The following is a 57671-nucleotide window of genomic DNA, read 5'->3' on the forward strand; positions in this document are numbered from 1 at the left end:
GCACTGAACGACGCGAGCTTCCATTTCGAGGCGGAGACGTCGGCGGCGCTGGGCTTCGGCTTCCGCTGCGGCTTCCTGGGCCTGCTGCACCTGGAGATCATCCAGGAACGGCTGGAGCGCGAGTTCGACCTGGACCTGATCACCACGGCGCCGTCGGTGGTCTACAAGATCCACATGAACGACGGCAGCGTCATGGACCTGCACAATCCGGCCGACATGCCCGACCCGGTCCGGATCGCCAAGATCGAGGAGCCCTGGATCAAGGCGACCATCATGCTGCCGGACGAATACCTGGGCAGCGTGCTCCAGCTCTGCACCGACCGGCGCGGCGAGCAGATCGAGCTGACCTATGCCGGCAGCCGCGCCATGATGATCTACCGCCTGCCGCTGAACGAGGTCGTGTTCGACTTCTACGACCGTCTGAAGAGCATCAGCCGGGGCTATGCCAGCTTCGATTACCAGTGGGACGAGTACCGCGAGGGCGATCTGGTCAAGCTGTCGATCATGGTCAACGCCGAGCCGGTCGACGCGCTCAGCACCATCGTCCACCGTTCGGCCGCCGAGAAGCGCGGCCGCGCGCTATGCGAGCGGCTGAAGGAGCTGATCCCCCGGCAGATGTTCAAGATCGCGGTGCAGGCCGCCATCGGCAGCCGGGTCATCGCGCGCGAGACGATCAGCGCGATGCGCAAGGACGTTCTCGCCAAGTGCTACGGCGGCGACATCAGCCGCAAGCGCAAGCTGCTGGACAAGCAGAAGGAAGGCAAGAAGCGGATGCGCCAGTTCGGCCAGGTCGAGATCCCGCAGAGCGCCTTCATCGCCGCCTTGAAGATGAACGACAACTGAGACACCGCCCCCGGCAACCCGGGGGCGGTTCTCCATCAAGGCAGCAGCAGGATCGCGCCTGTGGTGGCGCGGGCTTCCGCCGCCCGGTGCGCTTCCGCCGCCTCGGCGAGCGGCAAGCGGCGGCCGATCTCCACCTTGACCATGCCTGCCGCGATGGCGTCGAACAGGTCGGCCGCGTTGGCCCGGAAGGCAGCCGGATCGGCATTGTGCGGGAAGACCGACGGCCGGGTCAGGAACAGGTTCCCCTTCTTGTTGAGGAGTTCCGGTTCGATCGCGGGGGCGGGGCCGGAGGCCGCGCCATAGACCACGACCAGCCCGAAGGGTGCCGCGCAGTCGAGCGACTTTAGGAAGGTGTCGCGGCCGACCGAGTCATAGACGACGCGGGCCTTGCGCCCGCCGGTCTCCCCCAGCAGCCTTTCCGGCCAGTCCGGGTCCGTGTAGTCCAGCGCGACGTCGCAGCCGGCGGCCCGCGCGATCGCGCATTTCTCCGCCGAGCCCGCGGTGCCGATCACCTGGGCGCCCAGCGCCTTGGCCCAGCGGCACAGGATCTGCCCGACGCCGCCGGCCGCGGCGTGGACCAGCACCATGTCGCCGGGCTGCACGGCGTGGGTCTTCTTCAGGAGATACTGCGCGGTCAGGCCCTTGAACAGCAGGGACGCCGCCTGTTCGTCGGTGACTTCCGCCGGGATCTTCACCAGTTTCGCGGCCGGAACGTTCCGGATGTCGGCATAGGCGCCCAGCCCGGCGTTCATGTAGGCGACGCGGTCGCCCACCTGGAGGTCCGCGACCTCCGGCCCGACCGCCTCGACCACGCCAGCGGCCTCGTGGCCCAGGCCGGTCGGCAGCGGGAGGGGGTAGACGCCCTTGCGCTGGTACACGTCGATATAGTTGAAGCCGACCGCGGTCTGCCGGACCTGAGCCTCGCCGGGGCCCGGCAGCGGCAGATCGGCTGTTTCGAGACGCATCGCGTCGGGCGATCCGAACTCCGTGATGCGGATCATGCGGGCGGTGGTCATGGGGTGCTCCGTGGTTCCGTTGGGTGTCCGCCGGTCAGGCGCAGGGGCGCCAGGGCCTCTGGCAGGCGATGCGGGCGTGGCGCGCATCGCGGTGGCGCGGGTTGATCAGGATATTGTGGCTTTCCGGCAGGATGGCCGAGGGGACGCGGAGCAGGGCGGAGCGCCCTTCCGACAGCCAGCGGTCCCCGAAGGCCCGGCAGGCCTCCCGGCCGTCCAGGACGGGGGCATCCTCGTAACCGAGATAGTTGGTGTCGATGCCGAGCAGGACATAGTCGTCCGGCACCAGGGAGAAATCCAGGTCCAGGTTGGCGCGCAGTTCCAGCGCCGCGAGCGCCGCGTCCATGGCGGCATAGACCACCGGCATCCGCGGCGACGTCCACCGGCCGCCGAGAAGGTCGGCGCCGGCACCGGACAGGTCGGCGAAGGGCAGGCGGGTCAGGCGCCAGACTCGCATCAGGCGGCCAGGCCGTGGGCGATGCGGCCGAGCAGGTGTTCCACCAGCCGCGCCCCTTCCTCGGTATCGAGAAGATCGATCGGTGCCTCGTCCTCCAGGGCCCTGGACGGCCGGCGGAGCCAGGTCAGCGCCTTCTCCCGGGAGCCGAAGGTCTCCGTCGCGTCCACGATCACGCGGGCGATCCGGATCACCCGGCCGGACTGCTCGGGCGTGAGGCCCATCTTGCGCCGCCGCTCGGCCAGCACCTTCGGCGGTGCGACGATGCGGTCCACCTCGGCCCGGCTGATCACCTGGAGTTCAAGCAGATGGTCGATCACGTCAACCGGCAGGCCGTCGCGAACCAGACCCACGATGTCCAGGTCACTCGACAGCGTGCGGCCAACGGTCTTTTCGCCCCCAAGCAGGGCGATCACCTGAGCGGCGCTGATCATACCTCAACCTCTCGGCCGACAGCCACGGGGCGCGGGGGCCTGAAAGCTTAAGGTGAAATCCGGAACCCATCAAGCGGAGGTATCATGCCGACGCGGGAACCACCCGGAAATAGGTGCGGTCGGCGGTGCCGATCCGGGACTGCAGGTCCCTGGCGACGATGTCCCCGGCGACCTGGCTGGGCAGTTCAAGGATCCGGTGGTCCATGGTGCCGTGTTCCCCGGACGTGCCGAGTATCAGGAAGACCGGTCGGGAAGTTTCTTTTTGCATGGCATTTCCTCCGTACTGAGAAGCCAGCTTAATGCATGTTCGTGACGTTTTGCATTTTACCGATCGGTTTAATGCCGTGCGGCATTCTGCCGCTAAAGAGATTACGAATTAGTTTTAATGCGTGCACCGCTCCGCCAGCAGATCGTTCCAGTCATACCGGACCATGTTCGCCGGCACCTCGGCCGGCGGGCCGATGCGGGGACCGCCCAGGTAGGTCGCCCCGGCGGCTGCTGCGGCCCGGGCCTGCCCGATGGACCGGACGCCGACGATGGCCACGCGCGTGCCCGTATGCTCGAGCGCGCGGCAGGTCCGGTCGAAATTGCCGGAGAACCCGGGGCAGGAGCCGCCGGAAAGATCGAAGCTGACGCCGTGCACCCCGCATTCCCGGGCATGGACGATGCCGTGGGCCTGCGGATCGGCCGCCAGCAGGATCGAGCGGCAGAAGGGGCGCAGCATGCCGGCGAGATCGAGCAGCCGGGTCCGCGAGATGTCGCCGGGCACGCCGTACATCTCCAGCACCAGGAAGCGCCGTATCATCGCGTCGGTGCCGTTCAGCAGGTCCAGGATGCCGGTCCGGGTGCGGCTGCTGCTCAGGCTTTCGAAATGCACCGGCGCATTGACGAAGACGCTGAACCGGTTGGCCAGCAGGCCGTCCAGGTCGGCGAGCGCATGCCCCAGGGTCATGCGGTCCAGCTCGGCGAAACGCGGGGCCCCGCCGTCGCCGCCGAGCACCGCGTAGCCTTCCGCCGGCGGACCCGCGGCCGACGGCGCTACCGGCATGCAGCACCATGTCGACAGCACGTTATGGCGCCTGTCCAGCACCGGGCGGTACTGCCAGTCGAGGTGCGGGGCGCGGCCGGGGCGGTTCAGCCCGAGCGAGGGGTTCGGCTGCACGGCGAGCGGGCCAAGGCCGGTGGCCATGTCACCCAGGATATCCTGAACCGCCCGCTCCTCGAACACGACGCTGCCGTCCACCCGCCCGACCGCCGACCGGATCACGATCCCGTCGAGATCCTCGTCCCCGAGGAAATGCCCGTAGAGGGACTGGGCGATGGCGACCGACTTCAGCCGGGCCGCCTCCGGGCCGAGATGCGCGAAGGCGATCAGGTAGTCGAGCGCGCCGTAGCGGCAGAACACGTCGTCCGGTGCCAGGTGCTGGGAGATCACCTTCGATGCCAGGAGATGGATGCTGTCCTGGAGCCGGGGCCACCGGTCGCCCAGCCGTGCCCGGATGGGCTCGAGGCCGATCAGGTGGATCCGGCCGGCGGTCGCCTTGGGATTGCCCTCCAGCAGCCGCGCCAGTTCCGCCGTGAAGTCCGCCGGAGAGGCGCAGCCCGCCGGAGCGGTCGATGCGGCGGGCGCGACCGGAACGGGGCGAGGGGCGGGGCGCTCGTCCTCCGCCAGGAGGCTGTAGAAACCGGTGGTTATCCTGCCGATGATTTCGCTCGCGGCCATGTCGCGGCCTCCCGGATCTGCATGGCCATCCGGTCGGATGCCCATGGACTCCATCTGCGGCATCACGACGCGGATTGTTAGTATGCTTCCGTATGGAGGCGGAACGCTTGCGGTCAGTCCGCCGTATGCCCCTCCTGCCGCAGCTGGTCGCGCAGCGCCGGGCGGTAGTCCGGGTATTTCAGGGTGACGCCCAGCTCGTCCTTGATCCGGTCGTTGCGCACCTTCTTGTTGTCCGCATAGAAGCTGGCCGCCATGGGGGACAGCTCGGCCTGGTCGAACGGCACCAGCGGCGGCGGCTCGACGCCCAGCAGCTCGCAGGCGTAGGCCGTGACCTCGTGCCCGGGGGCCGGATTGTCGTCGCACAGGTTATAGGCGGCGCCGGGGTTGGGCCGGTCGATCGAGGCGCGCAGCGTCCGCGCGATATCGTCCACATGGATCCGGCTGAAGACCTGCCCCGGCTTGTCGATCCGGCGCGCGGTCCCGTTGCGCACGCTGTCGATCACGCTGCGGCCGGGGCCGTAGATGCCGGCAAGACGGAACAGGTGGACCGGAGCCCCGTGGTCGTGCCACAGCCGGAGCCAGGCTTGCTCGGCCGCGGCCCGCTGCTTCTGGCGGCGGCCGGTCGGCTGGAGCGGCGTCGCCTCGTCCACCCAGGCGCCGCCATGGTCGCCGTAGACTCCCGTCGTGGACAGGTAGCCGACCCAGCGCAGTCCCGGCATCAGCGCCGCGATATCGGCCGCGTGGTGGTCGAGCACCGGGTCGCCGTCGGCATCGGGCGGCACGGCGGTCAGCAGGTGGGTCGTTCCGGCGAGGGCCGCGGCGGCATCGTCCAGGGGCCGGCCGCGGTCGAACAGGTGCGTCCCGATGCCGCGCGCGGAGAGGGCGGCGGCCTTTTCCGGGCTGCGCGTGGTGCCGGCGACATGCCAGCCTTCCGGCCCATGCTCGCGCCGGACGAGGTCGATGAAGGCCAGCGGGCTGAAACCCAGACCGAAGCAGAAGAGTCGGGGCGTTTGCGGTTGCTGCATGATGGTTGGCCTTGCGCTCGGAAACTCCAGGCCCGAACTTAAGGGCCACCATGACCAGATACAATGTTCCCCCGAACCGTCCCGCCACCCGCCGGCTTCCGGCGCTGGCCGTGCTCGCGATCCTGGCGGCGGGTCCCGCCGCCGCCGCCGACCGTCAGGCGGTCGAGCACGCCCGCGAGGCGGCCGCCTGCATGCAGCTGGCGGAGAAGCGGCCCGATGCGGCCTTCGACAGCGCCCTGACCTGGGAGGACCGCGGCGGAGGCGACATGGCGCGCCTGTGCCAGGCGATGGCGCTGTTCCACCAGGGGCAGTTCCAGGCGGCGGCGACGCGGCTGGAGGATCTCGTTCCGACCCTCGGCAAGGACACGCCGGAAGGGGCGTCGAGCCTGCTGGCCCGTGCCGGCTGGGCTTGGCTCCGGGCGGGCGACACGGCCAAGGCGGAAAGATCCTATACCCAGGCGCTCGGTTACAGCCCGCGCGACCCCGAGCTTATGATCGACCGGGCCTTCGCCCGGGCGGAGGCCCAGCGTTACTGGGAAGCGATCGAGGACCTGAACCGGGCGATCGACCTGGCGCCGCGGCGGGCCGAGGCCTATCTCTACCGCGCCGGGGCCTACCGCGCGCTGGGCAACGACAGCAAGGCGCTCGACGATGTCGGCATCGCCCTGCAGCTCGAACCGTCGAACCCGGAAGCGCTGCTGCTGCGCGGCAACCTGCGCGCGGTGACCGGTAACGCGGAGGGGGCGAAGGCCGATTGGGGCACGGTCATGCGGATCGATCCCGACACCACCAGCGCCCGGGCCGCCGAGGACAACCTGAAGCGGCTCCGCGACGGGCAGGCGGCCCCGCCAACTGCCGGAGCGCCGGCCGCTGGCGCGCCGGCGGCGCGGCAGGGGGCGCGGTAGGGGCTCGGCACAGTGGTTTTGATCGATTTATCGTAGGTCGGCCTCGGCCGAAGGCCGACGCCGACCGCGTGGCCGGAGCGTTGACGCAGGGTGTCGGCGTTCGCCCTGACGGGCGAAGGCCGACCTACGCAACTCCGCTACGCCGAGCGTCATCGAAAACACTGTGCAGGACCATTAGGGGGCGGGGCCTATCCGGCCGGAGACTGCTCCCTGCAGCCCTCGAAGATGTCCTCCATGATCCGGCGCAGGTCGTAGCGCTGGCTCCAGCCGGGATAGTCGCGGCGGAAGGCGCGGATGTCGCTGATCCACCAGATATGGTCGCCGACCCGGTTGTCGTCGCGGTAGCTGATGTCCATCGGCCGGCCGGTCAACTCCTCGCAGAGGCGGATGGCTTCCAGCATGGAGCAGTTTGAGTGGCGGCCGCCGCCCATGTTGTAGACGGCGCCGGGGCGCGGCGCCTCGAATACCTGCCAGAACGCCGAGACCAGGTCGTGCGAGTGGATGTTGTCGCGCACCTGCTTGCCCTTGTAGCCGAAAACCGTATAGGGCTTGCCGGCGACGGCGCATTTCATCAGGTACGACAGGAAACCGTGGAGCTCCGCCCCGGAATGGCCGGGGCCGGTCAGGCAGCCGCCGCGGAAGACGGCGGTGCGCATCCCGAAATAGCGGCCGTATTCCTGAACCAGCACGTCCGCCGCGACCTTGGAGGCGCCGAACAGGCTGTGGAGGGTGTGGTCGATGCTCATGCTTTCCGGGATGCCGTGCTCGGCCCAGGGATGGTCCGGCGACAGTTCCCAGCGGGTCTCCAGCTCGACCAGCGGCAGCGCGTTGGGCGTGTCGCCGTAGACCTTGTTGGTGCTGGTGAAGATGAAGACGGACTCCCCGCAGAATTTCCGCGTCGCCTCCAGCAGGTTCAGGGTGCCGTTGGCGTTGGTGGTGAAGTCGGTCGCAGGCTCGCGCGCGGCCCAGTCGTGGGATGGCTGGGCCGCGGTGTGGACCACCGCCGCGATGTCCGCGCCGTACTGCTCGAAGATCGCCTCGATCGCGGCGGCGTCCCGGATATCGACGGCATGGTGGCGGTAGGCCGGGATGTCGCGGGCCAGCCGCTCCAGGCTCCACCGCGTGCTGGCCCCGTCGCCGAAGAAGTAGCGCCGCATGTCGTTGTCGATGCCGACGACGTCCAGCCCCTTGGCGTGGAAGTAGCGGGTCGCTTCCGCGCCGATCAGGCCGGCCGACCCGGTCACGATGACGATCGCCATGGCCGCGTTTCCTTCCGAGGAGATTATGCCGAAAGTTATGGGGAAGCGGGTTAAGCGCTGGTTAGCGCTGCCTCGGATTCGCGGCTGCGCCGGTCCTCCCGGACACCGTCCAGCAGGCGGACGAGCCTGTCGCCCATGGCGCCGAGATGATAGCCGTCGAGCACGGCCGCATAGGCGCGGTCGGCCATGGCGCGACGCAGGTCGCCGTCCAGGATCAGGGTCCCCATCCGCCGCATGTAGCCGGGAAGGTCCGACGCCAGCATGCCGCTCTCGCCGTCGCGGAGGATGTGCGCCGCTTCGCCGACCGGGGTGCCGAGCACGGCCACCTTCATGGCCATGTACTCGAACATCTTGGTCGGGCTCTTGCAGTGATTGAACGGGTTGTCCGCCAGGGGCAGCAGGCCGATGTCGCACCGGGCCAGCAGGCCGGGTGCCTCGGCCGGGGCGATGCGCTCCCGGAAGACCAGGTTCGGCAGGTGGCCCAGCCGGGCGGCCAGGGTCGCCTTGAACTCCGGCCAGAAGTCTCCGAAGCCGATGATGGTCAGCCGGGCGAGGTCGCGGATCGACGGCGGCAGCGCGGCGAAGGCGTCGATCGCCATCGTCACGTCGGCGACGATCTGCGGCCCCCAGATGTCGCCCAGCCAGATCAGCTCGACGGGATCGCCGGGGCCGCGCCCGGCCGCGTCGCGCAGGCCGACGTCGAAGACCGACAGGTCGGTTCCCGTCGGGATAAGTTCGCACCGCTCGTTGAATTGGCCGATGATCTCGACGAGCCGGCGGCTGGCGCAGACGCACAGGTCGGAGTTCCTGGCCATTTCGGCGGTCGCCGGGACCGGTCCGATGCTGGGCATGAACCGCGTCATTCCCGGCATGAAGGGCGATCGGAAGTCGAAATCGTCATAGTCCAGGACGACGGGGTTGCCGTTGGCTCCCGCGGCGAGTGCCACCGCGAAGCTGTGGTAAGACACCTTCTGCATGTAGAGAATCGCCGTCGGGTTGAGCTTGAGGATGTCTGCCCCGAGGGCGGCCAGCCGAAGCTTCTCCTGCTCGTCCATGCGGTAGGCGCCGGACCCCTGGCCGGAGGCGCCCAGGTGATCGAAGAAGGACAGGACCTCGGCGTTCAGGCCGCGCTCCCGGCATGCCTTCGCGAAGCTGTAGGCGCGGATCCGGCTCGGCGCCAAGGTATAGCCGTCGGCCGCGACGAAGATGACGTCCGCTCGGCGGAACGCCTTGATCTGCGCCTGGGAGAAGCTGACTTCCTGCACGTCGGGCCATCCGGGGTCGGTCTATGACGATGGCCTTACTTTTCGGGTAATCGGTTAAGATGACATTAGCCAAATTGCCTATTTCCGTCTTGACCTGAACGCGCAGTTGCGGCTTCCTGCGCCGGTCGAATTACCTCTGGTGGAGAGATGCGTATTCTGGTGACGGGTGGGGCCGGTTTCGTCGGATCGAACCTTGCCTCCTTCTTCAAGCGCGACATGCCGGACGCCGATGTCGTGGCGCTCGACAACCTGCGGCGCCGGGGCAGCGAACTGGCACTGCCCCGGCTGAAGGCGGCGGGGGTGGAGTTCAGGCACGGCGACGTCCGCAACCCCGAGGATCTTGCCGAAGCGGGCGATTTCGACCTGATGCTGGAGTGTTCGGCCGAGCCGTCGGTCCATGCGGGCTATGGCGCTTCGCCGGCCTATGTCGTCAACACCAACCTCGTCGGCACGGTCAACTGCCTGGAGGCGGTGCGCCGGTGCGGTGCCGCGCTGGTCTTCCTGTCCACCAGCAGGGTCTATCCGATCGCCGGGCTCCGGGGTTTGCCGCTGGAGACGGTGGGCAGGCGCCTGGTGCCGGTCGCCGGTGCTTCGGGGCCGGGCTGGTCGGCGGCCGGGATCACCACGGCTTTCCCGATGGCCGGCAGCCGGTCGATCTATGGGGCGACCAAGCTGGCGTCCGAGTTCCTGATCGAGGAGTACGGCGCGATGTACGGACTGCGGGCGGTGGTCAACCGGTGCGGCGTGCTGACCGGCCCGTGGCAGATGGGCAAGGTTGACCAGGGCTTCGTCGTGCTGTGGGCGGCCCGGCACCTGTTCGGCGGATCGCTGGCCTACATGGGCTTCGGCGGGACCGGGGCGCAGGTGCGGGACATCCTGCACGTCGCCGACCTGTACGACCTGGTCCGGCTGCAGGTGGACCGGATCGGCGAGCATGCCGGCCGGACCTACAATGTCGGGGGCGGGGCAGGGGTGAGCGTCTCGCTGGCGGAACTGACGGACCTGTGCGTGCACCGCTGCCAGCGCGTCGTCGAGATCGGCCGCGATCCGGAAACCCGCGCCGCCGACATTCCGTACTATGTGACGGACAATGCCGAGGTGACCGCCGCGACCGGCTGGAAGCCGACGCGCGGGGTGGAGACGATCGTCGGCGACATCTTCACCTGGCTGGAGGCCCACAGCGCCGAGGTCCAGCCCATCCTGCGCTGAGGCTGACTGTCACGCATTCGATATGCATTTACCTTTCCTTATCCGTTACCTCCTACTTTTGGTCGATCCGGCATAGCGACCCATTGCCGCAGGAGGAGAAGCCCCCATGAAGGTTCTTTTCAGCAATCCGCCCTGGTGGCTGGAGCAGGCCACCGTCAGCCAGAACGGGACTTCCCGCGACATCTGCCTTGCGGGCATCCGCGCCGGGTCGCGCTGGCCGCACACGATCCACACCTATTCGACGCCGGACAATTTCGTCTTCGGTGGCTACCTGCCGTACCCGTTCTTCATGGGCTACGCCACCACCTATGCCGCTCGGGCGACCGGGGCGGAGGTGGCGATGCGCGACAGCCTGGCGCTGCGCGAGAGCTATGCCAGCTATTTCAACCATCTTCGCGAAGTCAGGTACGACTATATCTTCATCGAATCGGCGTCGCCGAGCTGGGACCATGACGGCAAGATCATCTTCGCGATCAAGAAGGTCGTCCCGGAAGCCCGGATCGTGGTGACCGGCCCGATCTCCTCCAAGGGCAAGGAGATCATGGAGAATTTCCCGGTCCATGCGGTGATCAAGGGCGAGTACGAGAAGGGATCGGTCAGGGTCCTGGAAGGGGAGGAGGGCGTGATCGAGCACGACCTGCTGACCCTGGAGGAGATGAACAACGCCCCGTTCCCGTATTACGACGAGGTGATCGCCCACCGTTACTGGGACGACAACCCGCGCGGCCAGACGGCACCCCACGCCCAGGTCTGGTCGAGCCGGGGGTGCCCCTTCAAGTGCATCTTCTGCGTCTGGCCGGCGACCATGACCGGCAACGACCCGGACGGCACGGCCAAGCGCACGGTGCGCCACTACTCGCCCGACTACATGGAAGCCTTCCTGTCCGAGCTGGTCGGCAAGTACGGCTACAGCTCGATCTATTTCGACGACGATACCTTCAACATCGGCAACGCCCACGTGCTGAAGATGTCGGAGGTGATGACCCGGATCGGCCTGCCCTGGTCGGCGATGTGCCGGGCCGACACCTCGCGCATGGAAAGCTGGAAGGTGATGCGGGACTCCGGCTGCTACGGGGTCAAGCTGGGGTTCGAGTCCGGCAACCAGTGGGTCGTGGACAATATCGTCAACAAGCACCTGGACCTGGAATACGCGACCAAGGTGGTCCACGAGATCAAGAGCCTGGGCATGACCTGCCACGGCACCTTCACCTACGGCCTGCCGGGCGAGACCAAGGAGCAGATGCTGGACACCAAGCGGTTCATCGCCTCCCTGCCGCTCGATACCTGGCAGGAATCCGGCTGCGCCGCGATCGAGGGCACGCCCCTGTCCAACCTGGAGGAGGAGAAAGTCCAGAAGGTCTTCCCCGGTGCCGTCGCCGACGACAATTACGTGGTCGAGGCGGACGGCGCCAAGAAGTGGCGCGAGTTGGCGTTCAGCCTGGCGAATTCCTGACCCTGTCCGGCTCCGGCCAGGGCAGCACCGTGAGGTGCGGCCAAAGCTCGCGCCAGCGCGCCACCTTGGCCGCATAGATTTCCGGTATCCAGAGGGCAGCGTTCGGCGCGAGCGTGCCGGATCCCGACGGCGGTGCTCCGACAGGGGAAACTGCCGATGCCATCGTCGAGGGCGGTCACGGGCGGATAGGGAATGCCGAAACTCCCCGGGTACCGGAGCGGTACGCGCGCCTGGTTGCGGATCTCGACCGTGACGCCAATCCAGGCTGCCGCGCCCGATCGAGGATCGCCGCGTTCCAGGATTTGGCGAAGACATGGTCGAGGAGCAGGCGGATCTCCACCTCCCCATTCGGCATAGACACCCCAGTGACGTCGAGTCGCTTTCGCCCGGCGGCTGTTTCCGCTAGGAATGCGCGTCCCTCCAGTATCCAGGTCATTCTTCATCCGCCATGCCAAACGGCCCTCTCTCGCTCTATCGGACCCGTCGGGGTACCGGCACCCTGAAGGCCGATGCCGCGCAGGAATATGCGGCCCAGAGGCTGCAGTCGCTGTACCAGGGCCTGAAGGACTACAGGCCCGCCATGGGCAAGGTCGGCTGGCGCGCCCGGTTCGGGCTGACGCGCCGACCCGACCCCGCTCCGCAGGGGCTGTATATCTATGGCGACGTCGGTCGCGGCAAGTCCATGCTGATGGACCTGTTCTTCGAGACGGCGCCGGTGGAACGGAAGCGCCGGGTCCATTTCCACGCCTTCATGATCGAGGTGCATGACCGCATGCACCGGCAGCGCCAAGCCTCGAAGGAGGAGGGCAACTCCGGCGGCAAGAGCGTGGACGAGACGATTCCCGACCTGGCGAAGGCGCTCGCCGACGAGGCGTGGCTGCTGTGCTTCGACGAGTTCCACGTCACCGACATCGCCGACGCCATGATCCTGGGGCGGCTGTTCACGTCGCTGTTCGACCTGGGCGTCGTGGTCGTGGCGACGTCGAACTGGCCGCCGGACGACCTCTACAAGGACGGGCTCCAGCGCGACCTGTTCCTGCCGTTCATCCGGCTGCTGAAGGAGAGGGTGGACATCGTCGAGCTCACGGGCCCGACCGACTACCGGCGGGACCGGTTCAAGGGCGCCAAGGTCTATTACTGCCCTCAGGGTCCGGCGACCGACCGGGCGCTGGCGGAGCTGTTCGACAGCCTGACCGAGGGAGCCGTGGCGACCCATTGCAACCTGACCACCCAGGGCCGCAAGGTGGACGTCCCGAAGGCGGCCAAGGGCGTCGCCTTCTTCAGCTTCCACGAATTGTGTGCCCGGCCGCTCGGGTCGGCCGACTACCTCGCGATCGCGACCCATTTCCACACCGTCATCATCGACCGGGTGCCGAAGATGAAGGAGGCGCAGCGGAACGAGGCCAAGCGCTTCATGACGCTGATCGACGCCCTGTACGAGCACAAGGTGAAGGTGATCATCGCCGCCGCCGGCCCGCCGGAAAGCCTGTACAGCGAGGGCACCCACGCCTTCGAGTTCCAGCGCACCGTCAGCCGCCTGATGGAGATGCAGGCGGAGGATTACCTGGCGCTGGACCATCTGACCTGAGTGGACGGACTCCGCCTTCCAGTCACTGACTGCGATCGACCGTCTGCGTCGTGGTCGGGCGCTCCATCAGCGGCTGGATCACCGGCGCCAGCGACTTCAGCAGCTGCGAGGGCAGGGCGCTGGTGAACTTGTAGCGGGCGGCTTCCGGCCCGGCGACGTGAGCGGTGATGGTGCCGAAGAAGCGGTCGCCGATGAAGAACACGAAGGTCGCGGTTCGGGCCATGACCCGGTCGGCGTAGCGGTGGTCGCCGGTGCCGGTCTTGCCGCCGATGGGGAGCACCTGGCCGTCCGGGGCAGTGAAGGCGCCGCGCACGCGGCGCGCCGTGCCGTTCTCCACCACGTCCTGCAGGGCGCGCCGGACCGTCGCCGTGATCTCCGGCGCCAGCACCCGCTCGCCGGGCTTCTGGTCGAAGCCGAGGACCGCTTCATAAGGCGTTCCGGTCGCGAAATGAAGGCGCTCCACCCGCAGCGTCGGCACCCGGATGCCGTCGGACACGATGATTCCCATCAGGTCGGCCAGCGCGCCGGGACGGTCGGCGGAACTGCCGATCGCGGTCGCGTAGGAGGGGGTCAGGCTGTCGAACGGATAGCCCAGCCGCTTCCAGGACTTGTGGATGCGCTGGAACGCCTCGGCTTCGAGCAGGATGCGGATTCGGGTGTCCTGGGCATGCTTGCGGCTGGTCTTGAACAGCCAGGCATAGGTCTCCTGCCGCTCGTCGGCGCTGGCCTGTAGCACTTCGCTGCGCTTCGCCTCGGGATGGTGCTGAAGATGCTCCACCAGCCAGAGCTGGAGCGGATGGACCCCGGTGATGTAGCCCCGGTCGGCCAGGATCCACTTGTCCTTGGCGTACTTGTCGAACAGCCGTTCCACCACCTGGTCGGTCAGCTCGCTCTTGGGCAGGCGGTCCCGCATGAAGCGGGTGAACTCGGCGAGGCTGGCCTTGGGGCGCACCGACAGGAAGGCGGTCGCGAGGCGGTGCGGAACCGGACGCACCCGCGTCGCGAGGAGCGCCAGCGCCTCGTCCGGCGTCTTGCCGCGATAGTCCGTGTAGAACCGGTTGAGGAAATGGCTGCCTTCCTTGTCGGCGAACTGCTCCAGATAGGCCTGGCGCGCCGGGTTGGACGGATCGGTCAGCAGCGTGCCGCCGGCATCCTCGGCGCCCTCGGCGACATAGTACTGGACGATATCCCGCATCATGCGGATGAAGGGCAGGTTGATGGAGCTGCGGAGCGACTCGGTCACGGTCGGGATCGAGCCGTTGTCCTTGTCGTCGAAATTGACGAAGCTGTGGACGCCGCCGCCGGTGAAGAAACGCTCGCCGGGACTGGCGGAATAGCGCCGCTCCATGGCGGCGGCCAGCAAGGTGGCGAGGCTGCGGTCTGCAGCGTCGGACAGGTATGTGGAGACCCAGCGCGTCAGGTTGTCGGTCGCGTCCAGCGACACCGAGCGGAGCTGCTGGCGGGGCAGGTGGCCGTAGCGTCCGTGCAGTTCCGAAATGATCTCCAGGTAGGTGATCAGCGTCCGCAGCTTGGCGGTCGAGCCCAGGTCGAGCTTGGCGCCCTCGTTGATGTCCAGCGGCCGGTCCAGGTTGTCGGCCTGGATGCGGACATAGTTGGCGTTGGGACCGCGCTCGTACAGCATGACGCTGTAGATCACCTTGTGCAGGTCGTTCTTGCCGGAGTCCAGCAGGCGGAAGCCCGCCATTCCCAGCGTCTCGATGAAGCTGGGCTCGTTCAGCTTGGACAGCACCTCGACCATGCGCTGCTGGGTCGGGCCGTCCAGGCTGGTTTCCGCCGTCAGGTCGTAGCGGTCGAGCTGGTACAGGCTGGGGACGTTCAGCATGCCGAGCAGGCGGGTCCGGATCGCGTTCGCCGCCTTCTGCTCCACGAACGAAACGGGTGGCGGAAGCGGTGCATCGTTCCGGAAGCGCAACTTGATCTCGAGCGCCGCGTCGCGCAGGTCCGCGGAGATCGTGCCCTGGGACGCGAGGAGCCGCAGGTGGCTGTCGGCCAGCTCGTTCAGCGAATTGCGGTCCGCGATCAGGTAATGGGTCGGCCGGCGCTGGGCCAGCAGCAGGCTCAGCACCTGCTTGTAGATCTCCGCCTGGCGGAGCCGTTCCAGGCCGTTGCGGGGCGTCTGCTTCAGGATCGCGTTGGCGTCCTTGAAATCCGTGCCGTACCAGGCCCACAGGCCGTCGCCCAGCCCGTTGACCTCGCCGAAGCCGAGGCGGGCGGTCAGCGGCGTGGAATTCAGATAGTCGACGACGATGCGCCGGCGGGCGAAGGTGGTGTCCTGGCCGTCCAGATAGGCCCGCACGCTGGCCGAGATCATCTGGCGCAGCTTCTCGGTCGCCCCCGAGGTCTGGCCGTCGGGCGAGTGGCGGTACTTCTCGATCTGGGTCGCCAGGGTGCTGCCGCCGGGGATGCGCATGCCGGGATTGAGCCACTGGGCGGGCAGCCCCAGGATGGCGAGGGCGAAGCGGTCCCACTCGACCGCGGGGTTCCGCTTCGGGTAGGTCGGGTCGAGCAGTTCCCGGTTCTCGATGAAGAGCAAGGTGCCGACCACCAGGGGCGGCACGGAGTCGAAGTCGTCGTAGACCCGCTCGGGATAGCGGGCCGTATAGAGGATCGACCCGTTGCGGTCCTTGAGGGTCAGGCCGGCGCGGGTCTTCTCGCGGAACACCGCGAAGCCGCCGTACTCGACGAAGTCGGCCAGCTCGGGCGAGGTCCGGGCCTGCTGCTCGATCCGGAAGCCGTTGCCGGTGAGCGCGTCGATCGCCTTCGGGATCTCGGTATAGCCGAGCCGCTCGTTGTAGGGACCCTGGGTCGGGTACTTGACCAGGGTGCTGGCGCCCGGCTCGACCTGATACGTGAGCTTCTCGCCGTACTTGGTCAGAACCCCCGCCTGCAACCAGGAGGTCCGCATCTCCTGGTAGCCGACCCAACCGGTGCCCGTGGCTGCGGCGACAAGCACTCCACAGATCAGCCAGCGCTCCCAACCGAAGCGACGCATCAAGACATGCCTTCCCGAAACAATATTGGCACCGGTCCGAAACGATCGCCGGATCGGCTTTATCAAAGGCTAGGCTGGCGTGGTTAACAAACTGTTTTCAGCGGTACTTCCACTTCCGAAAAGGTCAGGTGTCCCTATTATGTGACACCTGATGGATGAGACCTCCGGCCGGGCATGGAACGACTTCAGGAAGCCGATGTGAAACATTTTAGATAAACCGACTCACTTCGTCGGACTCACCGCGAAAGCCCGGGGTCTCTTCGGCGGCACTCCCGGACAATACAGCCATAGAGTGCGGAATCATGTGAATGCGTTCATACCCGAACACCCCCGGATCGGGCATGATGGCCCTCAGTTGCCCGTCGGCAGCAAGCGGGAGCGATCTCAGATCAGCCGGGACCATGACCCGGCTTCTCCGTCAGAGGAGACCCCGGATTGGACTAGGCTCCACCGTCCGTAGACACTGCCCTGGCCGCGGGCGGTGGAGCCTCGTCGATCAAGCGTCATACAGGAAGCCACGCGACCGCCGATGGGCCGGTCACCGTCCCGGTGTCCCCAGCGCCGCCTCCAGCGCGGCGATGAAGGCGCGGACCTTGGGCGGCACCAGCCGGGGGCTCGGATAGACCGCCCAGATCGAGATTTCCTGCGGGTTCAGCGCCTCGAAATCGATCCGGACCAGGGCGCCGGAGGCCAGTTCCGTCACGACGTCCCAGCGGGACAGCAGGGCGATGCCCAGGCCGCCGATGCAGGCCTCGCGGATCGCCTCCACGCTGTTGCTCGCGAAGCGTCCCGAGACGCGCACTTCCCGTGCCTTTCCCGGGGCGTCGAATGGCCAGGACCCGGTGCCGCTCAGCACCAGGCACTCGTGCTCGGCCAGTGATTCCACGGTATGGGGAGTTCCGCAGCGCTCCAGGTAGGACGGGGCCGCGCACAGCACCCGCGTGTTCGGCGCCAGCCGGCGGGCGATCAGCGTGGACTCTCGCAAGCGCCCGATGCGGACGGCGACGTCGATCCCGGCGGCGACGATATCCACCACGCTGTCGGTCAGCTCCAGGTCGATGCGCAGGTCCGGGTTGGCGTCGAGCAGGGCCGGAACGAGCGGGGCCACCACCTTCCGGCCGAATGAGGCCGGCGCCGTCACCCGGAGCAGGCCGCTGACCCCCTGTTCGGCCGGAGCCAGGCTGGCGCGCGCCGCCTCCTCGATCTCCAGCATGGCCTGGGCATGGGGCAGGAAGGTCTCCCCCTCGGGGGTGAGGGAAACCGACCGTGTCGTCCTGTGCATCAGGCGGACGCCGAGACGTTCCTCCAGCGAGGCGAGGCGCCGGCTGGCGACGGTCGGGGTGACGCCCAGCCGGCGCGCGGCACCCGACAGGCTGCCGGCCGCGACCGCCTGGACCAGGACCGAGAGTTCGTCCGTTTCCATGGATTGTGTCGTATTCCGATAAACCGGTTTGTCAGAATAGGGTGGTACAACGGATTCCGCCACAGTGCCATGTGACGTGACGAACTTCTTTGCCTCAGGGAATCCAAGCATGTCAGTCGAGTCCCTCTTCACGCCGGTCCGTGTCGGTGCCGTCAGCCTGTCCCACCGCATCGTCATGCCGCCGCTGACCCGCATGCGGTCGCGCCAGCCGGGCGACGTGCCGCAGCCGATGAACGCCCAGTACTATGCGCAGCGGGCCACCCAGGGCGGCCTGATCATCGCCGAGGCGACCGACGTGTCGGAACAGGCCCGGGGCTATCCCGGCGCTCCCGGCATCTACTCGGCCGAGCAGGTGCAGGGCTGGCGTCTGGTGACCGATGCCGTGCATGCCAAGGGCGGCGTGATCTTCCTCCAGGTCTGGCACACCGGCCGGATCTCGCACTCGTCCATGCAGCCGGGCGGTGCCCTGCCGGTGGCCCCGTCGGCGGTCGCCGCCGCCGGGACGCACATGACCAGGACCTTCGAGCCGGTCGCCTTCGAGACGCCCAGGGCGCTCCGCGAGGACGAACTCCCCGGCATCGTGGATGATTTCCGCCGCGCCGCGGTCAATGCCCGGGAAGCCGGCTTCGACGGCATCGAGATCCATTCGGCCAACGGCTACCTGATCGACCAGTTCCTCCAGACCGGCACCAACCGCCGCAAGGACCGCTATGGCGGCTCCATCGGGAACCGCGCCCGCCTGCTGCTGGAGATCGTCGACGCCGTGGGCGCCGCCTGGAGCTCCGACCGCGTCGGCGTGCGGCTGTCCCCCTGGGGCCGCTTCAACGACATGAGCGACGAGGACCCGGGCGCCCTGTTCGACCACGTCACGACGGAACTGGGCACGCGGGGCCTGGCCTACCTGCACCTGGTGGAGCCGCGGGCCGACCAGAACAGCGACACCAACGCTCTCGACCCCGAGGCGCCGGACGCCTCGTCGCGGTTCAAGAAGAGCTTCGGCGGCACCATCATCGCGGCCGGCGGCTTCACGCGGGAGACGGCGCCCCAGGCCGTCGCGGAGGGCAAGGCCGACCTGGTGGCGTTCGGCCGCCTGTTCGTCGCCAACCCGGACCTGGTCGAACGGCTGCGGCGCGGCGCCCCGCTCAACCGCTACGACCGTCCGACCTTCTATGGCGGCGACGCGCGCGGCTATATCGACTATCCGGCGCTCGCGGACGCCTGAGCGCGGACCGAGGAGCGCGAACGCAACTCCGGGGCGGTTCCGGCGGTTCTTCTGATCCAGGCCGAGTGCCTGGATCAGGCAAGACTCGTCGTCAAGGACCGAAATGGCCGGAACTGCTCCACCCCGCTGGTTTCATCCCCTGGTCGGCGCCGACCGCGCCACTCTCCGATGGGCGCTGTCGGCCAACGGACCGATAGCGCCCGAGCGCCGGGCCGCCGTCTGGGCGACGCGGATCGGCGCCACCTACCGCCGGCCCTTCGTGGCGTTGGAGAAGAGGCGGGTGCGGCGGCGTCTGGCCGAGGCCCCGCCGATGGCGCCGCCGGTCTTCATCGTCGGGCACTGGCGCAGCGGCACCACCCACCTCTACAACGTCCTCAGCCGGTCGCCGCAATGGGGCTGGGTGCCGCCCTTCGCCGCCGCGCTGCCGTGGGATTTCCTGGGCATCACCGGCCCGATCCGGACGATCCTGGAAGAACATCTGCCGAGCGACCGGCTGATCGACAACATCCCCGTGACACCCGACTCGCCGCAGGAAGACGAACTGCCGCTGGCCCTGATGACCAGCGTCTCCTACTACCACGGCCTGTTCTTCCCCAGCCGTTTCGAGGAGCATTTCAACCGCGGCATCTTCTTCGACGGCTGCACGGATGAGGAGATCGCGCAGTGGCGCGCCGCCTTCGGATATTTCCTGGACAAGGTCTCGCTGATCCGGCCGGGCCTTCCGCTGCTGCTGAAGAACCCGGTGCACTCCGCCCGCATCCCGCTGCTCCGCGCGATGTGGCCGGAGGCCAAGTTCATCCATATCCACCGCAATCCGTTCGTGGTCTATCCTTCGACGCGCCGGACCTTCGCCACGCTTTTGAGCAGTTTCGCGCTGCAGGACCCGTCCCGAGTGGACCTGGACCGGATCGTGCTGGACCTCTATCCGCGGCTGATGGACAGGCTGCTGGCCGACGCCGCGGCCTTGCCGGAAACACATTACGCCGAGATCCGCTTCGAGGATTTCGAGCGGCAGCCGATCGCGGAACTGGAGCGGGTCTACCGCACGCTCGGATTGCCGGGCTGGCCCGAGGCGGAGCGGCATTTCCAGGTCTATCTCGACGGTATCCAAGGTTACGCCAAGAACCGCCACCGGTACCCGCCCGACGAGGTGGACCGGGTTGGCCGGCACTGGGGCGCCCTGATCGACCGCTGGGGCTACGCGCCGCCTGCCGGATAGGGATGGCGATGGCCTGGATGCCTGATGGCCTGGACAAACGAGAAGGCGCATTTCCGGCCGGACGGCGCTATCGTCCTGTCCCCTGGACATCATCGGGTGACCGCCAATGACCGATCCCCTGCTTCGCCTCCACTCGGAAACCGTCCGGCCGGAATGGATCGACTACAACGGCCACATGAACGTCGCCTACTACGTGCTGGCGTTCGACCACGCGACCGACCGCCTGCTCGACCACGCCGGCCTGGGTGCGGCCTATGTGAAGGCGGAGAACCGGTCGGTCTTCGTGCTGGAGATGCACGTGACCTACGAACGGGAGGTCAGGCAGGGCGACCCTCTGGCCTTCGCCACCCGCATCCTCGGCGTCGACGGGAAGCGGGTCCACCTGATGCACGCCATGCATCACGGCACGGAGGGGTGGCTGGCGGCCACCAACGAACTGGTGCTGATGCATGTCGATCTGGGGGCCCGGCGTTCATGCCCCCTGCCGGATGCGGCGCGCCTGCTGCTGGACGAGGTGCGGGCCTCCCAGTCCGGCATGCCGGTGCCGCCGCAGGTCGGCCGGGTGATCGGCCTCGGGACGTGGAAGCCGGACCGCCCGTCCGGGTGAAATCGTCCGTACGATCGCCGTAATCCGAGATTAGTTTGGCTTCCGCGTTTGTGTGACCTATCTAGGGCATCATGAAGCGTACCATCTCCGCCGTGCTCGCGGCAGCCCTCCTCGCCATTTCCACCTCCAGCGCCTTTGCCGACTGCACCGACCCGGCGGCACCGGATGTCAATTGGCGGCGGTGCTATCTGGACGGCCGGGATCTCCGCAAGGTCAACCTGCAGGGTGCCATGCTGCGCGATGCCGGCTTCACGAGGACGAAGCTGGGCGATGCCAACCTGACCGGCGTGGATGCCTATCGCGCCAAGTTCTTCAGTGCGAACCTGGCCGGAGCCACGTTGGACGAGGCCCGGCTGATCGAGGCCGACCTTACGCGGGCCGTCCTGACCGGAGCCTCCCTGGTGAACGCCGACCTGCGCAACGCCCGGTTCATCGATGCCAATCTGCGCAACGTCAACCTGACGGGCGCCCGGCTCCAGGGGACGGATTTCCGCAATGCCGACCTGACCGGGGCGACCTGGGTGGACGGCAGGATCTGCGTCGAACCGTCCATCGGGCAATGCAACTGATGCCGCATGATTCCGGCGATGGTATCGACGCTTGCAAGTTCCTACTCCTTAGGTCATAGCCTACGCCCGAAGTTCAGGTTCTGGCGGGGATGGCGGCATCATGGAGCAGGCGAGCAACTGGGCCGATCGTGCGATGGCGCGGATGGCTGCCGAATCGCTGCCGCCCACGCCCCAGCATTTCGCCGTCTGGTACAGCTATTACAGCGGCGATCTGCCCGACCTGACCCGCGCCGTCGACAAGCTGGCGGAGGGCGGACAGGCGCTCACGGCCGAGCACATGGCGGAACTCCACGACAGGTTCTTCAGCCTGGACCACGAAAAGCAGGCCATTCGCGAGGCGGGCGCCCGGATCCAGGGCGCGCTGAGCCATCTGCTGGACCTGCTGCGCGCGTCCGGCGCCGGCAGCGACCGTTACGGCAAGGCGCTCCAGCATTTCGGCGAGCGCGTGGAAGTGCGGGAGTTGGAGCAGCTCAGCGCATTGGTCGATGCGATCGCTGCGGAAACGCAGCTGATGGCCGAGCATAACCGCAAGCTGCACAGCCAATTGCAGTCATCCAGCAGCCAGATGGACGAGCTGCGCCGCAACCTCGACGTCGTCCGCCAGGAAGCGATCACCGACTCCCTGACCGGGCTGTTCAACCGGCGTCTGTTCGACGCGTCCCTGGCCGAGGCCGTGGCCCGGGCGGCCCAGACCGGCCGTCCGCTGAGCCTGCTGATGACGGATATCGACCATTTCAAGCAGTTCAACGATGCCCATGGCCACACCATCGGGGACCATGTGCTGGCCCTGGTCGCGCGGACGGTCAAGGAGTCCATCAGGGCGACCGACACGGCGGTCCGCTACGGCGGCGAGGAGTTCGCCGTGATCCTGCCGGACAGCCGCGTGGCCGACGCGGTCAGGATCGGCGAGCAGATCCGGAAATCCGTCGCCTCCAAGAAGCTGGTCAACCGGTCGAAGAACGTGACGCTGGGCACCATCACCCTGTCGGTCGGAGTAGCCCAGCTCGCCCGCGACGAGGCGGCGGCGGACCTGATCAAGCGGGCCGACACCGCGCTCTATGATGCCAAGCAATCCGGGCGCAACCGGGTCGTGGCGACGGGGACTCGGGACAGGGATACGGGGCAGGGCGGCTAGACCCGATCCCGGGAAAGTCGCGTGACGCCGGTCAGGCCGGCTTGCGCGGCTTTGCGCCGCGGTTGTTGATCGCTCCCAGCAGCCCGGTCGCCGGAGGTGCGCTCGGCCGAGGCGCGCGCAGCTTGGGCAGCTTCATGGTGCTGGTGGCTTCCAGGGCCGCGTCCGTGGCGTCGTCCGCGATCCGGCGCCGCACGTCGGGCTCCAGCGTCGCGAAGGCGCGCGACGCGAAGTCCATGCCGATCTGGGACCGCGTCTGCTGGACCTGGCGCAACGCCTTGGAAACCAGCGTGCACTCCAGGGAGGTCATCCCGCTGAAACGATCCAGAACGTCGGCGAGGATCCCGATGGCTTGAATCGTATGGTCGTCATCGAGGCGCAAGGACGGCATGGGCGACTCCGGTCAACAATCGCTATCTTCTAACATGGGCCGCCGGGTCCGGTCGAGGGTAACCCACCCCTTTTGAGCGCTCGGCGTACGATTGTCATCGTGGTCGCTCCAGATCATGTCAGGAACCTTCAACAAGTCCTTAAACTCGGGACCGCCGGCGGAGTATAGTCCTGCCCATGTCCGATCCATTCCACTATGACGACCCGCTGAACGACGCCGTTCCGGCGGTCTCACCGGCGACGGCCCCGGCCGCGCAACGCTTTCGCTACTTCGACGGCCTGAACGAGGTTCAGCGCGAGGCGGTCGAGACGCTGGACGGCCCCGTGCTGGTGCTGGCCGGCGCCGGCACCGGCAAGACCCGCGTCCTGACGACCCGGCTGGCCCACCTGCTGATGACCCGGCGGGCGTCGCCGTTCCAGGTGCTGGCCGTGACCTTCACCAACAAGGCCGCGCGCGAGATGCGCGAGCGGGTCGGCGCGCTGATCGGCGCCCCGACGGAGGGCTGGTGGATGGGCACCTTCCACGCGCTCGCCGCCCGTATCCTGCGCCGCCACGCCGAGCTGGTGGGGCTGAAGAGCAACTTCACCATCCTGGACAGCGACGACCAGATCCGGCTGGTCAAGCAGCTCCTCAAGGCCGAGAACATCGACGACAAGAAATGGCCGGCCCGCGCCGTGCTCGGCGTCATCGAGCGGTGGAAGGACCGGGCGCTGACGCCGGACAAGCTGAAGCCGCAGGATGGCGGCGACATGGCGGGCGGCCGCGTGGTCCAGCTCTACCGGACCTACCAGGAGCGGCTGCAGAGCCTGAACGCCTGCGATTTCGGCGACCTGCTGCTGCACAACATCACCCTGTTCCAGGCGAACCCCGAGGTGCTGGCCGATTATCAGCAGCGATTCCGCTACCTGCTGGTCGACGAATACCAGGACACCAACGTTGCCCAATATCTCTGGTTGAGGCTGCTGGCCCAGAAGCACAAGAACATCTGCTGCGTCGGCGACGACGATCAATCAATCTATGGTTGGAGAGGGGCAGAGGTCGGCAACATCTTAAGGTTTGAGAACGACTTCCCCGGCGCGAAGGTGATCCGGCTGGAGCAGAACTATCGTTCCACCGGCCACATCCTTGCCGCGGCGGCAGGCGTCATCTCGAACAACCAGGGGCGGCTGGGCAAGACGCTGTGGACGCGGTCCGACCATGGCGAGCGGGTCAAGGTCAGGGCATTGTGGGACGGCGAGGAGGAGGCCCGCTGGATCGGCGAGGAGATCGAGGCGCTTCAGCGCGCCAAGGTGCCGCTGAGCCAGATCGCGGTCCTGGTCCGCGCCGGCTTCCAGACCCGCGAATTCGAGGAGCGCTTCATCACGCTGGGCCTGCCGTACCGCGTCATCGGCGGGCCTCGCTTCTACGAACGGCAGGAGATCCGCGACGCGATGGCCTATCTGCGCATCGTCGTCCAGCCGGACGACGATCTGGCGTTCGAGCGGATCATCAACGTGCCCAAGCGCGGCGTCGGCCCCGCGACCATCCAGCAGCTCTACCAGCTCGCCCGCGCCCGCGGCATTCCCCTGACAGAGGCGACGTGGCAGCTTGTCCAGACCGACGAGCTGAAGCCGAAGATGCGGACGACGCTGCGCAACCTGATGACCGACTTCGACCGCTGGCGGACCCTCGGGGCCAATACGCCGCACACCGACCTGGCCCAGATGGTGCTGGACGAGTCGGGCTATACCGACATGTGGAAGGCGGACAAGACGCCGGAGGCGCCGGGCCGGCTGGAGAACCTGAAGGAACTGGTCGCGGCCATGGGCGAGTTCGAGAATCTCGCCGGGTTCATGGAGCATGTCAGCCTGGTGATGGACAATGCCGAGGCGAGCGGCACCGAGATGGTCAGCGTGATGACCCTGCACGGCGCCAAGGGGCTGGAGTTCGACTATGTCTTCCTGCCCGGCTGGGAGGACGGCCTGTTCCCCAGCCAGCGCTCCATGGACGATACCGGCATCGCCGGGCTGGAGGAGGAGCGCAGGCTGGCCTATGTCGGGCTGACCCGCGCGCGGCGGCGCGCCCATGTCAGCCATGCCGCCAACCGGCGGATGCACGGCTCCTGGGTCACGGCGATCCCCTCGCGCTTCGTCGGCGAACTGCCCGAGCAACACATCGAGACCGATGCCGCACCCGGCCTGTCCGCCGCGCCCGCGCCCACCTTCGGCGGGGCAGGCGGGTTCGGGAGCAGCTTCGGCGGCGGTTTCCGGGATTTCGGCGGCGGCTTCGCGTCCAGGCCGCAGCGCCAGCCCCCCGGTCCCCGCACGGGTCCGGTGATCGAGGGCAGCGCCTTCGAGGTGTCGCCCCGGAAGCGGCCGGACCAGCCGCTGAAGCGCGGCATGCGGGTGTTCCACCAGAAGTTCGGCTATGGCACCGTGAAGGCGGTCGACGGCGACAAGCTGGAGATCGACTTCGAGCAGGCCGGCACCAAGAAGGTGCTGGACAGCTTCGTCGTTCCGGCGGAGAAGGCCGGCTGAGCCGTTCGGCGCCGAAAGGTGCGGCCCTTCCGTTAACGCTTCCGCAAACAAACCCGCTGTTCAATGGCCCGATCGGGATTGCCGGTCGGGTACCGGCGGCCGACCATGTCTGGTGGGCGGGGTGGATGATCAAGAATCGCCAGATAAATTATGAAACCCTGGTCTGCCGGGAGGGACGCTGGCTCATCCACTGCATCGTTCCGGAGGAGGAGGACGCGGTCGCGATCGGCCGCCACCTCCTGTCGGAACCCGGCATCGAGGAGTTCAAGGTCGTGCGCAACCGGACCATGCTGTCCGGCTTCACCACCAAGCGGGAAATCCTCCACGAGATCCGGCCGCCGGTGAAGGAAAAGGCCATGGTGATCAAGGGCCGGATCGACCGCCCCGTGGTCTGCGAGCAGCTGGACGACATCTACGGCTTCCAGAGCCGGATGATCATGGGGCGGCTGTTCCGCCTGTTCCTGGACAAGTACCAGATCACCGCGTCCGAACTCCTGCACAACTGGACCTACCTGCGCAAGCTGTCCGAAGCGGGCAACATGATCCATGCGGCGGTCCATCAGGTCGCGATGGCGCAGGCGAACGAATTCAACATCCCGGCAAAGGACCGCATCCGGCATGTCGAGGGCCTGGTCCACCAGGCGATGAACCGGTCCCGCGACTTCTACGCCGAGCGGCGGCGGCTTCCCCGGTTCGAGACCGCCAACCTCGACCATGTCAGCCGGCGGATCCATGCCCGAAGCGGGCCTGAGAACTGGTCCTTCACGATGCTGTGCCTGCTGGCCCAGCATCTGATGGGTTACGGCTCGGTCGGCGGCAAGATGGAGATGCTGCTGACCCTGATGACCGAGGATCTGGATCCCGGCCTGAACACCCTGTTCGAAGGCGTCGTCGCCGACGCGCTGGTCACCTCCGACATGGTGAAGGACCTGATCGGCCCCCGGGCGAACCTCGCCGAATCGCTCTGCGCCCTGGCCGATTTCCTGCACGGGCGCAGCGATCCCAAGCAGCTGAGTCCCAACCTGGCCAGGATAGGTGCCCTGATCTCGCGCGGTGCCGGCGAGAACTGCCGCCTCGTCCTGCTGGAACGGCTGATGTCCGAACTGAAGCGGGACCATCCGCTCGACCGCAAGTGTCCCGAGGCCGACGGCGCGCTTCTGGAAAGCGTGATCGAGCATCTGCGCGGCCCCGACGGGGAACTGCTGGGCGGCGATGCCGCGGAAGCCGCCATATCCGCGCGGCTGGTCCGGCAGCGCCAGGCATTCCTTCGCGATCTCGGCATGATCGAGGTCGCCGACCAGCTTCCGGGCAAGTGGAAGCCGAACGTCGTGTAGGCACGGGGGCAAGGACGGGGGCGCCGGACGGGGCGCCTTGCGCCCGCTCCGGCCATCGCCCATAAACGCGGCTTCCCTCAACGCCGGGTTTTCCGTGTCATGACCATTCCCGATCTCTGGCGCATCGCGCTCACCGTGCCCGAAAACCTGGTGGCCTTCTTCGCCGACGCCGTGGGCGACCATGCGGTCTCGGTCTCGACCTTCGAGGTCGAGGAGGGGGTGAGCTGGCTGGTCGAGGCGATCTCCCACGGGGAGCCCGACCGGGCCTGGCTGACGGCGCGGATCGCCGTCCTGGCGGAGGCGATGGGAATCGCCGAGCCCGAGATGGTGATCGAGCCGGTCCCCCAGCTCGACTGGCTCACCCGGTCGTACAAGAGCTTTCCGCCGATCCGCGCCGGGCGCTGCTTCATCTACGGTTCGCACCACGAGGGCGGGGTGCCGCCGTCCTCCGTCGGGCTGCTGGTCGACGCGGCGACGGCCTTCGGATCCGGCGAGCATGCGACGACCTACGGCTGCCTGGTGGCTCTGGACCGGCTTTCCAGGCGTTTCCCGGTCCGGCGGGCGCTCGACATGGGCTGCGGGTCGGGAATCCTGGCGCTCGCGATCGCCAAGCTCTGGCATGTCCCGGTCGTGGCTTCCGACATCGACGCCGAATCGGTGCGCGTCACCCGCCTGAACGCCCGGCGCAACCAGGTTTCCTCCCTTGTCCGGGCGGTCGGCGGCAACGGCTACAAGGTGGACGCGGTCCGGCGGGGCCGGCCCTACGACCTGATCGCCAGCAACATCCTGGCCCGGCCGCTGGCCCGCATGGCACCGGACCTGCGCCGCGCCCTCCGGCCCGGCGGCTACGTGGTGCTGTCGGGATTGCTGGACCGGCACGAGAACTGGGTGCTGGCCGCCCACCGGTCCCAGGGACTGCGGCTGGTCGGCCGGATTCCGGTCGGCGAGTGGCGGACTCTCGTCCTGCGCGGCTGAGGCCCGTCCGGGAAGTCCCGCTTCACGCCGGTATTCGTCCTTGCGCGGCTGGGGAGGGGGTTCTAGCCTTCCGTACTGCAGGCAGTTTCGGCAACCAGAGGAAGGTTCCCCCGTGGAGGGCATCGCGACGGCTTCGGGCGAGTATGGCGGAGACGGCTCCCTTGACCGGCTGCTGAAGCAGGCCGGGCTGGGCCGCTCGGCGGCGGATATCAGGGCCCTGGTCGCCGGGGTCGTCGCGGCCCCGGCGGGAACCGACCCGGACGCTTGGCTCGAACTGCTGGGAGGGGCACGCCTGCCGGCTGCCCTGGTCGCGGAACTGAGGGCGCTGCGGGCCGCGATGGCGGCGGAACGGCATTCCCGGCTGGTCGCCGTCCCCGACCATGCCGCCCGCGTCGCGGCGTTGCGGACCGAGCTGTCCAGGCGCGGACTGTCGGGGTTCGTGGTGCCCCGGTCGGACGAGCACCAAGGTGAATATGTCCCGGCACGCGCGGAGCGGCTTGCCTGGATCTCCGGGTTCACCGGATCCGCCGGGCTGGCCGTCGTGCTGCTCGACCAGGCCGCCATCTTCGTCGACGGGCGCTACACCCTGCAGGTCCAGGCGGAGGTCTCGCCCGCGCTGTTCCAGTACAAGCACCTGACCGAGGATCCCCATGCCGAATGGATCGCCGCGGCGCTGGCCCGGGGCGGCCGTCTCGGATATGATCCCTGGTTGCACACGGTCGGCTGGGTCGAGCGCCTTCGCGCCGTGATGGGGCGCGTTGGCGGAGACCTGCTGGCGTGCCCGGACAACCCCGTCGATGCGGTCTGGCCCGACCAGCCGCCGGCGCCCCTCGCTCCCGTGGTGCCCCACGACCTGCGTTTCGCCGGCAAGCCGGCGGCGGAAAAGCAGGCCGACGTGGCGATGGCCCTGAAACAGGCCGGGCACGCGGCGGCGGTGCTGACGCAGCCCGACTCGATCGCCTGGCTGCTCAACATCCGGGGCGGCGACGTCCCGCACACGCCGCTCCCGCTGTCCTTCGCGATCATCGACGACGAGGGCGCCACGGATCTCTTCGTCGACCGCCGCAAGCTGGTGCCCGGCCTCGAGGAGCATCTGGGCAACCGCGTGGCGATCCGCGAGCCGGACGAGTTCGGTCCGGCGCTCGACCGCTTCGGCGGGATGGCCGGCGCGAAGGTGAGGGTCGATCCGGCCTCCGCCGCCGCCTGGATCTTCGACCGGCTGCTGCTGGCCAATGCCAAGGTGGAGCGCGACTCCGATCCCGTCATGCTGCCGAAGGCGCGCAAGAACGAGGTCGAGCTGGCGGGCGCCCGCGCGGCCCATGCGCGCGACGCCGTCGCGGTCACCCGCTTCCTGGCATGGCTCGCCTCGGCCGGTCCCACGGGCGAGGTGGGCGAGATCGCGGCCGCGGCCAAGCTGCTCGACCTGCGGCGCGGGGGAGACCTGTTCCGCGACCTCAGCTTCGAAACCATCTCCGGATACGGGCCCAACGGCGCCATCGTCCACTACAGGGTATCCCCCAGGACCGAGCGGCGCCTCGCCCCCGGCAGCCTGTACCTGATCGACAGCGGCGCGCAGTACCTGGACGGCACCACCGACATCACCCGGACGGTTGCGATCGGCGAGCCGACTCCCGAGATGCGGGAGCGCTTCACGCTCGTGCTGAAGGGGCACATCGCCATCGCGACGGCCCGCTTCCCCAAGGGCACGACCGGGTCCCAGCTGGACAGCCTCGCCCGCCACGCCCTGTGGCAGAAAGGCCTGGATTTCGACCATGGCACCGGCCACGGCGTCGGAAGCTATCTCAGCGTCCACGAGGGGCCGCAGCGGATCTCGAAGGTCGGCAACACGGTCGCGCTGGAGCCGGGCATGATCCTGTCCAACGAGCCCGGCTATTACCGGACCGGCGCCTACGGCATCAGGATCGAGAACCTCGTCGCGGTCCAGCCCTGCGCGGACCTGGAAGGCTCGGAGCGGCCCATGCTGTCGTTCGAGACGCTGACCCTGGCCCCGATCGACCTGGCACTGGTCGAGCCGGCCCTGCTGACCTCGGCGGAGATCGCGTGGCTCAATGCCTATCACGCCCGCGTCCGCGAGGCCCTGGTGCCGCAGCTTGACCCCGCGACCGCCGCCTGGCTGATCCAAGCGACCGATCCGGTCATGGCCTGAACGCCGGCGCTTCGCCGGAACAGGTCCCGGTATGCGGGCCGGGTCGGCGAATGGGCATATGCGCGCCGGTTTAAACGCAATATTTACGCTCGCACAGCATGGTGGACGCTGCAGCATTCGGCCGTAGCCGTCGGGTCGCATGCTGCCGCGAGTTCTTCGAATGGCGGCGTCCGGATCGGCGGAGTCCGGGCGCTGCTGATGGAATGGGCGGGTCGCGGCGACCGGACGGATCGCGTGGCACGGCCATCGTCAACGGATGTATTTTGGAGCACACCATGAAGATCCTTGTGGTCGATGATTATGCAACCATGCGGCGTATCGTCCGTAACCTGCTGACTCAGATCGGTTATTCCGATATCGAGGAAGCTGGCGACGGCGTCACCGCGCTCGCCAAGCTGCGCGAGAGCAAGTTCGGCCTGGTGATCTCCGACTGGAACATGGAGCCGATGACGGGTCTTCAGCTTCTCAAGGAGATCCGCGCCGACAACAAGCTGAACGGCACGCCCTTCATCATGGTCACCGCCGAAAGCAAGACCGAGAACGTCGTTGCCGCCAAGGAAGCCGGCGTCAACAACTACATCGTCAAGCCTTTCAACGCCGACACGCTGAAGCAGAAGATCCAGTCCGTCATCGGTGGGTGACGGGCACGGGTACGGGGGCGGTGGTGGACAGGCTGTTGCAGCTCACCGAAGACGAGTTCGAGCATATCGAGGATACCGTCGCGCGCACCGCGAAGGGCCGTGCCTTTCTGCGGCGCTACGCCCAGCGTGCTCAGGGCGGCGTGGCGGATGATATCCGGATCATGCTCGAACAGATGCGGTGCCTGCTGACGCAGGGAGCTCCGATCTCCGGCGGAGCGTCGCATCTCGAGGTCCTGCGGCGCGAACTGCTGGAGATGGCCGGCTCGATCGAGAAGGCCCGCCGCGAAGTCGCGGCACTCCAGCCCCCGGACAGCGGCAACAACAAGATCCTTTCGGCGACGAACGAACTGGACGCCATCGTCTCGGCGACCGAGCGGGCGTCGTTCGACATCCTCAATTCCGCCGAACGCCTGATGGACCTGGGCGCCAAGCTTCGCAAGGGCGAGGCCGACCCCGATCTCTGCACCGAAGTCGAGTCGGAGGTGATGAACATCTTCACCGCCTGCTCCTTCCAGGACCTGACCGGGCAGCGCACGAGCAAGGTGGTGAACGCCTTGCGCTACATCGAGCAGCGCGTCAACGCGATGATCGCGATCTGGGGCGTGGAGGGCGTGAAGCCCGCCGACGAGGTCCCCGACGTCTTCATCGACAAGCGACCCGATGCGCACCTGCTGAACGGCCCGGCCCTGGACGGCCAGGGAGTCAGCCAGTCGGACGTGGATGCCCTCTTCGCCGATCCACCGCCGGCACCGGCCCCGCCGCCGAAGCCCGCCAAGGCGGCAGCCCCGGTTCCGCCGCCACCTCCGGTTCCGGTGACGCCAACGCCCGCGCATCCGCCGGCCCCTCCCGCCGTCGCGGCTCCGGCTCCGCCGAAGGCTGCGCGCAAGGCGGAGAAGGCTCCACCGAAGCCGAAGGCCGCAGCCAAGCCGGCCCCCCCGCCGCCCGTCGAAAAGGCGGCCGTCCCGCCGGCTCCGCCCCCGGCACCCAAACCGCCGGCTCCGCCTCCGGTACCCAAACCACCTCCGGCACCGGAGCCGCCGGTCGTCGCGGCGCCTCCGCCGGCACCTCCGGCCCCTCCGCCGCCAGCACCTCCGCCGCCGCCAGCACCCCCACCGCCGTCTCCACCGCCCCCGGCCGCCGCACCCGCGCCGAAGGCGGCGCTGGACCAGTCCGCGATCGACGCCTTGTTCGGCTGAGAGCGCTTGACGAAGCGAACATACTGGTTTGTGCGAGTTCAAACGATTTTAACGAAATGCGGGTAACCTGACCCGCGTACGAGGCAAATCACGGTCCCGGTATCAAGCCGAGGGCCGCCGAAATGGCAGAAGGGGCAGGGGATGATGGTCGAGACTACCGGGCGGAGCGCGCGGAAGCCTTTCATGGCGGAATTGCAGCAAGCCCGGCGGGCCGCGGCACCCGGCGCCCCGCAGGCCGAACCCGCGGGCCTGATCGCCGGTCTGTCGTCGGACGCGGGGGCTCCCGCGGGCCCGATCTCCGTCGAGGTCGATCACACTCCCGTTCTTCGATCGATCGCGGAGCTTCATGCCAAATTCGACCGGTTCATGAGCAGCGACCGGACCGACATCGAGCAGATCCAGGTCGAGATCGCCGACATTTCCGGTCGGATCAAGGCGACCAAGGCGGAAATGGCGGCGCTGCGCCATCCACTGGCCAGCGAGGACAAGTTCCAGCAGGCGTCCGAAGAGCTGAGCGCCGTGGTGAGCGCCACGGAGGCGGCGACCAACACGATCATCTCCTGCACGGAGGAGATCGAGGAGATCGTCCAGGAACTGAGGGCGCAGCTGCCCGACGGCTACCAGTCGAGCCGCGTCAACGACATGAACGAGATGATCGTCCGGATCTTCGAAGCCTGCAACTTCCAGGATCTGACGGGGCAGCGCATCACCAAGGTGGTCCGCGCACTCTCCTTCATCGAGGAGCGGGTGGATGCCATGATGGGCGTCTGGCACAAGCGCGAGTTCGAAACCATGCCGCTGCCCCCCGGCATCGCCGCCAAGGACGGCGACCTGGAACTCCACGGCCCGAACAAGGTCGATCCCAACAAGGGCATGATCAGTCAGGCCGACATCGACGCGCTGTTCGGTTGACCCTGGGAGCAGTCGCCCCTCAGTTGTTCCTGCGCGGCGCGAAGACCGATTCGAGGGTCTGCGCGTCAAGGATGCGGTCGGCCCACATGTTCAGATCGTCGTCGGATGCCCGGAGCACGCGCTGGAGAGTAGTCTCCGGCACGGTTCCAAAGCGGCGGCGAAGCTGGCGCATCAGGATCTCGGCCTTACCCTCGGCTTTGCCCTCCGCCTTTCCTTCCGCTTTGCCCTGGACTTTGCCGATTTGGATGCCTTCTGCCATCCACTGTTCCGACGCGATCGACATGACCCTCTCCTCCTGGCCCGGCAGGATCTCTCCGAGCACCTCGCTCAGCAGCCCCGGCGGTATCTCGTTGGGCTCGGCGACAATGTAGCGCACGAGGGTTATCAAGTCATCGACGCTGAGGGCCGCCGCCGCGCGGCCGAGCGTCAGCAGCTTGGTCCGCAGGTCGCCGCCGGCGTCGCCATGTTTCAGGATCAGCAATCCTATCCGCAACGCCTTCTGGCGCGACAGGACGGCGTCGTCGATCCGGCCCAGGTCGGCCAGCGAGTAGCGGAAGTCCAACACATGCGGCCGCAACGCCTCGTCGTCGAAGTCGAGTGCGTCGGCGAAGCTGAGCGGCACCTGCCACTCGGACCGTCCGTGATAGACCACCAGCGGCATGATCAGCGGCAGACGCCGGTGCCCGCCTTCCGACGTCCCTTCCTCGTGCCGCAGCCACCATTCCCAGATCCGTACCATGTAGATCAGGAGTTGCAGACCGATGCCGGGGTCGGGAGAGGACTTGTGCTCGACCAGAACGAAGATGAAGGCGTGCCGGCCGTCCCGGGTGCGGACCCGGTAGAGACGGTCGGTGCGATACTCCCGCAGTTCGCCATCGACGAACGAAGTGTTCACCAACTCCGGCGCTTCCGGCCCGAGCCGGTCGGCGACCTCGGCCGGCAGCCGTTCCTTCAGCAATGCGCCGGCGGCGCCCGGCTGGTCGAGCAGGAGCTTGAAGAACGGTCGTGACGCCGGATGATGCGGGGTGACATGGGGTGGTTGCCGCCGTATGCGAAAGAATGCTTCCCATACGCGCAGCGGCGGCCGATCCGCAAGCATGCCGCGCATCCGGCCCGGCCTCCCGCCCTGCGGCATCTTCACACCGTCAGGTACCGCCTCACTTCAGTTTCCACCATGCCGGCTTTCGGGCCGGCCAGCACCACCTCGCCGCGGTCCATCACGGCGAAGTGGTCGGCGAGGTCGCGGGCGAACTCGAAATACTGTTCGACCAGCAGGATCGCCATGTCGCCGCGGTCGCCCAGCTTGCGGATCACCGCCTCGATCAGCTTGATGATGGAGGGCTGGATGCCTTCGGTCGGCTCGTCCAGGATCATCAGGCGCGGGCGGGTGACCAGGGCGCGGGCGATGGCGAGCTGCTGCTGCTGCCCGCCGGACAGGTCGCCGCCGCGCCGGTTCAGCATGGTCTTGAGCACGGGGAACAGCTCGAAGATCTCGTCCGGGATCGTGCGGTCCTTGCGGGGCAGGGGAGCGAAGCCGGTCTGGAGGTTTTCCAGCACGGACAGCCGCGGAAAGATCTCGCGGCCCTGCGGCACATAGGCGATGCCGCGCCGGGCGCGGTCGTGAGGCGACAGGCGGGCGATGTCCTGGCCCTCCCACAGGATACGGCCATGGCGGATCGGCTCCAGCCCCAGCACTGCGCGCAGCAGGCTGGTCTTGCCCACGCCGTTGCGCCCGAGCAGGCAGGTGACCGCGCCCTTCGGAGCGTTCAGCCCGACCCGGCGCAGGATATGGCTGGCACCGTAATAGAGGTCCACGTCTTCGACGGTCAGCATGATCAGCGCCCCAGATAGACTTCGATGACGCGATGGTCGGCCTGCACGGTGTCGATCGACCCTTCGGCCAGGACCGACCCCTCGTGCAGCACCGTCACCTTGGCGCCCAGCGCCCGGACGAACTCCATGTCGTGCTCGACCACCACGATGGAGCGTTCCCGCGCGATGTCGAGCAGCAGGCGGGCGGTCGTCTCGGTCTCGTGGTCGGTCATGCCGGCGACCGGCTCGTCCAGCAGCAGGAGTTGGCCCTCCTGCATCAGGAGCATGCCGATCTCCAGCCATTGCTTCTGGCCGTGGCTGAGCGCGCCGGCCTTCTCCGTCCGCCGGTCGCCCAGCCCGATCACCCCCAGGATCTCGTCGATCCGGCGGGCCTGCTGCCCGGTCAGGTGGAAGAACAGGGTGGCGAAGGTACCCCGGTCGGTCTTGAGCGCCAGCTCCAGATTCTCGAACACGGTCAGGTGCTCGAACACCGTCGGCTTCTGGAACTTGCGGCCGATGCCCAGGTTGGCGATCGCGGCTTCGTCCAGCCTTGTCAGGTCGACATTGCCGTTGAACAGCACGTCGCCGGTGTTCGGCTTGGTCTTGCCGGTGATGACGTCCATCATGGTCGTCTTGCCGGCGCCGTTCGGGCCGATGATGGTGCGCATCTCGCCCTTGTCGATGACCAGGCTCAGGCTGTTCAGCGCCTTGAACCCGTCGAAGCTGACCGAGACGCCGTCCAGGTACAGGATGGACCCGGCCGGCTGGCGGACGGTGCGAACCGGCGTCGCCTCGACCGGCAGGGCCAGTTCAGCGGCGTCAGGCGCCGTGCTTGCTCGCAGCATTGCCGCCGATCTCCTTGGATGCCGAAGTGGATTTGAGGGCGATCCTGTCCCTGAGCTGGCCCGCCAGCCCGACGATTCCGCGCGGCAGGAACAGGGTGCAGACGATGAAGAGGGCGCCCAGGAAGAACAGCCAGAACTCCGGCGCCGCGCCGGTGAAGAAGCTCTTGGCGCCGTTGACCGTGAAGGCGCCGAGGATCGCGCCGAACAGCGTGCCGCGCCCGCCGACCGCGACCCAGACCGCGATCTCGATCGAGTTGCCGGGCGAGAACTCCGACGGGTTGATGATGCCGACCTGCGGCACGTATAGCGCTCCGGCGACGCCGGCCAGCATGGCCGACACGGTGAACACGAACAGCTTGGCGTTGGTCACCGAATAGCCCAGGAAGCGCACCCGGCTCTCCGCGTCGCGGATCGCCATCAGGACCCGGCCCAGCTTGGACGTGACGATGAAGCGGCTGATCAGATAACCCAGCGCCAGCACCAGGGCGGAGGCGACGTACAGCCCGATCCGGGTGCCCTGGTCCTGGATGTTGTAGCCCAGGATCTCCTTGAAGTCGGTCAGGCCGTTGTTGCCGCCGAAGCCCATCTCGTTGCGGAAGAAGGCCAGCATCAGGGCGAACACCATCGCCTGGGTGATGATCGAGAAATAGACGCCGGTGATCCGGGACCGGAAGGTCAGCCAGCCCAGCGCGAAGGCCAGCAGGCCCGGCACCGCCATCACCATCAGCATGGCGAACCAGAACTGGTCGAAGCCCCACCAGTACCAGGGCAGCTCGCTCCAGTTCAGGAACACCATGAAGTCGGGAAGCTCGGCATTGCCGTAGACGCCGCGGTCCCCGATCTGGCGCATCAGGTACATGCCCATGCAGTAGCCGCCGAGCGCGAAGAACGCGCCGTGGCCCAGGCTGAGCGCCCCGGCATAGCCCCAGATCAGGTCCAGGCTGAGAGCGAGCAGGGCGAAGCACAGGTACTTGCCGAGCAGGCTCAGCATGTATGTGGGAACGTGGAACGGGCTTTCCGGCGGCAAGGCCAGGTTCAGCACCGGCACCAGCACGACGGTGAGCGCCAGGAGGATCAGGAAGACCTGCCAGCCGCGGCGGGATTCCAGGGTCGCGAGACGCGACATCAGCAGCATGGCTTCAGGCCTCCGCGGCGCGGCCCTTGAGCGCGAACAGGCCGCGCGGGCGTTTCTGGATGAACAATATGATGAAGACCAGGATCAGGATCTTGCCGAGCATGGCGCCGGCATAGGGTTCCAGGAACTTGTTGAAGATGCCCAGCGTCATGGCGCCGGCCAGCACGCCCCACAGGCTGCCGACCCCGCCGAACACGACCACCATGAAGCTGTCCACGATGTAGCCCTGGCCCAGGTTGGGGCTGACGTTGCCGATCTGGCTGAGCGCCACCCCCGCGACCCCGGCGATGCCGGAGCCGAGGCCGAAGGTCAGGGCGTCGACCCAGCCGGTGCGGATGCCCATGGCCGACGCCATGTTCCGGTTCTGCGTCACCGCGCGCATCTGCAGGCCGAACGGGGTGTAGCGCAGCAGCGCCGCCAGTCCCGCCAGGACCGCGATGGCGAACAGGATGATCGCGATGCGGTTGTAGGTCAGCACCATCCCGGGCATTGCTTCCCAGGCCCCCGTCATCCAGCCCGGGTTGGAGACCTCCTTGTTGGGCGCGCCGAAGATCGCCCGGACCGCCTGCTGGAGCATCAGGCTGATGCCCCAGGTCGCCAGCAGCGTCTCCAGCGGCCGCCCGTACAGGAAGCGGATGATGCCGCGCTCCATCACGACGCCGACGGCGCCTGCGACCAGGAAGGCGGCCGGGATCGACAGGATCAGGTAAAGGCCGAAGAAATCGGCGGGAATCCACTCGCGGAAAAGCTGCTGCACCACCACGGTGGTGTAGGCCCCAAGCATGATCATCTCGCCGTGGGCCATGTTGATCACGCCCATCACGCCGAAGGTGATGGCGAGGCCGATCGCGGCCAGCAGCAGGACCGAGCCCAGGCTGATCCCCTGGAACAGGTTGAGCGCCAGTTCGGTCATGGCGAGGCGGCTGTCGATCCGGGCCAGCAGATCGGCCGCGGCGGCGCGCACCCGGGCGTCCGGTTCGGCGAAGCTGCCGTCGGGGTTGACGGCGGCCAGCGGGGTCACCAGCGCGCGCACTTCGGGAGTCAGCCGCTGGGACAGGTCATTGACCGCCACCAGCCGCTCCGCCGGGTCGAGGCTGCCCAGGCTCATCTTGGCGAAGGTCAGCGCCATGGCGGCGCGAACGTCCTCGACCGTCTCGCGGGCCAGCGCCTCGCGGAGCAGCGCCGCGGCCTCGGGCGTGCGGTCCTTGGCCATGGTCTCGGCGGCAGCGAGCCGCTTGGCCGGATCGGGGTTGTTGATCTGGAGCCGGCCGATGGCGCCGGCCAGCGCGGTGCGCAGCGCGTTGTTCACGTTGATGCGGGTCAGGTCGCGGCTCGGCGCGGTTCCCAGGGCCTCGCCGGTGACGGCGTCGGTCAGGGCGATGTCGCGCCCGGCGCCACCGATCACCAGCCGGCCGTCGTCCTTGCGGGTATAGAGGCGGTTGTCGGACATCGCCTGGAGGACCGGCGTAGCGCGGTCGTCGCCCAGCCGCGCCAGCGCTTCGATGGCGGCGACCTTCTCGGCGAAGCCCGGAGCCGCCAGCCCCGCGACGGCGTCGCCATAGTCGTCGGCCCAGGCGGACGAGGCGGCGAACGCGCCGAGCGTGATGCCGAGAGCGGCGGGTCCGCAAACCACCAGGGCGGCCAGCATGACGGCATGAAGGCCGCGCAGAACCCGGGCGGCCGTCGCAAGGCATGAATTCAGGATGGTCAAGGAGCTTTCCCCCGGCGTGCGGCCTGCTAAGGGCCAGATGGCCTCCCTCCGGAACGGGTCCGGAGGAAGGCCACGAGACGGGCTGTTACTTGGCGTAGGCGCTGAACTTGGGGTCGGTGCAGTTGCCGCAGACCCAGGGGAAGGTCCAGTCGGCCGTCAGCTTGGCGGACTCGGGGATGTAGGGGCTCCAGGCGGCGCCCTTGATCGCCTCGTCGGTCTGCGACACGATCGAGAACTGTCCGTCGGCCTGGATCTCGCCGATCATCACCGGCTTGGACAGGTGATGGTTGGTGTTCATCACGACGTCGTAGCCGCTGGGGCTGCGCACCTTCTGGCCGTACATGGCCTGGCGGACGGCGTTCACGTCCGTGGTGCCGGCCTGCAGGACGGCCTGGGTCCACATCTTGAAGCCGATATAGTGGGCTTCCATCGGGTCGTTGGTGACGCGCTTCTCGTTCTTGGTGAAGGCGTGCCACTGCTTGATGAAGGCGGCGTTCTCCGGCGTGTCCACCGACATGAAATAGTTCCAGGCGGCGAGGTGGCCGACCAGGTTGGAGGTGTCGATGCCGGCCAGTTCCTCCTCGCCGACCGAGAAGGCGACCACCGGGATGTCGGTCGCCTTGATGCCCTGGTTGGCCAGCTCCTTATAGAACGGCACGTTGGCGTCGCCGTTGATGGTCGAGACGACGGCGGTCTTCTTGCCGGCCGAAGCGAACTTCTTGATGTCGGCCACGATCGTCTGCCAGTCGGAATGGCCGAACGGCGTGTAGTTGATCATGATGTCGTCCTTGGCGACACCCTTGGAGATCAGGTAGGCCTCGAGGATCTTGTTGGTCGTCCGCGGATAGACGTAGTCGGTGCCGGCCAGGACCCAGCGCTTGACCTCGCCGCCTTCGGGACCCATCAGGTACTCGACCGCCGGGATCGCCTGCTGGTTCGGCGCGGCCCCGGTGTAGAACACGTTGCGCGAGGACTCCTCGCCCTCGTACTGGACGGGATAGAACAGCAGCCCGTTCTTTTCCTCGAAGACCGGGAGCACTGACTTGCGGCTGACCGAGGTCCAGCAGCCGAACACGGCCGCGACCTTGTCCTTCTCGATCAGCTCCCGCGCCTTCTCGGCGAACAGCGGCCAGTTGGACGCGGGGTCGACCACCACGGCCTCGACCGGCCGGCCCAGCAGGCCGCCCTTCTTGTTGAGGTCGTCCACCATCATCATGATGGTGTCCTTCAGCGTCGTCTCGCTGATCGCCATCGTGCCCGACAGGGAATGGAGCACGCCGACCTTGATGGGTTCCGCCGCCTGGGCCACCCCGGCAAGCAGTGCCGAAACCGCGACGGCGCAGCCCAGCGCCGCAGACTTGATGCCGCTTTTGAACAGTCCCATGCTCTCGCCTCTAACTTTTTCGTGTTTAAAGCCCGGCGGGGGAAGAGCAAATTCGGGGCCAGAGGGGCAAAAGCGGGACACAGGACGGCATTGCTCGCCTGTCGGGGCCTACGACGAAGGGAGTGCTTCCTTGTGATGCCTAAGATCTAGGCGCAAGATGAAAAGAGCGGCAGGAAACACCGCCTTTATGCAATGCGCGTTCGCTATCGAAGCCGAAGCGGCGCGCCGGCGAAAGATTCGGTCTTCCGCCGCCGCGCCGGCCGGTCATGCCGTCAGCCGTTCGACGGCGCGCTGGAGATGTCCTGGACCGTCTGCCCGACGACATCGTCGTCGTTGGTGCGGGCCGCCAAGTCACCCAGCGAGACGATGCCCACCAAGCGCTTGTCGCTGTTCAGCACGGGCAGGCGGCGGATGTCGTTCTCCGCCATCAGCTCCGCGGCCTCGCTGCTGTCCTGGTCCTCCATGCAATAGACCAGGTTTTCCGACATGGCCTCGCGGACGCGGACGACCTTGGGGTCATGCCCTTCCGCCACGGCGCGGATGGTGATGTCCCGGTCGGTCAGCGTGCCGACCAGGCGGTCGTCCTGCCCGACCGGCAGGAAACCGGTATCGACATCGCGCATTTTTTGGGCGGCGTCGCGAAGCAGCGTATCCGGATGGACGAGTTCGACTTCCGTGGTCATGATGTCCCGGATCTTCATCGTCATCTCCCTTCAGGCTAGACACCTTGTTGTCTGCCGAAAACCGGGCACGAAAACGGAAAGTTCCCCCGGGTCCGCCCGGGTCATTCGACTTCGTGATAGGTCCCACCAAGGCCACAGGAACTTTCCCCGGGGCATTCCGTTGCACACCTGACGGTCCAGGTCGACTTTCCGATCGGGCGGACAGACCGCGGCATTCGAACCGCGAAGACCACTCCCGACTCCCCGAGAGACCACGCCGTTGCCTCAGTTCCAATGATGGAAGGGGTTGCGCATGCACCACTGGCTGTTGTGGAGCCGGTTCGTCGCCTTGAACATGGTCGGCGTCGCCGGGCTGTTTCTCGTCTGGGTCAATGGGTGGGTCGATCGCGTGCTGGTGGCGGACAGCAGCCGGATCAGCGTGCTCATCTTCCTGCTCTTCGTCGTCGGCCTCGTGGCCAGCGCCTGGCGCATCAACAAGGTGACGCAGGAACTCGACAACCTGCGGACCGGCAACACCCCGACCTCCGAAGGCGGGCGTCTCGCGACGTATCGGCGGGCCCTGGAGACCGGCGGCGCCAGCGCCACGCGCGCGCTCGAACTGCGGCTCTTCTCCCGCATCGCCTTCATCAGGCACATCGCCAACGCCCTCGTGCTGCTGGGGCTGGTCGGCACGGTGGTCGGCTTCATCATGGCCCTGGGGCAGGTGAACGCGGCCAACGCCAGCGACGTCAACGCCATCGGCGGCATCGTCGGCACCCTGATCGAGGGCATGGGCGTGGCGCTTTACACGACCCTGGTCGGTTCCGTCCTAAATCTTTGGCTGGCGGCGAACTACCAGCTCCTGGCCACGGGCACGGCGAACCTCGCCGCCGCGTTGATTGACGCCGGCCATGCATGACCCATGGGATCCCGGAGACGACAGCGGAACAGTATTCCGGGACGTCATCCTGCTGGCCCTGGCGGGCTTCATGTTCGTCACCGTGCTGCTGCTGCCCCACATCAACCCCAAGGGCAAGGAGTCGGAAGGTTCGACCGATCCGCCCGGCAACGTGATCGTCGAGCTGCGCTGGGACGACAAGCTGCGCACCGACGTCGACCTGTGGGTCCAGGCCCCCGGCGACGTCCCCGTGGGATACTCCAACAAGAGCGGCCTGATCTTCAACCTGCTGCGCGACGACCTGGGCAGCCACGCGGACCCGACGGAAGTCAATTTCGAGACGTCGTTCAGCCGGGGCATTCCACCGGGCGAGTATACCGTGAATGTCCACCTGTTCCGAAATCTGGAAAACACGTACCCTATCAACGTGCGGGTCGTGGTGCGGGTCAAATCCGACAACGAGGCCGGTGCGCGGCCCATCGCGGCTACTACGGTAAGGCTTGATCGCGAAGGTCAGGAACTGACCGCCTTCCGGTTCCGTTTGACTGAAAAAGGCGAACTCGTGCCTAACAGCCTGAACAGCGTCTTCAAACCGCTGCGTTCGGCCAAGACATTTTAAATAAAAGAGGCTTGCTTGAGACGCTGAACCGACATCCGACTTCGTCAGGAACCCGCCATGGAAAACTTGACCTACCTGTTCGTCTTCGTCGCTGCCGTCAGTCTGATGCTTGTCTTGGTAGCGCTGCGCTGGACCCGCTCACGGCTCGCAAGGGCATTGATCCTGGCCCTGTTCGCCCTGCTTCTGCCCGCGGCCTATGCAGCTCCGGCGTCCCTGCTGGGGCGGGCCAAGCCGGTCAGCCTCGAGTGGCTCGGCGCCCATGTCAAGGAAGCCTCCATCCTCAGCGCCTCCTACGTGGAGGGCGAGGCGATCTACCTGACGCTCCAGTGGGCGCAGGTTCCCAACCTATACCGCATCCCGTGGGACCGCGACACGGCGGAACAGCTCCAGCAGGCCATGCGGGACGCCCAGCGCGACGGCAGCACGGCGATGATGCGCCTGCCGTTCGAACCGAGCTGGGACAGGAACGAACCGCGCTTCTACGCGCTGCCCCAGCCCAAGATGCAGGAAAAGCAGGAGCCCGGCGGTGGTGGAGGGGGGATCGAGTACCAGCGTCCCGGCCAGGCGGCATGACCCGACGCTCTCCATCGGCATAATCCGATGCTGTGCATCCTCCGGATGCGTGCTAGGCTGATCCGGTTAGGACCGGCAACCAGCGTCGTTCGATATCATGCAGATGGATTATGAGAGCGCCGCGGAGGCACCTCCGCTCACTCGCCGAACGCTCGTCGGGTTGATGGATCTCGCCGCCTATGCCATGGGAGCGCCGACGGCCGTGCTGTGCCTCGATGGCGCCGGATCGATCTCCGTCGCCGCCTGTTTAGGCATCCCCGACGACAGGGCGGAGGCGCTGGCGCCGGACCTGGCGGCGCTCAGCGACCGCCTGGACGCCTCCGGCCTGCTGGTCGGGCCGCTGCCGCTTGGCGGCAGTCCTGCCGCGGGCCTCCAGGTCCTGGCGGGTGCCGCCGTCGCCGGACCCGGAGGGGAGAAGTTGGGCAACCTCTGGCTTTGCGGGCCCGCCGGCAAGTCGGATCCGGACCGGCGGCAAACCGAGAGCCTGCGGAGGATCGCCGGGCTGATCGGCACGGAGATCGCGGAACAGGTCGCCATGGACGGTCGGCTGGCGGCCGCCAGGGCGGAAGCGGAACGGGCGACGCGGGCCAAGTCGCGTTTCCTGTCCGCGGCCAACCACGACCTGCGCCAGCCCTACCAGGCCATCCACCTGTTCCTTCACCTGCTGCAGACCAAGCTTTCCGACCCGGGCCAGCAGTCGCTGGTCACCCGAATCCAGGAAGCGGTGCAGTCGGGCGAGACGCTGCTGACCTCGCTGCTGGAATTGTCCACGCTGGATGCCGGGACCGTGCGGCCGGCCGTCGGCAGGGTCTCCGTGGGCGAGACGCTGGAGCGGATGATCCGGGAGTTCGAGGCGCCGGCCCTGGCCAAGGGATTGCGCCTGCGCTACGTGCCGTGCACGGCCACCGTCGTCACCGATACCGTGCTGCTGGAGCGGATGCTCAAGCATCTGATCGGCAACGCCGTCCGCTTCACGACCAGGGGCAGCATCCTGATCGGCTGCCGCCGGCGCGGCGGCCGCCTGCGGATCGAGGTCTGGGATACCGGCCCCGGCATTCCGGAGGACAGGCAGGCCGCCGTTTTCGAGGAGTTCGTCCAGATCGCCGGCGTGGGACCGCGCGACCGGGGGCGGGGACTCGGCCTGGGGCTGGCGATCGTGGAGCGGACCGCGCGGCTGCTCGGCCATGGCATCGAAGTCCGGTCGATCGTGGGGAAGGGATCCGTCTTCGCCCTCTCGATGCGCATCGCGAAAGACGTCGCCGAACAGCCGGTGCCGGATCGGATCTCGGTCCTGGTCCTGGGCGACGACCCCGTCCAGGTGACCGCGCTGCGGGTCATGCTGGAAAGCTGGAACTGTTCGGTCGCGACGGTCGCGGCACCGGAAACCGGCGCCGTCTCTCCGGATCTCGTGATCGCCGAGCTTCGGCCGGAGGGAGGCGGCAGCGGCCTGGAGGCGGTCGACGCCGTGCGCCGGCGTTCGGGACGGTCGGTCCCCGGCGTCCTGATCTCCGGCGAGGGCGGGGCCGAGCGCGTGAAGCTGCTGGGAGGCGCCGACATTTCCGTTCTGCTGAGGCCGTTCGGCCCGGACCACCTGAAGAACGTCCTGGAAGCCGCCCTGATGCGCCCGGTCGGGCCGCGGTGATCAATTACGTGTGAAACAATCCATTAACATTGACAGTCACTCTCCCGGTCGGGCTATTCTGAGGGCCATGACATCTCGGCGCCGGTAGTCGCGCTTGAAAGAGCTGTCCGAAGAAAAGACGCTTACAGGAGGCTTATAATGCATCAAGCACTGCGCGGAGCAGCCCTCGGGTTGGCTCTCGCGGCGGGCTTCGCTTCACCGCTCGCGGCAAAAACTCTGGTTTATTGCTCCGAAGGGAGCCCAGAGGGTTTTAATCCTGCGTTTTTCACCGCGGGCACGACATTTGATGCGACGTCTCGCCAGGTCTTCGACAAGCTCGTCCATTTCGAGCGCGGCACGACCAAGATCGTTCCCGGCCTGGCCGAGTCCTGGGAGGTGTCGGAAGAGGGGCTCGAGTACACCTTCAAGCTCCGGAAGGGCGTGAAGTTCCACACGTCGAAGTCGTTCAAGCCGACCCGCGACTTCAATGCCCAGGACGTGGTCTTCTCGTTCGAGCGCCAGTGGAAGTCCGACCACCCCTACCATACGGTGTCCGGCGGCGCGTACGAGTATTTCAACAGCATGGACATGCCCAAGCTGCTGAAGAGCATCGAGGCGGTGGACGACTATACGGTCAAGTTCACCCTCAACGAGCCGGAAGCGCCGTTCCTCGCCAACCTCGCGATGGATTTCGCCTCCATCCAGTCCGCCGAGTACGCCGACCAGATGGCGAAGGCCGGCACCCAGACCAAGGTCGACCAGGAGCCGGTCGGCACCGGCCCCTTCCAGTTCGTGGGATACCAGAAGGACGCCGTCATCCGCTATCGGGCCAACCCCGACTACTGGGCGGGCAAGGCGCCGATCGACACGCTGGTCTTCTCGATCACGCCCGACGCCTCGGTCCGCTACGCCAAGCTCAAGGCCGGCGAGTGCCACGTCATGGCCTACCCGAACCCGGCCGACCTCGCCGCCATGAAGACCGATCCGGCGATCAACCTGATGTCGCAGGAAGGCCTGAACGTCGGCTATCTCGCCTTCAACACCGAGAAGGAGCCCTTCACCAACGTCAAGGTGCGGCAGGCGCTGAGCATGGCGGTCAACAAGGACGCCATCATCGAGGCGGTCTACCAGGGCGCCGGCAAGAAGGCCAAGAACCCGATCCCGCCGACCATCTGGTCGTACAACGACGCGGTGGAGGACACCAGGTTCGATCCGGAGGCGGCGCGCAAGCTGCTGGCCGAGGCAGGATTCCCCAACGGTTTCGAGACCGACCTGTGGGCCATGCCGGTGCAGCGGCCATACAACCCCAATGCCCGCCGCATGGCAGAGATGGTCCAGGCCGACTGGGCCAAGATCGGCGTCAAGGTCAAGATCGTCAGCTACGAGTGGGGCGAGTATCTCCGCCGCACCAAGGACGGCGAGCACCAGACCATGCTGATGGGCTGGACCGGCGACAACGGCGACCCCGACAACTTCCTGTACGTCCTGCTGGGCTGCGAGGCGGTCGGCAGCGCCAACCGCGCCCGCTTCTGCCACCAGCCGTTCAACGAGCTGCTGATCAAGGCCAAGCGGACGCCCGACGTCGCGGAGCGCACGAAGTTCTATGAACAGGCCCAGGTCGTGTTCAAGGAGCAGGCGCCGTGGGTGACCGTCGCCCACTCCGTCGTCTTCGAGCCGATCCGCAAGGAAGTCCAGAACTACAAGATCGATCCGTTCGGCGGCCACATCTTCTACGGCGTGGACCTGAACTAGACCCGATCGGAAGCTGAAGACCCCCCTGTCCGCCGGGCAGGGGGTGATCTCGCTTTTCCGCAGACATAAAGCTGACCATGTTCCGATTCATCCTGACCCGGTTCAGCCTGATCATTCCGACCTTCATCGGCGTGACCCTGCTGACCTTCGCGCTGATCCGGCTGGTCCCGGGCGACCCGGTCGAGCTGATGGCCGGCGAGCGCGGCATCTCCCCCGAGCGCCATGCCGAGTTGCGGGCCGCCATGGGCCTGGACAAGCCCCTGATGGTCCAGTACGGCACCTACATCGCCGACGTGGTGCGCGGCGACCTCGGCCAGTCGGTCGTGACCCGTACGCCCGTGCTCGACGAGTTCCTGACCCTGTTCCCGGCGACCATCGAGCTGTCGGTCTGCGCGATCCTGTTCGCCATGATCATCGGCCTGCCCCTGGGCATCCTCGCGGCGGTCAAGCGCGGATCCGTGTTCGACCACAGCCTGATGGGAATCAGCCTGACCGGCTATTCCATGCCGATCTTCTGGTGGGCGCTGCTGCTGATCCTGCTGTTCTCGGTCAACCTGGGCTGGACGCCGGTGTCCGGACGCATCTCCGTGATGTACTGGGTGGAGCCGGTGACCGGCTTCCTGCTGATCGACAGCCTGCTGTCGGAGGAGGAGGGCGCCTTCGCCTCGGCCCTGTCGCACCTGATCCTGCCCGCCGTCGTGCTGGGCACGATCCCGCTCGCGGTGATCGCGCGCATGACGCGGTCGTCGATGCTGGAAGTGCTGGGAGAGGACTATATCCGCACGGCGCGGGCCAAGGGCCTGGCGCCGTTCCGGGTGATCGCCCAGCACGCCCTTCGGAACGCGCTGATTCCCGTGGTGACCGTCATCGGCCTCCAGGTCGGCGTGCTGTTCGCCGGCGCGATCCTGACCGAGACCATCTTCGCCTGGCCGGGCATCGGCAAGTGGCTGATCGAATCCGTGGCGAGGCGCGACTATCCCGTGCTTCAGGGCGGCGTGCTGCTGGTGGCCGCCGTGATCATGATCGTCAACCTGCTGGTCGACCTGACCTACGGCATCCTCAATCCGCGCATCCGCCACGGGGGGCACTGAGCCATGACCGTAGAGACCCAGATCGACGCGGCGGCACCCCCCGCGGCTCCGCGGCCACCGTCCCAGCTCTCCGAGTTCTGGCACTATTTCGCCCAGAACAAGGGCGCGGTCGCCGGGCTGGCGGTGATCGTCATCGTGACGCTGGCGGCCCTGCTGGCCGACCTGATCGCCCCCCATTCGCCGATCGCCCAGTACCGCGATGCCATTCTCCAGCCGCCGCTCTGGGCGGAGGGCGGATCGTGGCGGTTCCCCATGGGGACCGACGACGTCGGCCGTGACATCCTGTCCCGGATCATCTATGGCGCCCGGCTGTCGCTGCTGATCGGCGTCATCGTGGTGACCCTGTCGCTGGCGGTCGGGGTGATGCTGGGGCTGATCGCCGGCTTCGCCCGCGGCGTCACCGACATCGCGATCATGCGGCTGTGCGACATCATGCTGGCGCTGCCGTCGCTTCTGCTCGCCATCGTCATCGTCGCGATCCTGGGACCCAGCCTGACCAACGCGATGATCGCGATCTCGCTGGTCGTCCTGCCGCACTATACCCGCCTGACCCGCGCCGCCGTCATCACCGAGCTGTCGAAGGACTATGTCGTTGCCAGCAAGGTCAGCGGCGCCGGCGTGTTCCGGCAGATGTTCATCACGGTGCTGCCGAACTGCACGGCGCCGCTGATCGTGCAGGCCACGCTGGGCTTCTCGACCGCGATCCTGGACGCGGCGGCGCTGGGCTTCCTCGGCCTCGGCGCGCAGCCGCCGACGCCGGAATGGGGGACCATGCTGGCCTCGGCCCGCGAGTTCGTCAGCCGCGCCTGGTGGGTGGTCACGTTCCCCGGCCTCGCCATCCTGATCACGGTGCTGGCCTTCAATCTGCTGGGCGATGGGCTGCGCGACGCCCTCGACCCGAAACTGAAGCGATAAGGGCACTCAATGCCTCTGCTCGATATCCGCAACCTGTCCGTCGAGTTCTCGACCCGCGCCGGCACGTTCCGGGCGGTCGACGGAATCGACCTGACGGTGGACGAGGGCGAAGTCCTCGGCATCGTCGGCGAGTCCGGCTCCGGCAAGAGCGTCACCTCGCTGGCCGTCATGGGCCTGATCGCCAACAACGGCCGCGTCGTCGCCGACAAGATGGAGTTCGACGGCCGGGACCTCCGCACCCTGACCGAACGCCAGCGGCGCAAGCTGACCGGCAAGGACGTGGCCATGGTCTTCCAGGAGCCCATGACCAGCCTCAACCCGTGCTTCACCGTCGGCTTCCAGATCATGGAGAGCCTGAAGGTCCACGAGAACATGGGGCGCGCCGAACGCAAGCGCCGAACGATCGAACTGCTGGAACAGGTCGGCATCCCGGCGCCGGAAAGCCGGCTGTCGTCCTTTCCCCACCAGCTTTCCGGCGGCATGAACCAGCGGGTGATGATCGCCATGGCGATCGCCTGCAACCCGCGCCTGCTGATCGCCGACGAGCCGACCACCGCGCTGGACGTGACGATCCAGAAGCAGATCCTGGACCTGCTGCTCGATCTCCAGAAGGACCGCGGCATGGCGCTGATCCTGATCACCCACGACATGGGCGTGGTCGCCGAGACGGCGCAGCGGGTCTCGGTGATGTATGCCGGCCAAGTGGTGGAGAACCGCTCGGCCCGCGACCTCTTCACCCATCCGCAGCATCCCTATACCGGGGCGCTGCTCGACGCGCTGCCGGAGCGGGCGATCGGCAAGCGGCGGCTGCCGACCATTCCCGGCGTGGTGCCCGGCATCGCCGATCGGCCGCGCGGCTGCCTGTTCAATCCGCGCTGCGCCTTCGTCCAGGAGAAGTGCCGCACCCATGCGGTGCCGCTGTTCCCGGACGAGAGCGGGACCGCCCGCTGCTTCTATCCGCTCCAGGTGACCGGCGGGGTGGCGGCATGACCGCGGCCCCGATCACGCCGGACTGGCCGGCGGCCCGCGCGCGGCGCGAGACCGTGCTGGACGCCGTGGACCTGAAGAAGCATTACCGGCTGAAGCGCGGCCTGTTCCGCGCCGACGCCACGGTCAAGGCGGTGGACGGGGTCTCCTTCGCGCTCCAGACCGGCCGCACCCTGGCGGTGGTCGGCGAGTCCGGCTGCGGCAAGTCCACGCTGGCCCGCATGGTGACCCTGATCGATCCGCCGACGTCGGGCCAGCTCAAGTTCGACGGCAGCGACGTGACCGGCGTGAGCCGGGCGGAGGCCAAGGCGCTGCGCCGCAAGGTGCAGATGGTGTTCCAGAATCCCTACGGCTCGCTGAACCCGCGCAAGCGCATCGGCACGATCCTGGAGGAACCGCTGGTCATCAACACCGACCTGGGCCGGGCGGAGCGGCGCGAGCGGGCCTCCGCCATGATGGCGAAGGTGGGGCTTCGGCCAGACCAGTACGACCGTTATCCCCACATGTTCTCCGGCGGACAGCGCCAGCGCATCGCCATCGCGCGGGCGCTGATGCTGAACCCGCGGGTGGTGGTGGCGGACGAGCCGGTATCGGCGCTCGACGTGTCGATCCAGGCGCAGGTGCTCAACCTGATGATGGACCTTCAGGAGGAACTGGACCTCGCCTACCTGTTCATCAGCCACGACCTGAGCGTGGTGCGGCACATCGCCGACGACGTGATGGTGATGTATCTGGGCCGCCCGGTCGAGCACGGGCCGAAGGAAACCGTCTTCGCCCACCCGCGCCACCCCTACACGCGGGCCCTGATGGCGGCCACGCCGCGCGTCAACCCGGCGCTCCGCCAGGATATCCCGCCGCCCTCCGGCGAGCTGCCGTCGCCGATCAACCCGCCGTCGGGCTGCCCCTACCATAAGCGCTGCCCGCACATGACCCAGCGCTGCGCCGACGAGGTGCCGGCCCTCCGGGAAGTCGACGGCCGCCGGGTGGCCTGCCACTACGCCGAGCAGATGGAGTAGGAGGCGCAGGAAATCGAACCAGCTTCGGAGTCGGATCCGAGGCTGGCTTCCTGATCCAGACCCGCCGTTCGAACAGGCCCAAGGCGCCGGTCGATCTCACGGGTGACCGTGCGGTGCATGGACGAATCCGGCGAGGGCTTGCCGCGGAAGCCGTCCTTGGTCATGCTCGGCTCAAACGGGCCGGAGAGTGACATGCCGACGATGGGCGCTTCAGCGCTGCAAGATCTGGGATTCGCTGAAGATCTGGATGAGCGGATAGACGTGGCCCACCAAGCAGGCTGCCTTCCCAACGTGCATGGGATTGTCGCCGCGCGCGGCGGACGCATCGTCTGCGAACGCTACTGGCCCGGCCTCGACGATGCCCGACGCCGTATTGATCGACCAGTTTCCCGAATTCCCGGACCTTGCCGGTGACCCGGAACGCCGGGCGCTGAGGGTCGAGCACGCCTTGACCATGACGCTCGGCCTTGAGTGGGATGAGCTGTCATTGTCCTGCGCCGACCCGCGCAACAGCGAGATCGCCATGGACCGAGCCGCCGACCGCCACCGCTTCGTGCTGGAGCGGCCGGTCATCCATTCCCCGGGCGAGTGCTGGAGGTACAATGGGGGTGCCACGGCACTGCTGGCGCGGCTCATCGTCAAGGGAACAGGTCGTTCCCTGCCGGACTTCGCCCGCGAAGCGCTGTTCGAACCGTTGGGCATCGGCCGAGCCGAGTGGCACCGCAGCGCGTCCGGAGAGGTTTTCGCCGCGTCCGGACTGCGATTGACCCTCGGTGACCTGGTTCGGATCGGCGTGACGGTCCTCGACGGCGGTCGCTGGCAGGAGCGCGTGGTCGTTCCGAAGGAATGGCTGAACTCCTCGTTCCGGCCCGCCGTCGGCCTGCCGGACGGCCGGCGCTACGGCTATCACTGGTATCTGGGCGCCGTTCCCATGGACGACGGCGCCGGTGGGATACGGTGGGAGGAGATGGTCAATGCCATCGGTTACGGCGGACAGCGCCTATTCCTGTTGCCACGATTGGATCTGGTGGTGGCCGTCTTCGCCGGCAACTACGGCACCTCCGACCAGTGGCTCCCGCCGATGACCGTCCTCCGTGACATAGTGCTGCCGGCGATGCGCGTTCCCTGATCCTTCCTGCTCAACGGAGACCATCAGCTCCTCGAAGATGCTCCGGCTGCGAACAGGTGGCCCCGGGGCAGCAGCTTAAGCTTTGGGTCCTATTCGGCCACCGGGGCATGAATGACCTCCATCGCCGCGTGGCGCTGAAGCGGCCTCATAGATCCAAGTTCCCCCGGATCGTCTCGGGACCGATGAACCGTACCCTCTCCGTGGCCCGTGCCCGAATCCGGTTCGCACGGAACTAAAACCGACTGCCGATCCGGCTTTTAATGCGGGCATCCGCCCAACACCCTGAAGTATCAATATGTTGATGTACAATTGTATGCGTATGTTATTCCGATTGTTTAAATATTAAAAATCTGAAAACAAAAAAATAGATTTTGTTCTTGTGTAAAAATTGATTCAGTTCATTCTGATTTTATGATCAACCCTCAGAGAGCGGCAGAGATATTCGACGTTACTCGGTTATGCAGCAGGACTTAAGGCTGTATGCTCGAGTTATTTCTGCACGTGTCAAACAATAAGACTCAAGCGGAAGGAACAGTTCTCCATGGCCTCGGACATTACGATCACCTCGACCACGCCCCTCATCATCTCGTCTTCGACGGTCGCCACGGCATACAACAACGTCACGCTGCAGGCCGGCGGCTACATCCTCATCAGCATTCCCTGCACCTTCTCGTGCAACACGCTGACCAAGGTCTATTCCGCCAGCGCCTCCGCCACGACCGGCGAGCCATACACCTCCCAATACGACATCGTGGTCATCGGTACCGACGGGGTGGACGGGGCCAATGGCACCGCGGGCGCGAACGGCGTGAACGGCTCGAACGGAGCCAACGCCTCCTGCACCGGGGGCGGCTGCTCGGTCGGGCACTACGGCCGCGGCGGGACCAACGGCGGTGTCGGCAGCAACGGCAACCAAGCCGGCAACGGCACCGAACCCGGCAATGGCGGCAACGGCGGCGATGCCCCGAACGTCACGCTGAACCTTGGCACCGTTTCCGGTTCGATCAGCGTCATCAATGTCGGGGGTCCCGGCGGCCATGGCGGGAACGGCGGCAATGGCGGGAACGGCGGCAACGGCAAGACCTGCTGCGCCGTCACGGCCCATGGCGGCGACGGCGGCAACGGCGGCGACGGCGGGAACGGCGGAGCGGCCGGCAACGGAGGGAACGGCGGCAACGGAAACCTGGTGACCATCACCTACACCGCCGCCGACGGCACCAGCACCGTCAATGGTTCGAACCAGGGCGGCCTCGCCGGTCACCAGGGCACACCCGGCGGCGTCGGCCAGGGGGGAGCCGCCGGCAGTGCGGGCAGCAAGGGCGGCAGCGCCGGCAGCCCCGGCGATCCCGGCACGTCGGTCGGCGCGTCCGGCGTGGACGGCATGGTCGGCACCGCCGGGCGGATGACCATCAACGGCAAGGCGGCCTGATCTTTCCGGGGTCCCGGGCAGCGGGGCGGCGCCTTCGGGGCCGCTCCGCGACGCCGATCGCAGCCGTCCCGAGTCCCGTCAGCCGAGGTTCGCCATGGATGTCCGTTCCACGCTCTTCCGTCGTCCGCCGACGATGCTCCAGGCGATCGTCTTCGTCCTGGGCCTCGTGGCCGCCATCGCAGGTCCGGGTTCCGCCCGGGCGGCGTCCTACCAGCCAGCCGACGGTTTCGGCACCATCGACGCCACCTTCTCGGTCAGCCCCAACGGATCGGGCGTCTATGCGATGCCCATCGAGGTGCCGCCCGGGACCAACGGCGTGGAGCCCAGCCTGACCCTGCGCTACGACAGCCAGGCGCCGGACGGGTTGCTCGGCGTGGGGTTCTCGCTCGACGGGCTTTCCCAGATCACCCGGTGCGCGGCCAACAGGGCCGTGGACGGCTATGACGGTGCCGTCAACATCGACTCGAACGACCGGTTCTGCCTTGACGGCCAGAGGCTGATCAAGGTTTCGGGCGACGGCGAATATGGTGCCGCCGGTTCGGTCTACCAGACCCAGACGCAGACCTGGACCCGGGTGACCGCCACCGGCACCTGCGGGACCGGACCCTGCTCGTTCACGGCGGTGACCCGGCAGGGCTGGACCATGAGCTTCGGGACGACGGCGGATTCGGCCCTTCCGCTGTCGGGCAGGTCGGAGAAGTATTCCTGGCAGGTCGCGACGATCGCCGATCTCAACGGCAACGCCATCGACTTCTTCTACACGCTCAATCAGAACACGAACCAGAGCTATCCCGACCGGATCGAATACACGAGGAACGACGCCGCCGGTCAGCAGGCCCAGCGCAAGATCGTCTTCGCCTATCAGAACCGGTCCAGTTGGCCGAACAAGTACAAGGCAGGATTGCTGTTCAAGACGGATAAGACCCTGACGACCATAACGACTGAAGTGTCCGGCGCCACCGTCCTGACCTACACCCTGACCTATGGCGCCGGAACGACGGGACGGCCGATCGTCTCGACGGTCCGGAAATGCTCCGGGTCGGGGGATTGCCTGCCGGCGACCGCGTTCTCCTGGTCGAACTCTCCCAACCAGGTGGCGTCGGCGAACAACCGCGCCGATGGGCAGCTGAACTCGAACGCGTTCTGCGCGGGCAGCGGCGGCCGGTGGTCCTGGTCGGACTTCAACGGCGACGGCATGCTCGACGCGACCTGCGTCGATGCTTCGGGCGCCCAGTACGCGCTCGTTTCCGACGGCAGCTATTTGAAGACCCCGAACAGTCAGGCCAGCGGGCTGCTCACGTCGGTCAAGTGGTGTACCGGGTCGCAGGACACCAGCGTCTGGCCGGATTTCAACGGCGACCAACTGGCGGACTCCGCCTGCATCACCGCCGACGGTTCGATCAGCGTGCTCAAATCGGACGGCAAGTACCTGTCCACGGTCAACAACCAGGCCACCGGGCTGGTCCGGTCGCAATGGTGCCCGGCCTCGTCCTGCCGGGCGATGGTCGGCAACTTCGACAATGACGGGCGCGCCGATTTCCTGTGCAGTTGCGACAGCGGCACCCAGATGGCGATGATCAGCGACGGGAAATCGGTCTCGACGCCGAACGGCAATGCCAACGGCACCGTCCTGACCGGCTGGTGCGCCAATTCGGCATCGCACCGGCTCACCGCCGATTTCAACGATGACGGCAAGGCCGACCTGATCTGCGCGGCGCCGGGCGGGAACATCTCGGTCCAGGTCGCCAACTCGACTTCCACCGCGTTGAAGAGCCCCAACAACGATGCCTCGGGAGCCGTGGTGTCGGGCTGGTGCGGCGGATCGGGACAGTCGCTGTCCACCGTGGATTTCAACCGGGACGGCAACGACGACCTCTATTGCCGGGGCACCGACGGCAGCCACAGGATACTGCTCTCCACCGCGGTCACCGTGAAGCCTCCGGCGGGTGCGTCGGCCGACGGGCTGCTGCTGACCGGCTGGTGCGCCGGCAGCACCGCGTCTGTAAGCTGGAACGATTTCAACGGCGACGGGCTGCCCGATCTGCTGTGCAGCGACCAGAGCGGCACGCAGTCGGTGAAGGTCTCCACCGGAACCCAGCTCAAGGACGCCACCAACTCTTCCGGGGGAGTGGTCGCCACCGGCACCTGCTCGGGCAGCGGATCGACGGGCGGGCTGGGCGACTTCAACGGCGACGGCTATGCCGACCTGCTCTGCCGCCGGGACAGCGGCATCGACTCGGCCATGGTGCGGAAGGCCCCGTTCAACGATCTGGTCACGGGGGTCACCAACGGCCTCGGCGGCGGCGTGGATATCACCTATAGTCCGATCACGGACCCGAGCGTCTATACCCGCACCGCCGTGACCGCCTACCCGGACCTCACCGTCGAGAGCCCGCTTTACGTCGTCAAGACCTATACGCGCCGCGACGGCCAGGGGTGGTCGACGACCTACCGGAACGAATACACCAACCTGATGACCGACCTCGACCAGGGCCAGTGGCTTGGGTTCGAGACGCTCACGGTCATCGAGGAGGCCACCGGCCGCAGGATGACGAACCGGATGGCGCAGGAGTTTCCGCAGCAGGGCTTCGTAACGCAGACCGACGGATACGATGGATCGGGCGCGCTGTTCCAGACCACCGTACATTCCCCGGTCACGATCGAGCCCTATCCCGGCGTCTATCAGGTGCTGAACCGGAAGACCGTCCGCACCTTCTTCCAGGATGGCGGCGTGGCCTACACGACCGAGGACGACTACGAATACGACGGCTACGGCAACCTGGTCCTTCATGCCAGCCTCGGGGACCCGACGAGGGCGGAACAGGCGGTCTACGACTGCTCGACCTTCGAGAACGATCCCGTCGCGTGGCGGCTCGGATACCTGACCGCGACCAAGATCACCGGAAGCGAAAGCTCCTGCCGCGATTTCCTGGCGACGGGCGAACCCGCCTGGACCGCCGGGGCCGACCTGAGCCTCGCGCGGATCGCCTACGACGCCCGCTACAACGTGACATCCCAGGCCGACTGGGACGATGTCAACGCCGTCTGGGTCACCTCGGCGATGACCTATGACGGCTTCGGCAACGTGATCACCACGACGGACCCGGCGGGCAACACGACCACGATCACGTACGACGCCGATTACCAGACCTTCCCCGCGACCAGCACGTCTCCCCCGACCGCCAATGCCGGGCCGCTCGTCACGGCGACGGCCTACGATGCCGCGTTCGGTGTCCAGACCTCCCTGACCGACCCCAACGGCAGGGTCTTCTCGGTCGTGCTGGACAGCTTGGGACGGCAGGTGAAGTCCTATGGTCCCGACGGGAGCGGCGCCAGCTCCAATCCGGTGCAATTGTCGGCGGTGTCCTACGGCCAGGACGGTGACGGCATCTACACCGAGACGCGGCGGCGGCGCGACTGGTCCAACGGCGACACCGCCACCTGGGCGTGGCAGCGCGACTATATCGACGGGTTGAACCGGCCCACGCAGACCGTCCAGGGAGGCGAGACCACCGACACGTCGATCGTCACCGGCACGCAGTACGACACCTCCGGCCGTCCGTACAAGGTGTCGCCGCCGCGTTTCCAGAACGCCGCTCCCAGTTGGGCGGAGGTCGGGTACGACAGCCTGAACCGGCCGATCCTGGAGATCCTGCCCGACGGGACCCGGACGGAATCCACCTACGACCAGGGCGGGCTTCTGGTGACCGTCACGGTCGCCGCCGGCACGCCGGATGCCCGCACGAGCCGGGCGACGCTCGACACGCGCAGCAACCTCCTGAAGCAGGTGGACCCCAACCAGGCGGTCACGACCAGCAGCTACGACCCGATCGGGCGCATGACCTCCACCACCGGGCCGGTCGGGAACGTGACTCGGAACAGCTATGACTCGCTCGGCCACCTGATCGCCCAGGCCGACGCCGATGCCGGCTCGCAGACCTGGAGTTATGACAACGCCGGCCGGATGGTCGGCTCGGTCGATGGCTCGGGCAACAGGACGACGCTGGCATACGACAGCCTCGGCCGGATCACGTCGCGGGCCGTGGCATCTGCCGATGGCGGCAGCATGCTGACCACCACGCTGGATTACGATCAGTCCGCGTCCACCAACGGCAAGGGACGGCTGACGACCGTGACCCGCCCGGACTCGGTCGAGACGTTCGGCTACTCGGATTACGGCCTCGTCGGTACGGAAGTCCTGACCCTCGCGGGCTCGACCTTTTCCCTGGCGACCAGCTATGATCCGCTCGGCCAGCCGATCGACTTGACGCACCCCGACGGATCGGTGACCCGCAACACCTACGATATCCTTCAGCGGATTTCTTCCGTGGCTTTCCGGGATGTCGGGGAGACCGCGTTCACCACTTATGGAAGCTATCCCGGCTACACCGCCCTGAACCAGCCGACGTCGATCTCCTATAACAACGGCCTGACGACGAACAACGCCTTCTATCCCTATGAAACGGGGATGGGCAGGCTCCAGAGCTTTTCGCTGGCGTCCGGCGCCGCGACGGACGCCTTCTCCGCCGACTTCACCTGGAACGCGTTCGGCCAGCTCACGCAGGTCGCCCGGAAGCGCGACGGTGCCACGACCGGGAGCACCGGCTATACCTACGAAGACACCGGCTGGCTCAGCCAGGCGGCGGGCTCCAGCGGCACCTTCGCCTTCTCCTACGACCTCGCGGGCAATATCGCGTTGAAGGACGGCGTGACCTATGCCCGGACGCCGAACACCAACCGGCTCGCCTCCGCCAGCAACGGGCTGACGGCCGCGTTCGACGGCGGCGGGGCCATGACGGCGCGCGTCCTCGACAAGCAGGCCTGGTGCTACCGGTACGATCCCGAGGCGAACCTGGCGACGGTCCTCAGCGGCCGGACCGACGGCACTGCGGACGGCGCCTGCGGCGATACCTCCGGCTATTCGACGGTCGCGCAGGCGTCCTACGACGCGAGCGGGCGCCGCTTGGTCAGGACCGATCCGGATGGGACGGTGAACGTCTACGTCTCCACCGATTTCGAGGAGCTGCGCCGGGGCGGGCAGGTCTACCAGACCCGCTATCTGACCGGCCCGGAAGGCCGCTTCGCCGCCCTTACCCGGCAGGTCACGCCTGCGGGAGAGACCGCCGCGGCATCGGCCGGCGGTGGCTATCCGACGCCCGGCACCTACTTCACCTTCGGGGACCAGGTGGACAGCACCTTCCTGGTGACCGATGCCGCCGGCACCGAGGTCGCGCAGGTCGGCTACCGGCCTTTCGGGACGATCGACCCGTCCGTCACCTCGGGGGCCGATAACTTCCGCTTCAAGTTCGGCGGGAAGGAGCTGGACGAGAACACCGACCTCTATTACTTCCTCGCGCGTTACTACAGTGACGAGCTGGGGCAGTTCACCAAGCCCGATCCGGCTCGGCAGTTCTCCAGTCCCTACCTGTACGCCGCCAACGATCCGCAGTCGCTGACCGATCCCGACGGGGAGTTCGTCCAGATGGTCGTTCTGGCGGTCGGAGTGGCGGCGGGAGCCTATTTCGGCGGCTCGGCGGCCGACCACAGCTACAATCCGGCGGACTGGAACTGGCACAGTGCCAAGACTTACGAGGGCCTGTTCGC

The 57671-nt window shown here is 67.3% G+C and carries 49 protein-coding genes (2 of these 49 running past the window's edge); 29 read left to right on the forward strand and 20 right to left on the reverse strand.

The genetic code is table 11. The annotated features are described in order from the left end of the window. Nucleotides 1-843: the 3' portion of a translation elongation factor 4 gene (gene lepA, locus JL101_RS08015; RefSeq protein ID WP_203099231.1), read on the forward strand. Its footprint begins 960 nt before the window's first position; the window shows 843 of its 1803 coding nt (coding positions 961-1803); the start codon falls outside the window, past its left edge; the stop codon is at nt 841-843. 35 nt (nt 844-878) lie between these two features. Here lepA and JL101_RS08020 read toward each other — a convergent pair whose 3' ends face one another. The 6 genes from JL101_RS08020 to JL101_RS08045 form a co-directional block, all read right to left on the reverse strand. Beyond that, entirely contained in the window at nt 879-1859 is a 981-nt protein-coding gene (locus tag JL101_RS08020; RefSeq protein ID WP_203099230.1) for a quinone oxidoreductase family protein, read from the reverse strand. 34 nt (nt 1860-1893) lie between these two features. Beyond that, nucleotides 1894-2313, reverse strand: coding sequence for an RES family NAD+ phosphorylase (locus JL101_RS08025; RefSeq protein WP_203099229.1), 420 nt, complete (start codon nt 2311-2313; stop codon nt 1894-1896). Further along, complete coding sequence (gene parS, locus JL101_RS08030; RefSeq protein ID WP_203099228.1) at nt 2313-2744, reverse strand: type II RES/Xre toxin-antitoxin system antitoxin; 432 nt, start codon at nt 2742-2744, stop codon at nt 2313-2315. Before parS ends, JL101_RS08025 begins: the two co-directional genes overlap by 1 nt. An 82-nt stretch (nt 2745-2826) precedes the next feature. Beyond that, complete coding sequence (locus JL101_RS08035; RefSeq protein ID WP_203099227.1) at nt 2827-3012, reverse strand: hypothetical protein; 186 nt, start codon at nt 3010-3012, stop codon at nt 2827-2829. A gap of 114 nt (nt 3013-3126) precedes the next feature. Next, nucleotides 3127-4467: a hypothetical protein gene (locus tag JL101_RS08040; RefSeq protein ID WP_203099226.1), complete on the reverse strand. Its 1341-nt coding sequence runs from the start codon at nt 4465-4467 to the stop codon at nt 3127-3129. Nucleotides 4468-4580: 113 nt separating this feature from the next. After that, complete coding sequence (locus tag JL101_RS08045; RefSeq protein ID WP_203099225.1) at nt 4581-5492, reverse strand: SDR family oxidoreductase; 912 nt, start codon at nt 5490-5492, stop codon at nt 4581-4583. A gap of 50 nt (nt 5493-5542) precedes the next feature. Between JL101_RS08045 and JL101_RS08050 the strand changes: the two genes are divergently transcribed. After that, nucleotides 5543-6397, forward strand: coding sequence for a tetratricopeptide repeat protein (locus tag JL101_RS08050; RefSeq protein ID WP_203099224.1), 855 nt, complete (start codon nt 5543-5545; stop codon nt 6395-6397). A gap of 188 nt (nt 6398-6585) precedes the next feature. On the opposite strand, the gene JL101_RS08055 is transcribed toward JL101_RS08050, so the two are convergent. Then, nucleotides 6586-7656, reverse strand: a complete 1071-nt coding sequence (locus JL101_RS08055; RefSeq protein ID WP_203099223.1) for an NAD-dependent epimerase/dehydratase family protein — start codon at nt 7654-7656, stop codon at nt 6586-6588. Nucleotides 7657-7706: 50 nt separating this feature from the next. Continuing rightward, nucleotides 7707-8921, reverse strand: coding sequence for a glycosyltransferase (locus JL101_RS08060; RefSeq protein WP_203099222.1), 1215 nt, complete (start codon nt 8919-8921; stop codon nt 7707-7709). 147 nt (nt 8922-9068) lie between these two features. Here JL101_RS08060 and JL101_RS08065 point away from each other — a divergent pair, with 147 nt between their 5' ends. Together JL101_RS08065 and JL101_RS08070 are read left to right on the forward strand one after the other, a co-directional pair. After that, nucleotides 9069-10130, forward strand: a complete 1062-nt coding sequence (locus JL101_RS08065) for an NAD-dependent epimerase/dehydratase family protein (RefSeq protein ID WP_203099221.1) — start codon at nt 9069-9071, stop codon at nt 10128-10130. A gap of 106 nt (nt 10131-10236) precedes the next feature. Then, complete coding sequence (locus JL101_RS08070) at nt 10237-11583, forward strand: B12-binding domain-containing radical SAM protein (RefSeq protein ID WP_203099220.1); 1347 nt, start codon at nt 10237-10239, stop codon at nt 11581-11583. On the opposite strand, the gene JL101_RS36875 is transcribed toward JL101_RS08070, so the two are convergent. After that, a complete protein-coding gene (locus JL101_RS36875) occupies nt 11517-12026 on the reverse strand; it encodes a nucleotidyltransferase family protein (RefSeq protein WP_203099219.1) in 510 nt (169 codons plus the stop codon). The genes JL101_RS08070 and JL101_RS36875 overlap by 67 nt on opposite strands. 5 nt (nt 12027-12031) lie before the next feature. On the opposite strand from JL101_RS36875, the gene zapE reads away from it, so the two are divergent. Continuing rightward, nucleotides 12032-13171, forward strand: a complete 1140-nt coding sequence (zapE, locus tag JL101_RS08075; RefSeq protein WP_203099218.1) for a cell division protein ZapE — start codon at nt 12032-12034, stop codon at nt 13169-13171. A 22-nt stretch (nt 13172-13193) separates the two neighbouring features. Here zapE and JL101_RS08080 read toward each other — a convergent pair whose 3' ends face one another. Both JL101_RS08080 and JL101_RS08085 read right to left on the reverse strand, forming a co-directional pair. Beyond that, nucleotides 13194-16184 carry a transglycosylase domain-containing protein gene (locus tag JL101_RS08080; protein WP_203099217.1) on the reverse strand — a complete coding sequence of 997 codons (2991 nt, stop codon included), beginning with the start codon at nt 16182-16184 and terminating at the stop codon, nt 13194-13196. 538 nt (nt 16185-16722) lie between these two features. Continuing rightward, nucleotides 16723-17607 carry a LysR family transcriptional regulator gene (locus tag JL101_RS08085; RefSeq protein ID WP_203099216.1) on the reverse strand — a complete coding sequence of 295 codons (885 nt, stop codon included), beginning with the start codon at nt 17605-17607 and terminating at the stop codon, nt 16723-16725. Nucleotides 17608-17716: 109 nt separating this feature from the next. Here JL101_RS08085 and JL101_RS08090 point away from each other — a divergent pair, with 109 nt between their 5' ends. From JL101_RS08090 to JL101_RS08110, 5 genes are all read left to right on the forward strand, one after another. After that, nucleotides 17717-18829, forward strand: coding sequence for an alkene reductase (locus JL101_RS08090; protein ID WP_203099215.1), 1113 nt, complete (start codon nt 17717-17719; stop codon nt 18827-18829). Between the two features lie 103 nt (nt 18830-18932). After that, a complete protein-coding gene (locus tag JL101_RS08095; RefSeq protein ID WP_203099214.1) occupies nt 18933-20048 on the forward strand; it encodes a sulfotransferase family protein in 1116 nt (371 codons plus the stop codon). A 106-nt stretch (nt 20049-20154) separates the two neighbouring features. Beyond that, nucleotides 20155-20655, forward strand: coding sequence for a thioesterase family protein (locus JL101_RS08100; protein ID WP_203099213.1), 501 nt, complete (start codon nt 20155-20157; stop codon nt 20653-20655). Nucleotides 20656-20726: 71 nt separating this feature from the next. Continuing rightward, complete coding sequence (locus JL101_RS08105) at nt 20727-21224, forward strand: pentapeptide repeat-containing protein (protein ID WP_203099212.1); 498 nt, start codon at nt 20727-20729, stop codon at nt 21222-21224. 100 nt (nt 21225-21324) lie between these two features. Continuing rightward, nucleotides 21325-22359 (forward strand): diguanylate cyclase, encoded by a 1035-nt coding sequence (locus tag JL101_RS08110; RefSeq protein ID WP_203099211.1) that lies wholly within the window; start codon nt 21325-21327, stop codon nt 22357-22359. 31 nt (nt 22360-22390) lie between these two features. Here JL101_RS08110 and JL101_RS08115 read toward each other — a convergent pair whose 3' ends face one another. Next, the gene (locus JL101_RS08115) at nt 22391-22747 is read right to left on the reverse strand and encodes a hypothetical protein (RefSeq protein ID WP_203099210.1); all 357 of its coding nucleotides are present in this window, start codon (nt 22745-22747) and stop codon (nt 22391-22393) included. Nucleotides 22748-22923: 176 nt separating this feature from the next. On the opposite strand from JL101_RS08115, the gene JL101_RS08120 reads away from it, so the two are divergent. The 7 genes from JL101_RS08120 (at nt 22924) to JL101_RS08150 (ending at nt 32488) form a co-directional block, all read left to right on the forward strand. Continuing rightward, on the forward strand, nt 22924-25263 hold the full coding sequence (locus JL101_RS08120) for a UvrD-helicase domain-containing protein (protein ID WP_203099209.1): 2340 nt from the start codon (nt 22924-22926) through the stop codon (nt 25261-25263). Between the two features lie 125 nt (nt 25264-25388). Then, complete coding sequence (locus tag JL101_RS08125; RefSeq protein ID WP_203099208.1) at nt 25389-26597, forward strand: hypothetical protein; 1209 nt, start codon at nt 25389-25391, stop codon at nt 26595-26597. A 99-nt stretch (nt 26598-26696) separates the two neighbouring features. Continuing rightward, nucleotides 26697-27572: a 50S ribosomal protein L11 methyltransferase gene (locus tag JL101_RS08130; protein ID WP_203099207.1), complete on the forward strand. Its 876-nt coding sequence runs from the start codon at nt 26697-26699 to the stop codon at nt 27570-27572. 337 nt (nt 27573-27909) lie between these two features. Then, nucleotides 27910-29739 (forward strand): aminopeptidase P family protein, encoded by a 1830-nt coding sequence (locus JL101_RS08135; RefSeq protein ID WP_228435477.1) that lies wholly within the window; start codon nt 27910-27912, stop codon nt 29737-29739. 275 nt (nt 29740-30014) lie between these two features. Next, nucleotides 30015-30380, forward strand: coding sequence for a chemotaxis response regulator CheY (locus tag JL101_RS08140; RefSeq protein ID WP_037452520.1), 366 nt, complete (start codon nt 30015-30017; stop codon nt 30378-30380). A 35-nt stretch (nt 30381-30415) separates the two neighbouring features. Continuing rightward, nucleotides 30416-31576, forward strand: coding sequence for a protein phosphatase CheZ (locus JL101_RS08145; RefSeq protein WP_228435350.1), 1161 nt, complete (start codon nt 30416-30418; stop codon nt 31574-31576). A 183-nt stretch (nt 31577-31759) separates the two neighbouring features. Then, nucleotides 31760-32488 carry a protein phosphatase CheZ gene (locus JL101_RS08150; protein ID WP_203099206.1) on the forward strand — a complete coding sequence of 243 codons (729 nt, stop codon included), beginning with the start codon at nt 31760-31762 and terminating at the stop codon, nt 32486-32488. Between the two features lie 19 nt (nt 32489-32507). Here JL101_RS08150 and JL101_RS08155 read toward each other — a convergent pair whose 3' ends face one another. The 7 genes from JL101_RS08155 to JL101_RS08185 all read right to left on the reverse strand — a co-directional run bounded on the left by JL101_RS08155 (nt 32508) and on the right by JL101_RS08185 (nt 40076). After that, nucleotides 32508-33587: an Rpn family recombination-promoting nuclease/putative transposase gene (locus tag JL101_RS08155; RefSeq protein ID WP_203099205.1), complete on the reverse strand. Its 1080-nt coding sequence runs from the start codon at nt 33585-33587 to the stop codon at nt 32508-32510. Nucleotides 33588-33625: 38 nt separating this feature from the next. After that, nucleotides 33626-34321: an urea ABC transporter ATP-binding subunit UrtE gene (gene urtE, locus JL101_RS08160; protein ID WP_201072024.1), complete on the reverse strand. Its 696-nt coding sequence runs from the start codon at nt 34319-34321 to the stop codon at nt 33626-33628. A gap of 2 nt (nt 34322-34323) precedes the next feature. Next, nucleotides 34324-35145, reverse strand: coding sequence for an urea ABC transporter ATP-binding protein UrtD (gene urtD, locus JL101_RS08165; RefSeq protein WP_203099204.1), 822 nt, complete (start codon nt 35143-35145; stop codon nt 34324-34326). Further along, nucleotides 35120-36280, reverse strand: coding sequence for an urea ABC transporter permease subunit UrtC (gene urtC, locus JL101_RS08170; protein ID WP_203099203.1), 1161 nt, complete (start codon nt 36278-36280; stop codon nt 35120-35122). Before urtC ends, urtD begins: the two co-directional genes overlap by 26 nt. Before the next feature lie 4 nt (nt 36281-36284). Beyond that, on the reverse strand, nt 36285-37991 hold the full coding sequence (gene urtB / locus JL101_RS08175; RefSeq protein ID WP_228435351.1) for an urea ABC transporter permease subunit UrtB: 1707 nt from the start codon (nt 37989-37991) through the stop codon (nt 36285-36287). A gap of 85 nt (nt 37992-38076) precedes the next feature. Next, nucleotides 38077-39375: an urea ABC transporter substrate-binding protein gene (gene urtA, locus JL101_RS08180; protein WP_203099202.1), complete on the reverse strand. Its 1299-nt coding sequence runs from the start codon at nt 39373-39375 to the stop codon at nt 38077-38079. 272 nt (nt 39376-39647) lie between these two features. Further along, nucleotides 39648-40076 carry a CBS domain-containing protein gene (locus JL101_RS08185; protein ID WP_203099201.1) on the reverse strand — a complete coding sequence of 143 codons (429 nt, stop codon included), beginning with the start codon at nt 40074-40076 and terminating at the stop codon, nt 39648-39650. A gap of 274 nt (nt 40077-40350) precedes the next feature. Here JL101_RS08185 and JL101_RS08190 point away from each other — a divergent pair, with 274 nt between their 5' ends. The 9 genes from JL101_RS08190 (at nt 40351) to JL101_RS08230 (ending at nt 49509) form a co-directional block, all read left to right on the forward strand. Further along, a complete protein-coding gene (locus JL101_RS08190; RefSeq protein WP_228435352.1) occupies nt 40351-40956 on the forward strand; it encodes a MotA/TolQ/ExbB proton channel family protein in 606 nt (201 codons plus the stop codon). A 70-nt stretch (nt 40957-41026) separates the two neighbouring features. After that, nucleotides 41027-41554 (forward strand): hypothetical protein, encoded by a 528-nt coding sequence (locus JL101_RS08195; protein ID WP_228435353.1) that lies wholly within the window; start codon nt 41027-41029, stop codon nt 41552-41554. Between the two features lie 57 nt (nt 41555-41611). Next, a complete protein-coding gene (locus tag JL101_RS08200) occupies nt 41612-42127 on the forward strand; it encodes a hypothetical protein (RefSeq protein ID WP_203099200.1) in 516 nt (171 codons plus the stop codon). Between the two features lie 97 nt (nt 42128-42224). Continuing rightward, a complete protein-coding gene (locus tag JL101_RS08205) occupies nt 42225-43769 on the forward strand; it encodes a sensor histidine kinase (RefSeq protein ID WP_203099199.1) in 1545 nt (514 codons plus the stop codon). Between the two features lie 138 nt (nt 43770-43907). Continuing rightward, nucleotides 43908-45500: an ABC transporter substrate-binding protein gene (locus JL101_RS08210; RefSeq protein WP_203099198.1), complete on the forward strand. Its 1593-nt coding sequence runs from the start codon at nt 43908-43910 to the stop codon at nt 45498-45500. A gap of 77 nt (nt 45501-45577) precedes the next feature. After that, a complete protein-coding gene (locus tag JL101_RS08215; protein ID WP_203099197.1) occupies nt 45578-46591 on the forward strand; it encodes an ABC transporter permease subunit in 1014 nt (337 codons plus the stop codon). A 3-nt stretch (nt 46592-46594) separates the two neighbouring features. Then, nucleotides 46595-47506, forward strand: coding sequence for a dipeptide ABC transporter permease DppC (gene dppC, locus JL101_RS08220; RefSeq protein WP_203099196.1), 912 nt, complete (start codon nt 46595-46597; stop codon nt 47504-47506). Nucleotides 47507-47515: 9 nt separating this feature from the next. Beyond that, a complete protein-coding gene (locus JL101_RS08225; RefSeq protein ID WP_203099195.1) occupies nt 47516-48496 on the forward strand; it encodes an ABC transporter ATP-binding protein in 981 nt (326 codons plus the stop codon). After that, a complete protein-coding gene (locus JL101_RS08230; RefSeq protein WP_203099194.1) occupies nt 48493-49509 on the forward strand; it encodes a peptide ABC transporter ATP-binding protein in 1017 nt (338 codons plus the stop codon). The genes JL101_RS08225 and JL101_RS08230 overlap by 4 nt, the downstream gene beginning before the upstream one ends. On the opposite strand, the gene JL101_RS08235 is transcribed toward JL101_RS08230, so the two are convergent. Then, on the reverse strand, nt 49488-49673 hold the full coding sequence (locus JL101_RS08235; RefSeq protein WP_203099193.1) for a hypothetical protein: 186 nt from the start codon (nt 49671-49673) through the stop codon (nt 49488-49490). The genes JL101_RS08230 and JL101_RS08235 overlap by 22 nt on opposite strands. A 194-nt stretch (nt 49674-49867) precedes the next feature. Here JL101_RS08235 and JL101_RS08240 point away from each other — a divergent pair, with 194 nt between their 5' ends. The 3 genes from JL101_RS08240 to JL101_RS08250 form a co-directional block, all read left to right on the forward strand. After that, nucleotides 49868-50638, forward strand: coding sequence for a serine hydrolase domain-containing protein (locus tag JL101_RS08240; RefSeq protein ID WP_203099192.1), 771 nt, complete (start codon nt 49868-49870; stop codon nt 50636-50638). Nucleotides 50639-51179: 541 nt separating this feature from the next. Beyond that, nucleotides 51180-52067: a hypothetical protein gene (locus tag JL101_RS08245; protein WP_203099191.1), complete on the forward strand. Its 888-nt coding sequence runs from the start codon at nt 51180-51182 to the stop codon at nt 52065-52067. Between the two features lie 94 nt (nt 52068-52161). Continuing rightward, nucleotides 52162-57671 carry the 5' portion of an FG-GAP-like repeat-containing protein gene (locus tag JL101_RS08250; RefSeq protein WP_203099190.1) on the forward strand. The gene runs 1354 nt beyond the window's last position, so only the first 5510 of its 6864 coding nucleotides appear in the window; it begins with the start codon at nt 52162-52164; the stop codon falls past the right edge of the window.

Source organism: Skermanella rosea, from assembly GCF_016806835.2.
GTDB classification, from domain to species: Bacteria; Pseudomonadota; Alphaproteobacteria; order Azospirillales; family Azospirillaceae; genus Skermanella; species Skermanella rosea.

Excerpts from the sequence above, each read along its gene's own strand:
- JL101_RS08120 (WP_203099209.1), top strand. The coding sequence starts at position 22,924 with ATGTCCGATCCATTCCACTATGACGACCCGCTGAACGACGCCGTTCCG.
- JL101_RS08040 (WP_203099226.1), bottom strand. The coding sequence starts at position 4,467 with ATGGCCGCGAGCGAAATCATCGGCAGGATAACCACCGGTTTCTACAGC.
- JL101_RS36875 (WP_203099219.1), bottom strand. The coding sequence starts at position 12,026 with ATGAAGAATGACCTGGATACTGGAGGGACGCGCATTCCTAGCGGAAAC.
- JL101_RS08235 (WP_203099193.1), bottom strand. The coding sequence starts at position 49,673 with ATGACCAAGGACGGCTTCCGCGGCAAGCCCTCGCCGGATTCGTCCATG.
- JL101_RS08205 (WP_203099199.1), top strand. The coding sequence starts at position 42,225 with ATGCAGATGGATTATGAGAGCGCCGCGGAGGCACCTCCGCTCACTCGC.
- JL101_RS08190 (WP_228435352.1), top strand. The coding sequence starts at position 40,351 with ATGCACCACTGGCTGTTGTGGAGCCGGTTCGTCGCCTTGAACATGGTC.
- JL101_RS08245 (WP_203099191.1), top strand. The coding sequence starts at position 51,180 with ATGGCCTCGGACATTACGATCACCTCGACCACGCCCCTCATCATCTCG.
- JL101_RS08070 (WP_203099220.1), top strand. The coding sequence starts at position 10,237 with ATGAAGGTTCTTTTCAGCAATCCGCCCTGGTGGCTGGAGCAGGCCACC.
- JL101_RS08230 (WP_203099194.1), top strand. The coding sequence starts at position 48,493 with ATGACCGCGGCCCCGATCACGCCGGACTGGCCGGCGGCCCGCGCGCGG.
- JL101_RS08130 (WP_203099207.1), top strand. The coding sequence starts at position 26,697 with ATGACCATTCCCGATCTCTGGCGCATCGCGCTCACCGTGCCCGAAAAC.
- urtE (WP_201072024.1), bottom strand. The coding sequence starts at position 34,321 with ATGCTGACCGTCGAAGACGTGGACCTCTATTACGGTGCCAGCCATATC.
- JL101_RS08115 (WP_203099210.1), bottom strand. The coding sequence starts at position 22,747 with ATGCCGTCCTTGCGCCTCGATGACGACCATACGATTCAAGCCATCGGG.
- JL101_RS08155 (WP_203099205.1), bottom strand. The coding sequence starts at position 33,587 with ATGCTTGCGGATCGGCCGCCGCTGCGCGTATGGGAAGCATTCTTTCGC.
- JL101_RS08240 (WP_203099192.1), top strand. The coding sequence starts at position 49,868 with ATGCCCGACGCCGTATTGATCGACCAGTTTCCCGAATTCCCGGACCTT.
- JL101_RS08125 (WP_203099208.1), top strand. The coding sequence starts at position 25,389 with ATGATCAAGAATCGCCAGATAAATTATGAAACCCTGGTCTGCCGGGAG.
- parS (WP_203099228.1), bottom strand. The coding sequence starts at position 2,744 with ATGATCAGCGCCGCTCAGGTGATCGCCCTGCTTGGGGGCGAAAAGACC.
- JL101_RS08095 (WP_203099214.1), top strand. The coding sequence starts at position 18,933 with ATGGCCGGAACTGCTCCACCCCGCTGGTTTCATCCCCTGGTCGGCGCC.
- JL101_RS08100 (WP_203099213.1), top strand. The coding sequence starts at position 20,155 with ATGACCGATCCCCTGCTTCGCCTCCACTCGGAAACCGTCCGGCCGGAA.
- urtC (WP_203099203.1), bottom strand. The coding sequence starts at position 36,280 with ATGCTGCTGATGTCGCGTCTCGCGACCCTGGAATCCCGCCGCGGCTGG.
- JL101_RS08200 (WP_203099200.1), top strand. The coding sequence starts at position 41,612 with ATGGAAAACTTGACCTACCTGTTCGTCTTCGTCGCTGCCGTCAGTCTG.
- JL101_RS08185 (WP_203099201.1), bottom strand. The coding sequence starts at position 40,076 with ATGAAGATCCGGGACATCATGACCACGGAAGTCGAACTCGTCCATCCG.
- JL101_RS08195 (WP_228435353.1), top strand. The coding sequence starts at position 41,027 with ATGTTCGTCACCGTGCTGCTGCTGCCCCACATCAACCCCAAGGGCAAG.
- JL101_RS08085 (WP_203099216.1), bottom strand. The coding sequence starts at position 17,607 with ATGGAAACGGACGAACTCTCGGTCCTGGTCCAGGCGGTCGCGGCCGGC.
- JL101_RS08025 (WP_203099229.1), bottom strand. The coding sequence starts at position 2,313 with ATGCGAGTCTGGCGCCTGACCCGCCTGCCCTTCGCCGACCTGTCCGGT.
- JL101_RS08045 (WP_203099225.1), bottom strand. The coding sequence starts at position 5,492 with ATGCAGCAACCGCAAACGCCCCGACTCTTCTGCTTCGGTCTGGGTTTC.
- JL101_RS08020 (WP_203099230.1), bottom strand. The coding sequence starts at position 1,859 with ATGACCACCGCCCGCATGATCCGCATCACGGAGTTCGGATCGCCCGAC.
- JL101_RS08105 (WP_203099212.1), top strand. The coding sequence starts at position 20,727 with ATGAAGCGTACCATCTCCGCCGTGCTCGCGGCAGCCCTCCTCGCCATT.
- JL101_RS08080 (WP_203099217.1), bottom strand. The coding sequence starts at position 16,184 with ATGCGTCGCTTCGGTTGGGAGCGCTGGCTGATCTGTGGAGTGCTTGTC.
- zapE (WP_203099218.1), top strand. The coding sequence starts at position 12,032 with ATGCCAAACGGCCCTCTCTCGCTCTATCGGACCCGTCGGGGTACCGGC.
- urtA (WP_203099202.1), bottom strand. The coding sequence starts at position 39,375 with ATGGGACTGTTCAAAAGCGGCATCAAGTCTGCGGCGCTGGGCTGCGCC.
- JL101_RS08090 (WP_203099215.1), top strand. The coding sequence starts at position 17,717 with ATGTCAGTCGAGTCCCTCTTCACGCCGGTCCGTGTCGGTGCCGTCAGC.
- JL101_RS08150 (WP_203099206.1), top strand. The coding sequence starts at position 31,760 with ATGGCGGAATTGCAGCAAGCCCGGCGGGCCGCGGCACCCGGCGCCCCG.
- JL101_RS08110 (WP_203099211.1), top strand. The coding sequence starts at position 21,325 with ATGGAGCAGGCGAGCAACTGGGCCGATCGTGCGATGGCGCGGATGGCT.
- JL101_RS08035 (WP_203099227.1), bottom strand. The coding sequence starts at position 3,012 with ATGCAAAAAGAAACTTCCCGACCGGTCTTCCTGATACTCGGCACGTCC.
- JL101_RS08210 (WP_203099198.1), top strand. The coding sequence starts at position 43,908 with ATGCATCAAGCACTGCGCGGAGCAGCCCTCGGGTTGGCTCTCGCGGCG.
- JL101_RS08140 (WP_037452520.1), top strand. The coding sequence starts at position 30,015 with ATGAAGATCCTTGTGGTCGATGATTATGCAACCATGCGGCGTATCGTC.
- JL101_RS08065 (WP_203099221.1), top strand. The coding sequence starts at position 9,069 with ATGCGTATTCTGGTGACGGGTGGGGCCGGTTTCGTCGGATCGAACCTT.
- dppC (WP_203099196.1), top strand. The coding sequence starts at position 46,595 with ATGACCGTAGAGACCCAGATCGACGCGGCGGCACCCCCCGCGGCTCCG.
- JL101_RS08215 (WP_203099197.1), top strand. The coding sequence starts at position 45,578 with ATGTTCCGATTCATCCTGACCCGGTTCAGCCTGATCATTCCGACCTTC.
- JL101_RS08055 (WP_203099223.1), bottom strand. The coding sequence starts at position 7,656 with ATGGCGATCGTCATCGTGACCGGGTCGGCCGGCCTGATCGGCGCGGAA.
- JL101_RS08050 (WP_203099224.1), top strand. The coding sequence starts at position 5,543 with ATGACCAGATACAATGTTCCCCCGAACCGTCCCGCCACCCGCCGGCTT.
- JL101_RS08135 (WP_228435477.1), top strand. The coding sequence starts at position 27,910 with ATGGCGGCGGAACGGCATTCCCGGCTGGTCGCCGTCCCCGACCATGCC.
- JL101_RS08225 (WP_203099195.1), top strand. The coding sequence starts at position 47,516 with ATGCCTCTGCTCGATATCCGCAACCTGTCCGTCGAGTTCTCGACCCGC.
- urtD (WP_203099204.1), bottom strand. The coding sequence starts at position 35,145 with ATGCTGCGAGCAAGCACGGCGCCTGACGCCGCTGAACTGGCCCTGCCG.